38 protein-coding genes, 1 tRNA gene and 1 pseudogene are annotated in these 50239 nt (G+C 43.2%); 39 read left to right on the top strand and 1 reads right to left on the bottom strand.

Features of this window, described 5'->3' with window-relative positions:
- The first annotated feature begins 194 nt into the window (after window positions 1-194).
- Window positions 195-266 (top strand) — tRNA-Gln (locus DXC01_RS15115).
- A gap of 37 nt (window positions 267-303) precedes the next feature.
- Here DXC01_RS15115 and DXC01_RS15110 read toward each other — a convergent pair.
- Entirely contained in the window at window positions 304-882 is a 579-nt protein-coding gene (locus DXC01_RS15110; protein ID WP_118699211.1) for a GNAT family N-acetyltransferase, read from the bottom strand.
- A gap of 187 nt (window positions 883-1069) precedes the next feature.
- On the opposite strand from DXC01_RS15110, the gene DXC01_RS15105 reads away from it, so the two are divergent.
- From DXC01_RS15105 to DXC01_RS14935, 38 genes and pseudogenes are all read left to right on the top strand, one after another.
- Window positions 1070-1774, top strand: coding sequence for an acyl-[acyl-carrier-protein] thioesterase (locus DXC01_RS15105; RefSeq protein ID WP_118699213.1), 705 nt, complete (start codon window positions 1070-1072; stop codon window positions 1772-1774).
- Between the two features lie 22 nt (window positions 1775-1796).
- Entirely contained in the window at window positions 1797-2639 is an 843-nt protein-coding gene (locus DXC01_RS15100) for a CvfB family protein (RefSeq protein WP_022213226.1), read from the top strand.
- A 24-nt stretch (window positions 2640-2663) separates the two neighbouring features.
- The gene (locus tag DXC01_RS15095) at window positions 2664-6131 is read left to right on the top strand and encodes a DNA polymerase III subunit alpha (protein WP_118699210.1); all 3468 of its coding nucleotides are present in this window, start codon (window positions 2664-2666) and stop codon (window positions 6129-6131) included.
- An 88-nt stretch (window positions 6132-6219) separates the two neighbouring features.
- Entirely contained in the window at window positions 6220-7212 is a 993-nt protein-coding gene (gene pfkA / locus DXC01_RS15090; RefSeq protein WP_022215327.1) for a 6-phosphofructokinase, read from the top strand.
- Between the two features lie 66 nt (window positions 7213-7278).
- Window positions 7279-8055 (top strand): TrmH family RNA methyltransferase, encoded by a 777-nt coding sequence (locus DXC01_RS15085; RefSeq protein WP_118699209.1) that lies wholly within the window; start codon window positions 7279-7281, stop codon window positions 8053-8055.
- 35 nt (window positions 8056-8090) lie between these two features.
- Complete coding sequence (locus DXC01_RS15080; RefSeq protein ID WP_022215325.1) at window positions 8091-8531, top strand: NfeD family protein; 441 nt, start codon at window positions 8091-8093, stop codon at window positions 8529-8531.
- Between the two features lies 1 nt (window position 8532).
- Window positions 8533-9474: an SPFH domain-containing protein gene (locus DXC01_RS15075; RefSeq protein ID WP_022215324.1), complete on the top strand. Its 942-nt coding sequence runs from the start codon at window positions 8533-8535 to the stop codon at window positions 9472-9474.
- A gap of 33 nt (window positions 9475-9507) precedes the next feature.
- Complete coding sequence (argF, locus tag DXC01_RS15070; RefSeq protein ID WP_022215323.1) at window positions 9508-10509, top strand: ornithine carbamoyltransferase; 1002 nt, start codon at window positions 9508-9510, stop codon at window positions 10507-10509.
- A complete protein-coding gene (locus tag DXC01_RS15065; protein ID WP_118699208.1) occupies window positions 10506-11312 on the top strand; it encodes a biotin--[acetyl-CoA-carboxylase] ligase in 807 nt (268 codons plus the stop codon). The genes argF and DXC01_RS15065 overlap by 4 nt, the downstream gene beginning before the upstream one ends.
- Before the next feature lie 29 nt (window positions 11313-11341).
- On the top strand, window positions 11342-11704 hold the full coding sequence (locus tag DXC01_RS15060; RefSeq protein WP_022215321.1) for a DUF6145 family protein: 363 nt from the start codon (window positions 11342-11344) through the stop codon (window positions 11702-11704).
- 9 nt (window positions 11705-11713) lie between these two features.
- The gene (gene dusB / locus DXC01_RS15055) at window positions 11714-12682 is read left to right on the top strand and encodes a tRNA dihydrouridine synthase DusB (protein ID WP_118699212.1); all 969 of its coding nucleotides are present in this window, start codon (window positions 11714-11716) and stop codon (window positions 12680-12682) included.
- Window positions 12683-12873: 191 nt separating this feature from the next.
- Window positions 12874-13356: a transcription elongation factor GreA gene (gene greA / locus DXC01_RS15050; protein ID WP_022215319.1), complete on the top strand. Its 483-nt coding sequence runs from the start codon at window positions 12874-12876 to the stop codon at window positions 13354-13356.
- A gap of 33 nt (window positions 13357-13389) precedes the next feature.
- Window positions 13390-15411, top strand: a complete 2022-nt coding sequence (lysS, locus tag DXC01_RS15045; RefSeq protein WP_118699207.1) for a lysine--tRNA ligase — start codon at window positions 13390-13392, stop codon at window positions 15409-15411.
- A 228-nt stretch (window positions 15412-15639) separates the two neighbouring features.
- Entirely contained in the window at window positions 15640-16107 is a 468-nt protein-coding gene (locus DXC01_RS15040) for a DUF6075 family protein (protein WP_062807131.1), read from the top strand.
- Complete coding sequence (locus DXC01_RS20355) at window positions 16094-16258, top strand: hypothetical protein (RefSeq protein ID WP_176483947.1); 165 nt, start codon at window positions 16094-16096, stop codon at window positions 16256-16258. The genes DXC01_RS15040 and DXC01_RS20355 overlap by 14 nt, the downstream gene beginning before the upstream one ends.
- Before the next feature lie 17 nt (window positions 16259-16275).
- Window positions 16276-17052, top strand: coding sequence for a ParA family protein (locus DXC01_RS15035; RefSeq protein ID WP_062807132.1), 777 nt, complete (start codon window positions 16276-16278; stop codon window positions 17050-17052).
- Window positions 17045-17950, top strand: a complete 906-nt coding sequence (locus DXC01_RS15030) for a ParB/RepB/Spo0J family partition protein (RefSeq protein ID WP_118670092.1) — start codon at window positions 17045-17047, stop codon at window positions 17948-17950. The genes DXC01_RS15035 and DXC01_RS15030 overlap by 8 nt, the downstream gene beginning before the upstream one ends.
- Window positions 17931-19106 (top strand): DUF6017 domain-containing protein, encoded by a 1176-nt coding sequence (locus DXC01_RS15025; protein ID WP_062807134.1) that lies wholly within the window; start codon window positions 17931-17933, stop codon window positions 19104-19106. The genes DXC01_RS15030 and DXC01_RS15025 overlap by 20 nt, the downstream gene beginning before the upstream one ends.
- A gap of 6 nt (window positions 19107-19112) precedes the next feature.
- Window positions 19113-19451 carry a DUF6050 family protein gene (locus DXC01_RS15020; RefSeq protein WP_062807135.1) on the top strand — a complete coding sequence of 113 codons (339 nt, stop codon included), beginning with the start codon at window positions 19113-19115 and terminating at the stop codon, window positions 19449-19451.
- A gap of 110 nt (window positions 19452-19561) precedes the next feature.
- Window positions 19562-19918 carry a helix-turn-helix domain-containing protein gene (locus tag DXC01_RS15015; protein ID WP_082809054.1) on the top strand — a complete coding sequence of 119 codons (357 nt, stop codon included), beginning with the start codon at window positions 19562-19564 and terminating at the stop codon, window positions 19916-19918.
- A gap of 114 nt (window positions 19919-20032) precedes the next feature.
- On the top strand, window positions 20033-20182 hold the full coding sequence (locus tag DXC01_RS20350) for a hypothetical protein (protein WP_015543441.1): 150 nt from the start codon (window positions 20033-20035) through the stop codon (window positions 20180-20182).
- 169 nt (window positions 20183-20351) lie between these two features.
- The gene (locus tag DXC01_RS15010; RefSeq protein WP_062807136.1) at window positions 20352-21002 is read left to right on the top strand and encodes a sigma factor-like helix-turn-helix DNA-binding protein; all 651 of its coding nucleotides are present in this window, start codon (window positions 20352-20354) and stop codon (window positions 21000-21002) included.
- Window positions 20992-21414 (top strand): RNA polymerase sigma factor, encoded by a 423-nt coding sequence (locus DXC01_RS15005; protein WP_062807137.1) that lies wholly within the window; start codon window positions 20992-20994, stop codon window positions 21412-21414. Before DXC01_RS15010 ends, DXC01_RS15005 begins: the two co-directional genes overlap by 11 nt.
- Before the next feature lie 504 nt (window positions 21415-21918).
- A complete protein-coding gene (locus tag DXC01_RS15000) occupies window positions 21919-27828 on the top strand; it encodes a SpaA isopeptide-forming pilin-related protein (protein ID WP_082809065.1) in 5910 nt (1969 codons plus the stop codon).
- 70 nt (window positions 27829-27898) lie between these two features.
- Window positions 27899-28045 (top strand): hypothetical protein, encoded by a 147-nt coding sequence (locus DXC01_RS20345; RefSeq protein ID WP_002594282.1) that lies wholly within the window; start codon window positions 27899-27901, stop codon window positions 28043-28045.
- Window positions 28026-28544: a PcfB family protein gene (locus tag DXC01_RS14995; RefSeq protein WP_002594281.1), complete on the top strand. Its 519-nt coding sequence runs from the start codon at window positions 28026-28028 to the stop codon at window positions 28542-28544. Before DXC01_RS20345 ends, DXC01_RS14995 begins: the two co-directional genes overlap by 20 nt.
- Entirely contained in the window at window positions 28541-30478 is a 1938-nt protein-coding gene (locus DXC01_RS14990) for a VirD4-like conjugal transfer protein, CD1115 family (protein WP_062807139.1), read from the top strand. The genes DXC01_RS14995 and DXC01_RS14990 overlap by 4 nt, the downstream gene beginning before the upstream one ends.
- A 147-nt stretch (window positions 30479-30625) precedes the next feature.
- A complete protein-coding gene (locus DXC01_RS14985; RefSeq protein WP_005421639.1) occupies window positions 30626-30838 on the top strand; it encodes a Maff2 family mobile element protein in 213 nt (70 codons plus the stop codon).
- Window positions 30839-30865: 27 nt separating this feature from the next.
- Window positions 30866-31735: a VirB6/TrbL-like conjugal transfer protein, CD1112 family gene (locus tag DXC01_RS14980; protein WP_002594799.1), complete on the top strand. Its 870-nt coding sequence runs from the start codon at window positions 30866-30868 to the stop codon at window positions 31733-31735.
- 23 nt (window positions 31736-31758) lie between these two features.
- Window positions 31759-32130 (top strand): PrgI family protein, encoded by a 372-nt coding sequence (locus DXC01_RS14975; RefSeq protein WP_062807160.1) that lies wholly within the window; start codon window positions 31759-31761, stop codon window positions 32128-32130.
- Window positions 32108-34933, top strand: coding sequence for a VirB4-like conjugal transfer ATPase, CD1110 family (locus DXC01_RS14970; protein WP_118619061.1), 2826 nt, complete (start codon window positions 32108-32110; stop codon window positions 34931-34933). Before DXC01_RS14975 ends, DXC01_RS14970 begins: the two co-directional genes overlap by 23 nt.
- A 29-nt stretch (window positions 34934-34962) precedes the next feature.
- Window positions 34963-35715 (top strand): class B sortase, encoded by a 753-nt coding sequence (gene srtB, locus DXC01_RS14965; protein ID WP_243111632.1) that lies wholly within the window; start codon window positions 34963-34965, stop codon window positions 35713-35715.
- Window positions 35716-35732: 17 nt separating this feature from the next.
- Window positions 35733-38150, top strand: a complete 2418-nt coding sequence (locus DXC01_RS14960) for a C40 family peptidase (protein WP_062807163.1) — start codon at window positions 35733-35735, stop codon at window positions 38148-38150.
- A 17-nt stretch (window positions 38151-38167) separates the two neighbouring features.
- Window positions 38168-38503, top strand: a complete 336-nt coding sequence (locus DXC01_RS14955; protein WP_062807164.1) for a DUF4315 family protein — start codon at window positions 38168-38170, stop codon at window positions 38501-38503.
- On the top strand, window positions 38493-39158 hold the full coding sequence (locus tag DXC01_RS14950; protein ID WP_062807165.1) for a CD1107 family mobile element protein: 666 nt from the start codon (window positions 38493-38495) through the stop codon (window positions 39156-39158). The genes DXC01_RS14955 and DXC01_RS14950 overlap by 11 nt, the downstream gene beginning before the upstream one ends.
- A 72-nt stretch (window positions 39159-39230) precedes the next feature.
- Window positions 39231-41324 (top strand): type IA DNA topoisomerase, encoded by a 2094-nt coding sequence (locus DXC01_RS14945; RefSeq protein WP_062807166.1) that lies wholly within the window; start codon window positions 39231-39233, stop codon window positions 41322-41324.
- Window positions 41325-41350: 26 nt separating this feature from the next.
- The gene (locus DXC01_RS21060; RefSeq protein ID WP_118619059.1) at window positions 41351-49426 is read left to right on the top strand and encodes a DEAD/DEAH box helicase family protein; all 8076 of its coding nucleotides are present in this window, start codon (window positions 41351-41353) and stop codon (window positions 49424-49426) included.
- 59 nt (window positions 49427-49485) lie between these two features.
- Window positions 49486-50226: pseudogene (locus tag DXC01_RS14935) on the top strand (ArdC-like ssDNA-binding domain-containing protein); the annotation flags it as partial.
- Between the last annotated feature and the right edge of the window lie 13 nt (window positions 50227-50239).

Genomic DNA, 50239 nt, shown 5'->3' with positions numbered 1-50239 from the left:
AATCATAGTTTTATAAATGCTTACGATTTCTGCTTTTTGATAAAGTTAATGACATTGTGATTTTATGCGGGTTTTCAGGAAAATCAAAATTTTTTAAAAAAAATTAAAAAAAGGGGTTGATTTTTTTGAAACCCTGTAATATAATAACATTCGTCGCGAGCGATAAGAAATAAAAAACGCAAGCGAATGAATGAAGGGCTATCGCCAAACGGTAAGGCAACGGACTCTGACTCCGTCAGTTCAAGGTTCGAATCCTTGTAGCCCTGCTACTTAAGCACCTCAGATGAGGTGCTTTTTTTCTGCCTATTTATGAAACTCTTTGAAGGCGATCGGAGCAGGCTGGTTTTTGTGATGTTCTCCAATCTGTTTTTCCATCCAGACCATATTATACCAGGTATCAAATTTGTAACCGCACTGATAAAATTCTCCCACAAGACGGTATCCCATATGTGAATGAAACTCAACACTGTTATTATCCAGATGAGCATCGGCGGAAGGTGTATAGGCGATGCAGGCATTCATGTTGAGGATTCCCTGAGCTTTGAGTGTCTGTTCCAGAGCATCGTGCAGGAGTCTGCCGATTCCCATGTGCTTGCAGTTCTGATCGACATAGATCGAAGTTTCTGCAGCCCAGTCGTAAGCGGCACGCTCGTGGAACGGGCTGGCGTAGGCATAGCCAAGGATCTGGCTGTTTTTTTCTGCGACGAGGTATGGATATTTTTCCAGAGTATGGTGGATTCTGGATGTAAACTCTTCTATAGATGGCACATCGTATTCAAAGGTGATGGCAGTGTTTTCGACATAAGGTGCGTAGATCGCGAGAAGAGCCGGGGCATCGGATTCCCTGGCGGTGCGGATCGTGATTTTTTCATCAGATGACATGAAAGGTTCCTCCTTGATTTCCTTTAAATATTTTATCATGATTATAGCACCTGAAAGGAAAAATAACAGAGGAAAAAATGTGTTGTTCTGACGGTTGCAAATAAAAACGGGAAATGGTAAAGTTTACTGAGAAATAATTATAGATTTTGGTAACTATTCAGCAGGAGAAATGAAAGCGGGGATATATATGGCATACAGTTTCAGCGGGAGAGTCCGCTACAGTGAAATCGGAGAAAATGGTCTGTTAACACTGCCGGGAGTTCTGAATTATTTTCAGGACTGCAGTACTTTTCAGTCGGAAGAAGTAGGTCTTGGAATGGAAGTCCTCAGGGAATGGAAAAGATTCTGGGTATTATCCGCATGGCAGGTGATCGTGGACCGCTATCCGTATCTGGGAGAAGAAATCACCACTTCGACCTGGGCGTATGGATTTCGGAGTTTCCTGGGAATGCGTAATTTCTGCATGGAAACAAAGGGTGGAGAACGGCTCGCCTATGCCAATACGTACTGGACCTATATCAATGCGGAAAACGGGCTTCCTGTCAAACTGACGGAGTGCGATACCGCGGCATACGGGCTGGAACCAAAACTGGATATGGACTATGCACCCCGCAAGATCAAACTGCCGGGCGAGTATGAGCAGCAGGAGGCTTTTGCTGTGCAGAAGCATCATCTGGACACGAATCATCATGTAAATAACTGCCAGTACGTCCAGATGGCGATGGATTATCTGCCGGCAGATTTCAGAATCCATCAGATGCGCGCAGAATATAAGCAGCAGGCAAGACTTCACGATGTGATCTGCCCGGCGCGCGCTGTGGAAGACACAAAGACAACGATTCTTCTGAATGACCAGAAGAGTGAACCATATGCAATTGTAGAGTTTATGTAATAAAAAACATTGGAGGATTTTTATGATCGAATTAGGAAAAAAACAGACGCTGCAGGTAGTAAAAACAGTAGATTTCGGTGTATACCTGGCAGAAGATATGAACGCAGATACCAAACATCAGGTACTTCTTCCTGCAAAGCAGGTTCCGGCAGGTACAAAAGCCGGTGACAAGCTGGAAGTTTTTATTTACAAGGATTCACAGGATCGAATGATCGCAACTACAAATGAGCCGCGCCTGACAGTTGGAGAAGCAGGACTTCTCAGAGTAAAACAGGTGACAAAGATCGGTGCATTTCTGGACTGGGGGCTGGAGAAGGATCTTCTGCTTCCATATCATGAGCAGACAACAAGGATCTTTGAGGGACAGGAATGCCTGGTTGCTGTTTATGTGGACAAGAGCAGCAGACTTTGTGCAACAATGAAAGTTTATCCGTATCTTTCCCAAGAGACACCTTACAAAGAGGGCGACCGCGTGAAGGGCAGAGTTTACCAGATCAGCGATAACTTCGGTGTTTTTGTTGCTGTAGATAATAAATATTCTGCGCTGATCCCGGCAAGAGAGGCAAAAGGAAAATACCGCCCGGGAACTGTCCTTGACCTTCGTGTGACCAAGGTCAAAGAAGATGGAAAAATGGATGTCAGCGATCGTGAGGAAGCATATATTCAGATCAATGAAGATGCAGAAAGTGTGTTCAGCATTATCGAAGAATTTGCAGGAGTTCTTCCATTTGATGACAAGGCTTCACCGGAAGTCATCCGCAGAGAGTTCGGTCTGAGCAAAAATGCATTTAAACGTGCGGTAGGACATCTGCTCAAAGAAGGCAAGATCGAGATCAAAGACCGCCGTATCTACATTGTTAAGTAATTGGGCATAGTAAAGGATAAAAATATGAATTTTACACATCTTCATGTTCATACAGAATACAGCCTTCTGGATGGCTCCAACAAGATCCAGGAGTATGTGAACAGAGTCAGGGAACTTGGTATGGACAGTGCTGCGATCACAGACCATGGAGTTATGTATGGTGTGATCGATTTTTACCGTGCGGCGCGGGCAGCAGGGATCAATCCGATCCTTGGCTGCGAGGTTTATGTGGCTCCGGGATCCCGTTTTGACCGTGAGATCGGGAGTGGAGATGATCGTTATTACCATCTTGTTCTTCTTGCAGAAAATAACCAGGGCTATGCGAACCTGATGAAAATCGTGTCCAAAAGTTTCGTGGAAGGTTTCTATTATAAACCGCGTGTGGATCTGCAGCTTCTTGAAAAATATCATGAAGGTCTGATCGCTCTGAGTGCCTGTCTTGCGGGTGAAGTGGCGAGATTTCTTACCAGAGGGATGTATGAGGATGCAAAAGCGGCTGCACTGAGATACCAGGATATTTTTGGAAAGGGAAACTTTTTCCTGGAACTGCAGGATCATGGAATTCCCGAGCAGCAGAATGTAAATCAGCAGCTGCTCAAGATGCACCGTGAGACAGGGATCGAACTGGTTGCGACCAATGACGTTCATTATACACTGGCAGAGGATGCACAGCCGCACGATGTACTGCTGTGCCTTCAGACAGGTAAGAAACTGTCCGATGAAAACAGAATGCGATATGATGGCGGGCAGTATTATGTAAAATCTCCGGAGGAAATGGAAAGGCTTTTTCCTTATGCGACAGAGGCTCTGGAGAATACGCATAAGATTGCAGAGAGGTGTCATGTAGAGATTGAGTTTGGTGTCACCAAACTGCCAAAATTTGATGTTCCGGAGGGATATACTTCCTGGGAATATCTGAATGAACTTTGTTTCAAAGGGCTGGAAGAGCGTTACCAGCCAGTGACCGAAGAGCTGAAAGAACGCCTGAATTACGAGCTTTCCACGATCAAAAACATGGGTTACGTGGATTACTTCCTGATCGTGTGGGATTTTATTCGGTATGCGCGAGATCATGACATTATGGTAGGACCGGGACGTGGCTCTGCGGCAGGAAGCCTGGTTGCTTATACGCTTGGGATCACACAGCTTGACCCGATCCGTTATGACCTTCTGTTTGAGCGTTTCCTGAATCCGGAACGAGTTTCCATGCCTGATATCGACGTGGATTTCTGTTTCGAAAGACGACAGGAAGTGATTGATTATGTTCGCCGTAAGTACGGCGATGACTGCGTGGTTCAGATCGTTACTTTTGGTACGCTGGCGGCGCGGGGTGTTATCCGTGATGTAGGCCGTGTGATGGACCTTCCGTATGCACAGGTCGATACGATCGCCAAGATGATCCCGCAGGAGCTGAATATCACGATCGACAAGGCTCTCAAGATGAATCCGGAGCTCAAAAAAACTTATGAGGACCAGCCGGAGATCCATGACCTGATCGATACTGCCAGGAGACTGGAAGGACTGCCGCGTCATACTTCCATGCATGCGGCAGGTGTTGTTATCAGCCAGAAGGATGTTTCAGAGTATGTGCCGCTTTCGAGGGCGCAGGACGGTTCGATCGTTACACAGTTTACGATGACAACGCTGGAAGAACTGGGACTTCTCAAGATGGATTTCCTGGGACTTCGTACTTTGACGGTTATCCAGAATGCAGTGCATCTGATCGAGCAGGATACTGGTGTTCATCTTGATATGCAGCAGATTGATTATAATGACAAAAAAGTACTTGATTCACTGGGAACGGGACGTTCTGACGGTGTATTCCAGCTGGAAAGTGCGGGTATGAAAAACTTCATGAAGGAACTGAAGCCGCAGAGTCTTGAGGATGTGATCGCGGGAATTTCCCTGTACCGTCCGGGTCCGATGGATTTTATCCCGCAGTATATCCGTGGCAAGAACCATCCGGATACGATCCAGTATGACTGCCCGCAGCTGGAGCCGATCCTGAAGCCGACATATGGCTGTATCGTATATCAGGAGCAGGTTATGCAGATCGTACGTAATCTGGCAGGTTACACGCTTGGACGAAGCGACCTGGTGCGCCGTGCGATGTCCAAGAAAAAAGCCGCAGTAATGGAAAAAGAGCGCCAGAACTTTGTTTATGGAAATGAAGCAGAGGGCGTTCCGGGCTGTATTGCAAATGGTATTTCTGAGCAGGTTGCAAACAAGATCTACGATGAGATGATCGATTTTGCAAAGTATGCGTTCAATAAATCGCATGCGGCTGCGTATGCGGTGGTTTCGTATCAGACTGCTTTTCTGAAATATTATTATCCGGTGGAATTTATGGCTGCGCTCATGACATCCGTTATAGAAATGCCGAACAAGGTGGCTGAGTATATCCAGGTCTGCCGTCAGATGGGGATCAGCATTCTGCCACCGGATGTGAATTGTGGAATTTATGGATTTTCTGTCGACCATGGTGCGATCCGTTATGGACTTTCTGCAATCAAGAGTGTGGGACGTCCGGTCATCAATGCTCTCGTAGAGGAGAGGGAAAAGAACGGAACGTACCGCTCGCTCAAGGATTTCATTGAGAGACTGACAGGAATTGTCAATAAGAGAGCTATCGAGAACTTTATCAAGGCCGGAGCACTGGACTGTCTGGAAGGCAACCGCCGCCAGAAGATGAATGTTTATGGTCAGATCGTGGACAGTATCGCGCAGGAGAAGAAGAATTCTTTTGCGGGGCAGATGAGTCTTTTTGATCTGGTCAGTGATGAAGACAAGAAGGATTTCGAGATCCGGATGCCGAATGTCGGAGAGTATGACAAAGAGATGGTTCTTGCCTTTGAAAAAGAGGTTCTTGGAATTTACCTGAGCGGGCATCCGCTGGAAGGATATCGTGGGATCATGGACAAGATGATCTCTGCCAAAACAACTGATTTCCAGCCGGATGAAGAGAGCGGGATCCCGAAGGTATATGATGGTCAGAAGGTTATCATAGGCGGAATGATCACGGAGAGAACGATCAAATATACGAGAAATAACAAGGTCATGGCATTTCTGACAGTGGAAGACCTTGTAGGAACCGTGGAAGTCGTTGTTTTTCCACGGGATTACGAGAAATGGCAGACGCTGATCACCGATGATGCCAGAGTCTTCATCCAGGGCCGCGTCAACGCAGAAGATGACAGACCAAGTAAACTGATCCTCGAAAAAGTCCATTCTTTTGAGGATATTCCGAGAGAGATCTGGATACAGTTTAAGGATAAAGCAGAGTACAGTGCGGCAGAAGCAGAACTCCAGAGTTTCCTGCAATCCGCCTCAGGAACTTCAGCCGTCGTCATCTATCTGAAAGACGTCAAAGCAATGAAGCGCCTCCCGGCAGCCTTCTGCATCCGGAGCAACGAAGAAATTCTGAGTGAACTCAAGAAAAAATATGGGGAATCCAATGTTAAAGTTGTGGAAAGAGTATTGAAAAACTTCTAAAAATGCTTTACACTATACAACGAATATGTGTAGAACAGATAACTAAGATTTCCTATTATATGGGAATCTGGAGATGGAGGAAAGAATCATGGCAGAGAAACAGATAAAAACCATCGGCGTACTCACAAGTGGTGGTGATGCTCCAGGAATGAACGCTGCAATTCGTGCAGTTGTAAGAAGAGGTCTCAGCAGCGGACTTAATGTCAAAGGTATTTATAAAGGATACAACGGTCTTCTGAATGAAGAAATCGTTGATATGACTGCCAGAGACGTATCTGATACAATCGAACGAGGCGGTACAATTCTTTACACAGCAAGATGTGCAGAGTTCCGTACACCGGAAGGACAGCAGAGAGGTGCTGAGATCTGTAAGAAACATGGAATCGATGGACTGGTAGTTATCGGTGGAGACGGTTCTTTTGCAGGTGCACAGAAGCTGGCTAATCTTGGCATCAACACTATCGGTGTTCCTGGTACAATTGACCTGGATATCGCTTGTACAGAGTATACAATCGGATTCGATACAGCAGTTAACACAGCTATGGAAGCAATCGACAAAGTTCGTGATACTTCTACTTCTCATGAGAGATGCAGTATCATCGAGGTTATGGGACGTAATGCAGGATACCTTGCTATGTGGTGCGGTATCGCAAACGGTGCAGAGGACGTTCTGATCCCTGAGAAATACGATTACGACGAGCAGAAACTGATCAACAACATCATCGCAAGCCGTAAAGCAGGAAAGAAACATCACATCATCGTTAATGCTGAGGGTATCGGACATTCTGAGGCAATGGCAAGACGTATCGAGGCTGCAACAGGTATCGAGACTCGTGCTACAATTCTTGGACACATGCAGCGTGGTGGTAACCCGACATGTAAAGACCGTGTATATGCATCTATGATGGGAGCTCTTGCAGTAGACCTTCTGGTTGCAGGCAAATCCTGTCGAGTTGTAGGATATCGTCATGGTGAATTTATGGACTTCGACATCAACGAAGCTCTTGCCATGCAGAAAGACGTATCTCCGTACATGTGGGAGGTATGTAATTCTCTTTCTCATAATTACAATAAGAAATAATATAACGTGTATTTTACAGCGGAGGCCACCGTCAGGCGGTCTCCGTTTCAGATTAAAGGAGAAATTATGATTACCAGTGCACAGAATACACAGGTCAAAAATATCATAAAATTAAATCAGAAGGCGAAGGCAAGACGAGAACAGAAACTTTTTGTCGCAGAAGGCAGAAAGATGTTTCTGGAAGCACCGGAGAATCTGATCGACAAGATCTATGTGGCAGAATTCATGCTCGACGACGAAGAAGTCATGGAAAAAGTCCGCAGATTTTCCTGGGAATCCGTAGAGAACGGCGTTTTCCGGCAGATGTGTGATACACAGACTCCGCAGGGAATCCTTACAGTTCTCAGACAGCCATCCTACCAGATGCAGGATCTTCTGAAGGAAAAAAATCCACTGATCATGGTGCTGGAAGATCTTCAGGATCCGGGCAACGCCGGAACAATCATAAGAACCGGCGAAGGCGCAGGAGTCAGCGGCGTTTTTCTTACAAAGACCTGTGTGGATATCACGAATCCTAAGGTGATCCGTGCAACTATGGGTTCTGTGTACAGAATCCCTTTTTTATATGTAGAAGATGTGGTATCATTAAAGCAGCAGCTTCAGGACAGAGGAATCCGTTTTTTTGCCGCACATTTACAGGGAAAAAATTCTTATGACAGGGAAGACTATAAAGGTGGAACTGCATTTCTCATCGGAAACGAAGGCAAGGGTCTCACCGACCAGGCGGCAGAAGCGGCCGATTGCCTGATCCGGATCCCAATGTGTGGACAGGTGGAATCACTCAACGCAGCTATGGCAGCGGGAATCCTTATGTACGAAGCGGCAAGGCAGCGCAGAAACTAAAAGGCTGTATTATTTTATAGCCGGAAGGAGGGCCTATGGATCTTTTGTTGTGGCTTGGGATTCTGGCAGTTCTTCTGATCATAGAAGCAGCAACGGTGGGGCTGGTAACAGTCTGGTTTGCAGGAGGTGCGCTGGCAGCAGCGATCGCTTCCGGGGCAGGCGCAGGTGCTGTCACACAGTGGCTGTTGTTTCTGGCAGTATCCCTGGTATTATTGTTTTTTACCAGACCGCTTGCTGTCAGATATATGAAACGGGGAATTCCCAGAACAAATGTGAATAGCCTGATCGGCAAGAAAGCCGTCGTCATTCAGAAAATCGACAATTTGTCCCAGACAGGGCAGGTTCGTATCAACGATATCGAATGGATGGCAAGAACGGAATCCGATGGAGAGAAAATTCCGGAGGAATCAGTAGTAGAGATCGAAGCAGTTCGAGGAGTGAAACTGATCGTAAAAAAATGTAAGGAGGAATTGTAGTATGGGCGGACTTATTTTTTTAGTTGTTATTATCGTGATCGTTCTGTGGGTGCTTGCATCCTGTGTTCGGATCGTGCCGCAGGCATATGCGATGGTAGTAGAGCGTCTTGGTGCTTACAAGGAAACCTGGAATACAGGAATCCATTTTAAGACACCGTTTATCGATCGTGTTGCAAGACGTGTCAATCTGAAGGAACAGGTAGTAGATTTTCCACCGCAGCCGGTTATCACCAAGGATAACGTAACCATGCAGATCGATACTGTTGTATTTTTCCAGATCACAGATCCGAAGTTATTCGCTTATGGTGTGGAAAATCCGATCATGGCGATCGAGAATCTTTCTGCGACAACACTGCGAAATATCATCGGTGACATGGAACTTGACGAGACACTGACATCCCGTGAGACGATCAATACCAAGATGCGTGCTTCTCTGGATGTTGCGACAGACCCATGGGGAATCAAAGTAAACCGTGTAGAGCTCAAAAATATCATTCCACCGGCTGCCATTCAGGAAGCCATGGAGAAACAGATGAAAGCAGAGCGTGAACGACGAGAAGCGATCCTTCGTGCAGAAGGTGAGAAGAAATCCACGATTCTTGTTGCAGAAGGTCACAAGGAATCTGCAATCCTGGATGCTGAAGCAGAGAAACAGGCTGCGATCCTCCGTGCAGAAGCACAGAAGGAAAAAATGATCAAAGAAGCCGAAGGCCAGGCAGAAGCTGTGCTTAAAGTTCAGAAAGCAAATGCCGAGGGAATCCGAATGATCCGTGAGGCTGGTGCAGACCAGGCAGTTCTCACACTGAAGAGTCTTGAAGCATTCGCCAAAGCAGCCGACGGCAAAGCGACCAAGATCATCATCCCATCAGAGATCCAGGGGGTGGCAGGGCTTGCTTCCTCCCTTAAGGAGATCATCACAGAAGAACCAAAATCACAGAATTAAATACAGAAACTACGAGGAAGAGGAGAGATTATCATGAATTTAAAAGGACGTAATTTTCTGACACTCAAAGATTTTACACCGGAGGAGATCACATACCTGATCGACCTGGCTGCTGAGTTAAAAGCAAAGAAAAAAGCCGGAGAGCTTCATGAATATTACAAAGGCAAAAACATTGCCCTGATCTTCGAAAAAACAAGTACCAGAACACGTTGTGCATTCGAAGTAGCTGCTCATGACCTTGGAATGGGCAGTACATACCTGGACCCGACCGGTTCTCAGATCGGCAAGAAAGAGAGCATCGCAGATACAGCAAGAGTTCTCGGAAGAATGTACGAAGGAATCGAATACAGAGGTTTCGGACAGGAGATCGTCGAAGAACTTGCCAAATACGCAGGAGTTCCGGTATGGAATGGTCTGACAAATGAATATCATCCGACACAGATGCTGGCTGACATGCTGACGATCCGTGAGCATTTCGGAGATCTCAAAGGCCGTCGTCTTGTATACATGGGAGATGCCCGTTACAACATGGGTAACTCACTGATGATCGCATGCTCCAAACTGGGAATGCATTTCGTTGCATGCACAACAAAGAAATACTTCCCGAATCAGGAACTTGTAGATCTTTGCAAGACATACGCAGAGGCTTCCGGCGGAAGCATCACTCTGACAGAGGATGTTGAAGCAGGAACCAAGGATGCAGATGTTATCTACACAGATGTATGGGTATCCATGGGTGAGCCGGACGAAGTATGGGAAGAGCGTATCAGAGAACTGACTCCATACAAAGTAACAAAAGACGTCATGAAAAACGCTGGAGAAAAAGCAATCTTCCTTCACTGCCTGCCTGCATTCCATGACCTTAAGACAAAGATCGGTAAGGAAATGGGTGAGCGTTTCAACCTGACAGACATGGAAGTTACAGATGAAGTATTTGAATCTGAGCAGTCCCATGTATTTGACGAGGCTGAGAACCGTATGCATACGATCAAAGCAGTTATGGTAGCTACTCTTGGAGAGCCGGAGAACAAATGATAAATACTGTATATTCAAAAGAAACAATTTCAGATGAGATACACACAAAATGGGCGGGCAAAACCGTCCATTTTGCGAAAGAAACAGATTCTACAAATGAATGGTGCAAGCGTATGTCCAAAGAAGGTGCTGAGCATGGAACACTGGCAGTTACCGAATTCCAGTCAGCAGGCAAGGGCCGCCTCGGACGACGCTGGACAGCCCCGGAAGGAAGTTCTGTTATGATGTCTATCCTTCTGAGACCTGAGTTTGAGCCACAGTATGCCTCCATGCTGACACTTGTCATGGGGCTGAGCGTGGCGCAGGCAGTAAAGGAACTGGATGTCGAAGTTTCCATCAAATGGCCGAATGATGTTGTCGTTTCCCGCAAAAAAATCTGCGGGATCCTGACAGAAATGGGCCTCGAAAACGGAAAGACCCGAGAGGTGATCATTGGTATCGGAATCAATGTAAATCTGGAGGAGATCCAGGACGACCTCAAAGACAAGGCAACTTCTCTCTATCTGGAAACTGGAAAGAAATACGACAGAAACCGTGTGATCGGGCTGATCATGAAGAAATTCGAGAAGAACTACGAGAAGTTTGTAAAAACCTGTGATCTGTCTCTTATGCTTGATGACTATAATGCAATGCTGGCAAACAGAAGTCAGCCGGTGCGTATCCTGGACAAGCTGAACCCGTATGAAGGAATCGCAATCGGAATCGACAGAGAGGGCGAACTTCTGGTAAAAGTCGCAGACGGCGCGATCCGAAAGGTATGCTCAGGAGAAGTCTCCGTAAGAGGACTTTACAGTTACGTATGATATTTTATTTATAAGGAGTTATATATTTTATGTATCAGGAAAATGTTGTGCTCTGCGGCGCAAGTGCCTATGAGCAGAAATATTATTTCAATCAGGATTTTGCATCCCTTCCGGAAACGATCAAGCAGGAACTGCAGGTCATGTGTGTATTATATACAGAGGATGTCGGCGGAATCCTGACACTGGAGTTTGATGAGAACGGAAATCTGCAGTTCAAGACAGAAGCGACGGATTCTGATTTCAGATATGACGAAATTGGAAGTGTCCTGAAGATCAAACAGCTTCAGTCAGAGAAAAGAGAGCTCCTGGAATCTCTTGAGATGTACTATCGTGTATTTTTCCTCGGAGAAGATATGGAAGAATCTGTGGAACATGTGGATAACGAGGAGTAAATTATGAAGATGCAGTGGAAAATTGGCCAGGTTGAAATGCAGAATCCATTTATCCTGGCTCCGATGGCAGGCGTGACAGACCTGCCATTCCGTTTGTTATGCAAAGAACAGGGTGCAGGACTTCTGTGTACCGAGATGGTCAGCGCGAAGGCGATTTCTTTCCATAACAAAAATACAATTTCTCTCATGCAGATCGATCCGGCAGAGCATCCGGTTTCCATGCAGATTTTTGGAAGCGAACCGGATCTGATGGCAGAGGTTGCAAAAAGCATTGAGGAGCAGCCGTTTGACATTCTGGACATCAACATGGGATGCCCTGTTCCGAAGGTAGTCAATAATGGCGAAGGTTCCGCACTTCTCAAAAACCCGGATCTGATCCGAGAGATCGTGACCAAAGTTTCTCACGCAGTAAAGAAACCGGTCACAGCGAAGATCCGTATTGGATTTGAAGGATATCCTGTTGATCCTGTAGAGATTGCAAAGATCATCGAAGATTCCGGTGCGGCAGCAGTTGCAGTCCATGGAAGGACAAGACAGCAGTACTATGCTGGTGAGGCGGACTGGGATACGATCCACAGGATCAAAGAAGCTGTATCGATCCCTGTCATTGGAAACGGTGATGTGGATTCACCAGAGAAAGCAGAAGCCCTGGTAAAAGAAACAGGCTGCGATGGCATAATGATCGGCCGTGCCGTGAGAGGAAATCCATGGATCTTCCGTGAGATGAACCATTATTTTACAACAGGAGAACTGCTTCCGCGGCCATCCTGGGATGAGATCCGCGAAATGATCCTCCGCCATGCAAGAATGCAGATCGAACTGAAAGGTGAATTCACGGGAATCCGTGAGATGCGTAAGCATATCGCATGGTACACATCAGGGATGAGACACAGTGCCGGACTGAGGCGGGATTCCAATCTGGTGAGCAGCTATGAAGAACTTGAGAAGCTGCTGGATCATGAGCTGGAAAACAGGTAAAAAGAGAAACGGTAAATAACGTCCGAAATCGCCAGGAAATACAACTGTTTTACGCTTGACAAGGCATATGGATTTCGGTATAATACAGGAATTGTGAATATCCTAGAATAAGTCTGCCCTTTTTGAGGTATGATTGTTCTGGGAGTATATATCCAATGAATATCCGTCTATTTTGAAAGGGTGTAAGGATTATGGAAGAAAAGAAGAATTTATTAACATATGCAGGTCTTAAGAAACTGGAAGACGAACTGCACGATTTAAAAGTTGTCAAAAGAAAAGAAGTAGCAGAGAAGATCAAAGAAGCGAGAGAACAGGGTGACCTTTCCGAGAACGCTGAGTACGATGCTGCAAAGGACGAGCAGAGAGATATCGAGGCTCGTATCGAAGAGATCGAGAAGATCCTCAAGAATGCAGAAGTTGTTGTAGAGGATGAAGTTGATCTTGACAGAATCAATGTTGGATGCAAAGTCAAAGTACATGACTATGAATTCGATGAAGATATGGAATTAAAGATTGTTGGTTCTACAGAGGCTAACAGCCTTGAAGGCAAGATCTCCAACGAGTCTCCTGTAGGAAAAGCCCTGATCGGTGCTCATACAGGCGATGTTGTAGAAGTAGAAATGCCAATGGGAATCATGAAATACAAAGTTCTGGAGATCCAGAGAAACATCTAATAACCAAGCAAAAGACAGAAGGAGGCCAAAGAAGTGGCAGAGCAGAAGAAGCAGGATACAAACCAGCTGCTGAAGGTTCGTCGTGAAAAGCTTGCAGACCTGCAGGCAAATGGCAAGGACCCGTTTCAGATCACAAAATTTGACCAGACACATCATTCACTTGAGGTAAAAGAACTCTACGAAGCACATGAGGCAGAGCTCTTAAAGGACCGCGAGACTCCGGATGTGGAAGGTCTTGATGAAGCACAGGCAAGAGAAGTTCTCAAGAAGGACTATGAAGAAAGAAGAGAGATCATGGATGCAAGCCCGATCCATGTAGCTATCGCCGGACGTATGATGTTCAAGCGTGTCATGGGTAAAGCTTCTTTCTGTAATATCCAGGACCTGCAGGGCAATATTCAGGTCTATGTAGCAAGAGATGCGATCGGAGAAGAATCTTATGCAGATTTCAAGAAATCTGATATCGGTGATATCTTCGGACTGGAAGGTTTTGCTTTCAGAACAAGAACTGGTGAGATCTCTATCCACGCAGAGAAAATGACTCTGTTATCCAAGAGTTTACAGATCCTTCCGGAGAAATTCCATGGACTGACAGATACAGATACACGTTATCGTCAGAGATATGTAGACCTTATCATGAATCAGGACAGCAAGAAAGTATTTATCAAACGTTCCCAGATCCTGAAAGAGATCCGTAACTTCCTTGCAGGACGCGACTTCATGGAAGTTGAGACACCAATGCTGGTTTCCAACGCAGGTGGTGCCGCTGCAAGACCGTTTGAGACACATTACAATGCACTGAACGAAGATGTTAAACTTCGTATTTCTCTGGAACTCTACCTCAAGAGACTGATCGTTGGTGGCCTTGAGAGAGTTTATGAGATCGGCCGTGTATTCCGTAACGAGGGTGTTGATACCCGTCACAACCCGGAATTCACTCTGATGGAGCTTTATCAGGCATATACAGATTATGAGGGAATGATGGAACTGACAGAGTCCATGTTCCGTTATCTGGCTGAGAAGGTTTGTGGTTCCACAAAGATTTCCTACAATGGTATCGAGATCGACCTTGGCAAGCCGTTTGAGCGTCTGACCATGAACGATGCGATCAAGAAATATGCAGGAATCGATTTTGACGAAGTAGCAGATGATGAAGCAGCTAAGAAACTTGCTGCTGAGCATCATATTGAATATGAAGAGCGTCATAAGAAAGGTGATATCATCAACCTCTTCTTCGAAGAATACTGTGAGAAAGAGCTGATCCAGCCGACATTCATCATGGATCACCCGATCGAGATTTCTCCGCTGACAAAGAAGAAACCTTCTGATCCTACTAAGGTAGAGCGTTTCGAACTTTTCATCAACACATGGGAAATGTGCAACGCATACTCCGAGTTGAACGACCCGATCGATCAGAGAGAGCGTTTCAAAGCACAGGATGCCCTTGCTGACGCAGGCGATGAGGAAGCAAACCACACAGATGAAGACTTCCTGAACGCACTGGAGATCGGTATGCCGCCTACAGGTGGTATCGGATACGGAATCGACCGCCTGGTTATGCTCCTGACAGACAGCCAGGCAATCAGAGACGTACTTCTGTTCCCGACAATGAAGTCACAGGGCGCAGCAAAGAACGAAGCAAACAATGCAGCACAGGAAACAAAGACAGTTGAGAAGATTGATTTTTCCAAGGTAAAAGTTGAGCCGTTATTCGAAGAAATGGTTGATTTTGATACTTTCAGTAAGTCGGATTTTAGAGCTGTAAAGGTAAAAGCATGTGAAGCTGTTAAGAAATCCAAGAAGCTGTTACAGTTCACTCTGGATGATGGAACAGGCACAGATCGTACCATTTTAAGCGGTATTCACGCTTATTATGAGCCAGAAGAACTGGTTGGAAAAACACTGATTGCTATCACAAACCTGCCGCCAAGAGCTATGATGGGAATTGATTCTTGTGGAATGTTACTTAGTGCAATTCACGAAGAAGAAGGAGAAGAAAAACTTCATCTTCTGATGGTTGATGACCATATCCCGGCTGGTGCGAAGTTATACTAAAAATCAAAAAATGTGTTTGTAAAAGTTGCATACTACAACAGAAGTACAACAAATTTTTGTTGTATAATACGTGATAACACTTGATATTACGTTGTTGTGCTTATGAATTGAACTTTATAAATGTATCGCAAGGACATTTTCCTAAGAGAAATTTTAGGGAAGTGTCCTTTTTTGTTGTAGTCGAAATCCAAATTAAAGTAAAAATAACAGTTTAAAGGAGAAGAAGCAATGACAAACACAGCGTTAAGAGCAGAGAATAGCAATTCTTGCACAATTACTTTCAAGAGCAAGGAACACGAAAAATTTTATATGGAATATCTGGAAAAATGCAGATATCAGGATGTCTATCATCAGGCTTTGGTTTATTGCCTGGGTATCGACAGAGACACAAGAAATAATGTGGATAAAATCTATAATTTTAAAACTGGATGTGTAAAAACGGAATGCCTGCAGGAAGGATGGCAGACCAGTGGAAGTTTGCGAATCGTCCGCATGGCATTTAATCTTTACTGCAATGGAACACCAAGTGTCGGAGATTATGAGGCAGAGGAAGATCAGTTAAAAGAGTGTCAGTATTATACCGTAGAAGATCTGTTTTGCTGCGGATATGCCCGGTATTTCTGGGAAGCCATTAAAATCCGTTATCCAGAGTATTGTTTTTACAAAGACTGGGAGGATATATATGCTGAAAATTAGATTACAGGGTACTTTAAAGGATATTCAATGGTTCCGTCGTATTTTGGAAAAACATAAGGAACTGAATGTTCTGGAAGTATCAGAGGCTTATGCGAACAAAGGGACAAGCAAATATTTTCGTGTTTATGTTGAAGTAGAAGAAAAAGAGTAAATCGGAGGAAAGTATATATGTGTAGAGTAATTGCTATTGCAAATCAGAAAGGCGGAGTAGCCAAAACAACGACAACAATCAATCTGGGAGCCGGACTGGTGAAGTCAGGGAAAAAAGTAGTGCTGGTAGATGCTGATTCACAGGGGCATTTGACAATGGGATTGGGATTTCCTAAAAATCTCAAGGTAACATTAAAGAGTATGATGGAGAACATTATCATGGGACTGGAATTTGATCCGAAAGAAGCAATTCTGCACCATGAAGAGGGTGTTGACCTGATTCCGTCCAATAAATTGCTCGCCGGAATGGATATGTCCTTATTTACAATAGAGGACAGAGAAAAAGTGTTGAAAGAATATCTGGACTTGCTGAAGGACGAGTATGATTATATTCTGATTGACTGTATGCCATCCCTGGGAATGCTGACAATCAATGCTTTGAGTGCAGCAGATAGTGTCTTGATTCCAGTGCAGCCACAATATTATGCGGCAGATGGACTCATGGAATTACTGAAAGTAGTTAAGGGAATCCATCAGAGGTTCAACCCGGATTTACAGATAGAAGGTATTTTATTCACAATGGATAATTGCCGTTACAATAATGCAAAGAGAAACAAACAGGCAATCAAAACTACATACGGAAGTGACATTAAGATTTTTGAGCAGACGATTCCGAGAACAGAAAGCCTTGCAGAAACAGCATCGGAGGGTGTAAGTATCTTTGCCTATGATGGAAAAAGCAAGGGGGCAGACAGCTATCTGGAACTGGTTCAGGAGGTGTTGAAACATGCGTAGACCGAAAAAAGATATTCAGCTTACCTCTTATGATGAATTACTGGGATTAGAGGAAACACCGGAAAAGAGTATGAACCAGGTTGTGGAAATAGATCTGGCAAAGCTCTATCCCTTTAAAAATCATCCGTTTCATGTAAACGATGATGAAAAAATGGCTGAAACCGTAGAGAGCATTAAAACATATGGTGTTTTGACTCCTGCACTGGTAAGACCTCGATCCGAGGGTGGATACGAGATGATTTCCGGTCACAGAAGAAAAAGAGGCTGTGAACTGTGCGGAAAGACGACCATGTCAGCTCTTGTCCGAAATTATACGGATGATGAAGCAGTCATTATTATGGTTGATTCTAATATTCAGCGTGAAAACCTACTGCCAAGTGAAAAAGCTCATGCTTATAAGATGAAATATGATGCAATGAAGCATCAGGGAAGCAAAGGTGAAAAATATACAGCAGATATGGTTGGGGAAGCTGCCGGGGACAGTGGCAGAACTGTACAGAGATATATCCGTCTGGCAGCATTATCCGATGCCCTGCTAAAATATGTGGACAATAATAAAATTCCCATGATTGTGGGAGAAAAGCTGTCTTATCTGAAGCCAGAGGAACAGGAGTGGCTTCTGGAAGTGATTGCCAACAGCAGCATCTTTCCGACAAAGCAACAGGCAGAACAGTTAAAAGAGTGCAGTGCAAACGGAAAATTAAACCAGAGTTATATCTATGCTGTTTTATTAAAAAAGGAAAGCAGTAAGATCAATGTGACGCTTCCGGCAAAGAAAATCGGCAATTATTTTCCAGAGACGTATTCTAAAGAACAGATAGAAGAAGTCATTTTCATGCTTTTGGATAAATGGAAAGAAAACAGAGAAGGAGTAGCAGATGCAGAAGATACAGTTTGATTATTTTACAGGGATGGAAGCGGAACAATACAGCTTCTATCGTGTCCCTAAAGTGCTGTTTACAGAACCATGCTTTAAAACTCTTTCTTGCGAAGCAAAGGTATTATACGGTCTGATGCTGGACCGTATGAGCCTGAGCATTAAAAATAGATGGCTGGATTCAGAGGACAGAGTATACATTATCTTCACTGTGGAAGAAATTGCAGAGTTGATGAACTGTGGAACTCAAAAGGCAGTGAAACTGGTAAAAGAGCTGGACAGCAGTAATGGGATTGGATTGATAGAGAAGAAACGTCTGGGACTGGGAAAACCGAATGTTATTTATGTGAAAAATTTTATGATCAGAGAGGTTCCAGATCAAAAGCCGACAGGTAGCTGTGCAGATTCGCAATCTGAGCAGGAAGATCATAAAAAAATTGCAGATTTGCAATCGAAACAGGAAAGACATAAGGAATGTGCAAATTTGCAACAAGAAGCAGAAAACAAGGGGAAAACAGGCATTTCTCTGAATAGTGAAAATCATCATTCAGGAGTAGTGAAAACCACAATTCAGGATTATGGGGAATCACAATTCCAGAATAGTGAAAATCACAATTCAAGAATGGTGGAAACCACAAATCCAGAATTTCCAGAATCACAATTCCAAAATAGTGAAAATCATCATTCAAGAATAGTGGAAATCACAAATCCAGAATACCCGAAATCACAATCTAATAATACTGATATTAACAAGACTGATATTAGTGAAACTGAGATAAATCAATCTTATCCAATCACATCAAATAATTTCCCAAAGAAAAAAGATGTGATGGAGGAGATGAGAGCATATCGTGAAGTGATTCACGAAAACATAGATTATCAATATCATGCCAAGGAAGATGTAGATGAACTGGTAGAACTGATAATTGAAGTTATGATGATGCCGGAGGATAGTATGATTCGTATTGCAGGAGTAGAAAAACCAGTTGCTTTGGTGAAAAGCAGATTTATGAAACTGAACTATTCGCATATCGAATACGTGCTGTTTTGTCTGAATCGAAATACAACCAAGGTCGGGAATATTAAAGCCTATCTTCTGACCGCCCTGTATAATGCCCCGGCAACGATAAACAGCTATTATCAGGCAGAGGTTAATCACGATATGTATGGAGGATAAAGGAACATGAAGAAGATGATTAAAAAAGTGATAGCACCAGTGTTGGTGGTTGCGGTATTGTTTGCAGTATTAAGACCGTTTTGCATCCAGGATGGGAAGTGCAATTATCTCTTGCTGTTACTTCTGATGGGGATACCGTTTGGAATTGGAAAAATGTGTGTCTGGATGGTTCCAAGAGGTTTTGACCTCGGAGGCACGCTGGCAGTATGGACAATGAATCTTCTGATCGGAGGATTGATCGGAAGCATCGTTCTTCTGGCAATGATTGGACAGGCAATCATTTATCTCTGCGTTTTTCTGATTACAGTTCTTACAGGGATACATAAAATACCGAGAATAAAATGAAATAGATTTTTTGAAAAGCAGCTAAGACAAAAATTAGCTGCTTTTTTTCGGGAAACTTTGCGACACAATGGCGTAAAGTTGGAACAAATTGCAGGAAAGGAGACACCGTATTGAGCAATCGTGCAATTTCCACAGAACTTATTGAATTGGGAGAACGAATCAGAAAACGCAGGCAGGAAATGAAGTTGTCACAGGAATCTTTTGCGGAAAAAGCAGGTATCAGTGTCAATACGGTCAGCAGGATTGAAGGTGGTCAAACGGCAATGTCTGTTGAGATTTTCAGGAAGATAATTGAGATATTGGAAACGGATGCCAATCTCCTGCTGGGAAAAGAGGGAGGCGGTACAGAGAAGCAGGAATCAATTCAGGAAGTGCTTTGCCGGATTCAGAAGATGGAATGGAAAGAGCAGAAAATTATCATGCAGACCATAGATTCTCTAATAGACAGTTTTAATGAATACAGGTGAAATTTCACCATATATGGGGTGCAAAATAAAAAAACTCCCCATATATGCTAAGGATAATAGAATCCTGTGTTGTTAAAATGGAAAACAGAGAGATAAAGAAGGGAGATAGGATTGATGACAAGGGAAGAAAATTTGCTTTATCGGAGGCAGTGTCCTTATGATGCAATGGGAGACTATTCTGTTTTGATGGAAAATGAAAAGAACATAAAAGCAGAAAGAAATGCCAAGAAGTCTGATCCTGGCATCAGACGGAAAATAAAGTAGAGAATATTGTAACTATTAGAAAGGGCAGTAAGGAAGTTTCAGGCTCTCGTTAAAAAAAACGGGTGTACCGGAAGCTGTGTTTTACTGCCCTTTTTGTCAGTTGATCAGTAAAAATCCTATCCTTTCTGCTGATGGGCACCTGTTGCCAACAGGCAGAAAGGTGGTAATTATGCTTACATTGCAGGAATTGAAACAGGTTGTAAGTAACAGGGAAGAAAGAAGAAAGGTTCCGTCCGCTAAATATTTAAGAGAAAACGATGTAGCAGTTGCGAAGCAAAGGTTGATGGATTGTGCGGAAATTATCGCATATCAGACCGGATATGTTCTCTATTGTGTGGGGGACTATGCAACGGTTTTTCCGTTATTTACCTGTCGAGATTATGTGTATGAAGCAGAAAGAAAAATAGCAGTTGTTGAGGAGAATTTTTTTGATGATCAACCCTGGTATGTAAGGCTGATATTAGAAGGCGAAGACCGGCTGTGGAGAAACAGGGAAACACGAGAACATAATAATTGCATTTCGTATAGCTGTATTTCCGAAGAATGGTGCGAATTGGCAGATAAAGGACAATGTCTGCTTGAAAGAATCATTGCAGAGGAAACAGTCAGGGAGTTGATGAATCTGCTGACAGAGCGACAAAGACAGATGATACAGCGTATTTATTTTCAGCAGCAGACACAAAAAGAAGTCTCGCATGAACTGGGTATTACAGTTCCGGCAGTATCAAAGTGTATTTCACAGGCAATGCAGAAAATGCGGAATAATTCGGATGACTCTGCCAGAGCATTGGAAAAAGGAGACTGGAAGTATGCCTGGTAAAAAGCCAAAAGAAAGACAACGCTATATGCTGCGTGTAAATGATACGCTTGTGGAAGTTACCAGGGCAGTATATCTGGCCTGGTATCAGGCTGGAAGAAAAGAAAGATACCAGGTTGAAAAAATGCAGAGGCATGGAGTATGCAGTATGGAGGAATTACAGGAAAAAGGCTATGACTGCTCTTTTTCGGTAGTATCACCGGAAGAAATCGTTATCAGATTGTCAGAAATACGGGAACTGGAAAAAGCTCTGGGATATTTGACTAAAGAGGATGCGGAACTGATAACGCTATTGTTTTTTGAAGAATTTACAGTAAAAGAAACAGCACAGTATTTTGGGTGCTGCCCAAAGACGATTAGAAACCGGAGGAAGAAAGTATTGGAGAAGTTAAAAGAACAACTGGAAAACACATAAAACAATGTTGGAATAAAAATTTCTAAAAAATTTTTCAAACAGGTTAATTTTTGCCCTTTCACACATGCGGTTAGTGAAGGGGCAAATGTCTATTTTCAATTCGAGATAATAATACCCCTTAAAAATTGAACCTTGACAATTTCATACCAGCAGCGAGAGGATACCCGGAACTTTTCAGCTACGCATTCTTGCGGCGGGAATCCGGTGAAAACGTGAAGGGATACAGATGGGAGGCACCCTTTGCAGGAACGATTACGAATTACCTCTTGCGGCTTAATGCTTGATCCTGAACTTTACCTGAGTGTCATTCCTGTTTTACAGGATGACAGCAGATACCATGTGGCGGTGTTTCAAAAAAGGCACTGCCATATGAATGTGCTGTTATCAGAGTTATTTCTGTATCAGCAATAAGATGTGGGAGGTGGTTCCAATGATTGAATAATGCAGGTGTGAGCCTGCATGAAAACAGGGCAGATAATAGAAGAAAGAGAGGATTCAGTCAAAATGAAAATGAGATTCAAAAGATTCTTGTCCGGATTTATGGCAGTCGCAACACTGGCTTCTGTCATTATTCAGCCAGTAGCAGTTTCGGCTTCTGAATTAGAACCGGAAGAAATACCATTTGAACAGCAGTATGCGGAATTAAAAGATGTTCAGGATTCCCTTAATCCAGACGAGATCGTAAAGGCAAATGACATTGAACTTTCTTATGGGCAGGAATTTGATGTAGAAGTTGATCTGTCTGGAATCGAAGGTGTAGATGAAAGTAAGATCAAGATTTTATTCCATGAAGCAAAGAATGAAACTGGTACAGATTTCGACACACATACACCGGATACTTACAAGGCTGTCTATGCAGTGGAACCAGTCAGCGGTCATCCTGCTTATAGAATCAGCAGAAATATTACAGTGAAAGAACCGGAAACAGAAGTGCAGTCAGAGCGTTCTTCGGACAGTACAGTGAATGTTGAGGATGATACTGGGGATACGGAGCAGAGCGAGGAGGATTCGGAGTCGTACCGGGAAACACAAAATTCTGAAAGCACAGCAGATTTGGAATCTGAATTAACCGTTTCAGAAGTACTGGAACAGGCAGAGAGTAATGGCATTGATCTGTATGCAATGGAAGCCGGAGAAACAGTAACCTTTATGGCTGCGGCAGGCAATGCCAGAAGTTCACAGCAGGTTTCTGTGACCAGAGGGGCAGAATACCGATATGCAGATTATGGATATGGAACATATCTTACTTATCAGTACACTGTAAAATTCGGTAATATATCTGCTACAGCATACTGTGTGCAGCCATCCAAACCAGGGCCAGGAAGTGGAACCTATACGATCAATAAAGTTGGTGATGGGAAAGCACTTGCAAAAGTGTGCTATTACGGTACAAAGGCTTCTGGTGATGATGGCTTTTTTACAGAAGAAAACGGATATGGCAATTTAAGTACAGGAGCCAGATTTATCTTGGTACACCTGGCAGCATCTTATGCAAATGGAAGTGGGGATGCTTTTTCAGGTGCAAACAGTACAGCACAGAATCTGGCAATGAAACTCTATAATTACTGTATTTCACAGCCGGAAATTCCAGATGTGGCAATGTCCTTTTCGGATGCAGATGTAAAAGCCTATGTGGATGGCAACAGTCAGAGAACAAAGGATATTACATTTAATGCGGATGCGTTACAGACCATTACCATGAAACTTCCAGCAGGTGTACAGCTTCATAACCTGACAACAGGTAAAACAAGTAAAGCCGGAGAAAGTGTGGAAATTTGTGGTGGTACAAAGTTTTATCTGTCTGCACCATTAACACAGGTGAGTGATGTGGCAGGAAGCTGGTCTGCAACCATGAAAGGAAGCATTACCAAAGATTATTCAGCTTATAAGATTTCAACAGGTTCCGGAAACCAGGATCTGGCTCTGGTATTTGGTGAAGGCGTTGATGATGAGAAATATGTAGATTTTAAAGTATCCTGGGTACAGCAGGCAAGTGTTAAGGTGATCAAGAAAGATGCCAAGTCAGACGCAAAGCTGTCTGGTGCTGTCTTTGGATTATACAGTGATGCAGAATGCACAAAACTGATCACACAGTTACCTGCGACGGATGAAAACGGTGAAACGTCCGTACAGATTACTAAGACACAGGATACTGTATATCTGAAAGAGATTACAGCTCCAAGCGGATATCGTATCAATGCAACAGCTTACAATGTGAAACTGGAAGTCAGTAAGACAACAACTGTTACTGTTCCAGATGAAGAACAGATGGGACAGCTTACCGTTTATAAAGAAGGTGAGGTTCTGGTTGGTGCAGATGTAACAGAAAATGGAACAACATTTAAGTATGAGAAACGCAGACAGAGTGGTGCTGTTTATGATGTGTATGCTGGAGCAGATATTAAAACTGCTTATGGTACAAAAGTTTACAGCAAGGGTGATCTGGTAAAAGAGAATCTGACAACAGATACAAACGGAGCTACCGTTCTTAAAAATCTGTATCTTGGTACATATATTGTAAAAGAGAAACAGGCTCCGACAGGATTCTATAATGCCGGAGAGGAAAAGACAGTAACATTATCCTATGCAGGACAGAATGTGGATGTTGTTTTCACTGAGACAACCTTTACTAATGACAGACAGAAAGTAGAAGTAATGGTAACAAAACAGGATGAAGATACAGAAAATCCTCTGGCTGGAGGAATCTTTGGACTTTATGCTGCAAGTGACATTACCAACGTGGATGGAACCGTCATTGTAAAGAAAGGGACACTGATCCAGAAAGCGACAACAGGAGCAGACGGAACAGCGAAGTTTACAGCAGACCTGCCGCTTGGATTTTCTTATGATGTGAAAGAAGTGCAGGCACCGGAAGGGTATGTGAGAAACACAGATGATGTTTATACGTTTGCTTTCTCTTATACGAATGATAAAGAAGCAAAACAGACATTCAAGCATACATTCAAAAATGAACGTGTGACAGCTAAGATTTCTCTGCAGAAGCAGGATAAAGAAACCAAAAAGGCAGTCCCACAGGGTGATGCCACTCTGGAAAAAGCAGTATATGGACTGTATGCTCGTGAGGATATTGTGCATCCGGATGGTGCTACTGGCGTGATCTATAAAGCAGGAGAACAGGTTGCCACTCTTACGACAGATGAGAATGGACAGGCTTCTGTGGATGGATTATATCTTGGTAATTACTATGTGAAAGAGATTACTCCTCCAACTGGTTATCTGGTAGATGAAGAAGAACATGATCTGGTCTGCAATTACGAAGGAGATCTTGTAGCAGAAGTAAAACGTGACTGTCTGTCTCTGGAGCAGGTAATGAAACAGCCATTCCAGATTATCAAGGCGGCAAATAACGGAAAGACCGATGCCGACTTACTGAAAGGGGCAGGATTTACCGCTTATCTGGTATCTTCCCTGAAAGTAAAAGAGGATGGAAGCTATGATTTTGATTCTGCAAAACCGGTAGTGATCGGGGAAAACGGAGCAACAGAAATCTTTACAGATGAAAAAGGTTATGCCTGCAGTATTGCGATTCCTTATGGAACTTATATTGTGCGTGAAACCACGACACCTCATAATTACACTCCGGTAGATGATTTTACAGTGCGTATCACTGAGAACAATCCGAACCAGCCACAGACATGGAGAGTGCTTCTGGATGACGAGTTTGAAGCGAAACTGAAAATCATCAAACAGGATGATGAGACGAAAAAGGCAGTGCTTCAGAAGAATACAGAGTTCAAGATTTTCAACATGGACACTGAGAAATATGTGGAGCAGGTAACAACTTATCCGACTACGGTAAAACATAAATCCTATTTTACAGATGAGCAGGGATATTTGATTCTTCCGCAGAATCTTAAAATCGGACATTATCGCATTGAGGAAGTAAATGCACCTTATGGATATACTTTGAATGAAAATTACTATGAGGTAACAGTAGATTCCAATACTGCATACCAGATGGACGGAATTTCCGGGGATGTGATCATTGAAGCAGTTTATGAGAACCATCCTGTTAAGGGTGAACTGACTATCGTGAAAAAGGGCGAAGTTCTGGACGGATTCAAGGATGATTTTACATATCAGACAGAAAATCTGGAAGGGGCAGAGTTTGAGATTTACGCTGCCGAGGACATCTATACTGCAGATTTCCAGAAAGATGATAATGGAAACCGTATTCTGGAATATGCTGCTGGAACACTGGTAAAAACGGTTACAACGGATAAAGATGGAAAAGCGGTCCTGAAAAATCTGCCGCTTGGAAGCTATAAGATTGTTGAAAAGACAGCACCGGATGGCTTTGTTTTAAACAGTGAAGCACAGATCATTACTTTTTCTTACAAAGATCAGGAAACACCAGTCATTGAACAGACAGCTATCTTTGAAAATGACCGTCAGAAAGTAGAAATTTCTGTGGTAAAACAGGATGCTGATACAGAAGCAGCCGTTGCAGGAGCAGAGTTTGGACTTTATGCAAAGAATGATATGAAAGGTCATGGAGCTGTAATTGTGAAAGCAGACACACTGCTTGGAAAAGCTGTTTCCGGAGAAGATGGAAAGGCTGTATTTACACAGGATCTTCCATTTGGTGAGTATTATATCAAAGAACTTGCAGCACCAGATGGTTATGTATCTTCTGATAAAGTTCTGGAAGTAAAAGCAGAATATCAGGGACAGGATGTTAATGTAGTACAGTTATCTTCTGTATTTAAGAACCAGCCTACAAAGGTTGTAGTTTCCAAGTCTGATTTAACTACTGGCGTGGAATTGTCAGGTGCGACACTTACTGTTCTGGACAAAAATGGAAATGTAGTTGATACATGGAAATCTGTAAAAGGCGAGCAGCATCTGATTGAACGACTTGCTGTAGGAGAAAACTATACTCTCAGAGAAGAAATGGCTCCTTATGGATACCTCAAGGCAGAAGAAATCACTTTTACGATTGAAGATACCGGGGAAATCCAGAAAGTTGAAATGAAAGATGATGTGCCAACAGGAACGATTATCATCAATAAAAATGGAGAATTTCTGGATAAAGTAACTGCACTGGATTCCGTTGGAGGCTGGATTAAACATTTATTCCAGTATGTAACAGGCAGTCTGAAAGATGTTACTTTTGAAGTTTATGCTTTAGAAGATGTGAAGTCTGCTGACGGAGAAAGTGAAGATTATTATAAAAAAGATGAACTGGTGGCAACCATTACAACAGATGATACCGGTATTGCAAAAATATCCGGACTTCCGCTTGGCAAATACTATGTAAAAGAAAAAGCTACAGAGGATGGTTTTGTACTGGATAATGAAGCAAGAGAGATTGATCTGACATACCGGGATCAGGATACTGCAGAGGTTACTTACTCTGCTGACTGGCAGAATAACCGCCAGAAAGCGGAAGTGGAAGTTGTGAAAAAAGAGAAAGATTCTGATCGTGTACTGGAAGGTGCGGTATTTGCCCTCTGTGTCAAGGATGATATTACAGGAGCAGACGGAAAAGTAATTCTGAAAGCAGATACTGTGATCGAGGAACTGGCAACAGACAAAGAAGGAAAGCTGACTTTTACGGCAGATTTACCGATTGGTTTTGCGTATTATATCAAAGAAACATCTCCGGCACCTGGATTTGCAATGACAGATGAAACACAGGAGTTCACGTTTGAGTATGGAGGTGCAGAAAAGGAAAAAGTATCTTATGCTTTTACCTTTGAGGACGAGCCGACTGTAATCGAGATCACCAAGACTTCCCTGACAGACGGAAAAGAACTGGAAGGAGCTAAGTTACAGGTAACTGACGAAAGCGGTAAAGTTGTAGATTCCTGGACTTCCGGTAAAGAAGCTCATATCATCAAAGAACTGGTAGTCGGACAGAAATATACTCTGACAGAAACAAAACCGGCAGATGGTTATGTGACAGCAGAAAGCATCACGTTTACCGTTGAAGATACTGCAAAGTCACAGAAAATCGAAATGAAAGATGATGTGACCAAGGTAGAAATTTCCAAAACGGATATTTCCGGTAAGGAACTGCCAGGAGCAAAACTGACCATTCTTGATAAAGATGGTAAGACAGTAGAGAACTGGACTTCTGAGGAAAAACCACATTACATAGAAATGCTTCCGATTGGAGAGTATACACTTCGTGAAGAGTCTGCCCCTGATGGATATCTGGTAGCTGAAGATGTGAAATTTACAGTGGAGGATACCGGGGAGATCCAGAAAGTAGTGATGAAAGATGAGGTAAAACCGGAAGAAACACCAACGCCGGAAACACCGTCTACACAGGTAACAGATACACCGAAAACAGGAGATGATACACACATGCTGATTTGGATTCTGCTTGCGATTGCAGGTATGGCAGGCAGTGTATCAGCAGTTTGGATTACGAAAAAAAGAAAATAAAAGTTAATGGAGGGGCATTTATGGGCAGCAAAGTCATAGATGCCCTTTTGAATGATGAAAGGGGTATAAAATGAGAACGTTATTGATTATTGCAGGAATTCTTCTGGTATTAGCAGTCAACTTTGTTCTGTACTGCTGTATCCGGGTAGGAGCAAAGGAAGACCGTCTGTTGGAAAACCATAGAAAGGAACAGATTGATGCAGGAAGAAGTGAATGAAAAAACAGTGTCCCTGTGTATCACTGGCGGAAAAGTGACAGTTCGTTTATTGAAACAGGCAATGATGCGTTTTCTGGCAGCAATAGAGAAAGAAAAAGCAGAGAAAGCAAGAAAACAGCAGGTAAAAGGACCGCCAGATAAAGATTATCATGGGAAGCAGAGTTTAAAGAAGCTGGCACAGCAGAATGTTCAGCTTTCCAACATTGAGATTACGGATAACAATATTAAGGCTTTTGAAAAAGTGGCAAAAAAGTATGGCATTGATTTTAGCCTGAAACGTGATAAGTCCGTAGTTCCACCGAGATATTTTGTTTTCTTCAAGGCAAGGGATGTGGATGTGATGACAGCGGCATTTCGGGAATTTACCGGAAAGACATTGAATAAAACAAAGAAACCGTCTGTCCGTAAGAAATTACAGCAGGCAATCGCAGCCCGCAGCCAGGATAAACAGAGAGAACGGGAAAAATCGAAAGAAAAACAGAAGGAGCCGACCTTATGAGTGGGATAAAAAATATAAAGAAAAAACTGAAAGGATTTCAGGTGCGTCCCCCGAATGCAGAAGTGATAAAAAAGGTTCTGTTGCATATTCCGTATGTGGTTGTATTTTATGTGGTAAATAAATGCACCTGGCTGTATCAATATTGCAGAGGCAGTACAGTGGTGGACAGGCTGATGGTTCTTCTTATGAACTATCCGTTAGCGTTTAAAAAGTTGTTGCCGAGTATACAACCGAAAAGTCTGGCTGCGGGAACTATTGCTGCAGTCAGTGTGTGGGCAGTGGTATATTTCAAAGGAAAGAATGGAAAGAAGTTTCGCCAAGGGGAGGAATATGGTTCTGCCAGATGGGGAAATGAAAAGGATATAGCACCTTTTATTGATCCGGTCTTTGAGAATAATATTCTGTTGACACAAACGGAACGTCTGACCATGAACAGTAGACCAAAGAAACCAAAGTATGCCAGAAACAAGAATGTCATAGTGATTGGGGGATCTGGCAGCGGTAAGACCAGATTTTATGTGAAACCACAGCTTATGCAGATGCCGGATAATGTGAGCTTTGTGGTCACTGATCCCAAGGGGACAATTATCGTAGAATGTGGTAAGATGTTAGCACGAGGGACACTGAAGAAAGATAAAAATGGGAAAATCCTGCGTGATAAAAATGGCAGAGTGGTAATGGCTCCTTACAAAATCAAGGTGCTGAATACCATCAACTTTGCCAAAAGTATGCACTATAATCCGTTTCATTACATTCGTTCGGAAAAAGATATTCTGAAACTGGTAAATACGATCATGGTAAATACCAAGGGAGAGGGAGAAAAATCTTCCGAGGATTTCTGGACAAAAGCGGAACGTCTGCTGTATTGTGCTTTGATTGGTTATATCTACTATGAAGCACCGGAGGAAGAACAGAATTTTTCAACCCTGCTGGAATTTATCAATGCCAGTGAAACCAGGGAAGAAGATGAAGAGTTTAAAAATGCAGTGGATTTGTTATTTGAGGAGCTGGAAAGAGACGAGCCGAATCATTTTGCAGTAAGGCAGTATAAAAAATACAAGCTGGCTGCAGGAAAGACAGCAAAAAGTATTTTGATCAGTTGTGGTGCCAGACTCGCACCCTTTGATATTGCGGAATTGCGGGAGCTTATGTCTTATGATGAGATGGAGCTGGATATGATCGGAGATCAAAGAACTGCATTGTTTATTGTAATCTCTGATACGGATGATACATTTAACTTTGTGGTTGCCATGATGTACAGTCAGCTTTTCAATCTGTTATGTGACAGGGCCGATGACGTTCATCATGGAAGATTGCCTTATCATGTAAGAATCCTCTGTGACGAGTTCGCAAATATCGGTCAGATTCCGAAGTTCGATAAGCTGATTGCAACGATCCGAAGCAGGGAAATTTCTGCTTCTATTATACTCCAGTCCCAGTCGCAGCTCAAGACAATTTACAAGGATGCAGCCGAAACCATTACCGGGAATTGCGACACAATGTTATTCCTTGGAGGTAAGGAAAGTACCACTCTGAAAGAAATTTCGGAGACGCTGGGAAAGGAAACCATTGATTTATATAACACTTCTGATACAAGAGGACAAAGTCGGTCTTACGGTCTGAACTATCAGAAAACAGGAAAAGAACTGATGAGCCGGGACGAACTGGCAGTCATGGACGGCAACAAGTGTATTTTGCAGCTTCGTGGTGTCCGTCCGTTTTACAGTGATAAATTTGACATTACAAAACATAAACGGTATCAGCAGTTATCCGATTATGATAAAAAGAATGAGTTTCATGTGGAAGAATATATGAAACATCAGATGGAAGTCCGGTTAAGTCCGGAAGAAGCGTTCGACCTTTATGTGTATGAAGGCAGTGAACTGGAAAAACAATCAAATAGTGAAAATGAAGGCACAGAGCATGTAACGTAAAACATACATAGCTCTTTTTTTTATGCCCTTTTGGGAGGTAGTGATATGCATAAGCATGAAAGACCGCCCATCAGGGCGGAACCCTCCGAGTAGTAACCGTTAAAAAATCACAATGAAAACAGCAGTTACGAAAGGAGAACATAGATTATGGCGTTTTTTACATCTGCAATTAATATTTTACAGACTCTGGTTGTTGCAATCGGAGCTGGTCTGGCAGTTTGGGGAGTTATCAATCTCCTGGAAGGATATGGAAATGACAATCCCGGAGCCAAGTCACAGGGAATCAAGCAGCTTATGGCAGGTGGAGGTGTCGTTCTGATCGGTACACAGCTTGTACCATTACTGGCGAATTTGTTTTAGCCGGGGCAGTAGGAAAGGAGAACACGCATGGATAAGATTTTTGAGTCCATAGAAGAATGGATGCGTAACCTCCTTACAGGCATGGTCAGCTCAAACCTGACGAACATGTTTACCGATGTGAATGAAAAAACCGGTGACATCGCTAGTCAGGTTGGGCAAACGCCCCAGGGCTGGAGTGGCAGTATTTTCAGCTTGATCCAAAATCTGTCGGATTCTGTGATCGTACCGATTGCCGGAATGATCATAACCTTTGTGTTGTGCTATGAGCTGATTTCCATGCTCACCGAAAAGAACAACATGCATGACATAGATACATGGATGTTTTTCAAATATTTCTTCAAGATGTGGGTTGCAGTATGGTTCGTAAGCAATGCTTTTACGATCACAATGGCAATTTTTGATGTTGGACAGAATGTAGTGAACCGGGCTGCAGGTGTTATCAACCAGCAGACGGCAATCAATATTGATTCGGTAATCACCTCGATGGAGACAGCAATGGAATCAATGGAAGTAGGGGAGCTGATTATACTGGCACTGGAAACGCTTCTGGCGAGCTTGTGCCTAAAGGTTATATCCGTTTTTATAACGGTCATTTTATATGGTCGTATGATAGAAATTTATCTGTATTCGTCAATCGGTGCAATCCCATTTGCCACTATGAGCAACCGGGAATGGGGACAGATTGGCAGCAATTATTTAAGAGGATTGTTTGCACTGGCATTTCAGGGATTTTTTATCATGGTATGCGTGGGCATTTATTCTGTGCTGGTTGCAAACATACAGGTATCCGACAATGTGCATACGGCACTGCTCAGTGTAATGGCATATACAGTGATACTGTGTTTCAGTCTTATGAAAACAGCTAATTTCTCAAAGAGCATCTTTAATGCACACTAAATGTGGAAAAGGAGACGATGAAAATGGCTTTTGTATCAGTACCAAAAGATCTGACAAAAGTAAAAAATAAAATTATTCTCAACCTTACAAAACGACAGCTTATCTGCCTTGGTATTGCAGCGGCAGTAGGGCTTCCGTTTTATTTCCTGTCAAGGGAATTGATTGGTTCGAGTAATGCGGCAACCGGGATGTGTCTGTTGATGCTTCCGGCTTTTTTATTTGCTATGTATGAGAAAGATGGACTTCCTTTGGAGAAAGTCCTCAAAAACGTGATTACAGTAAAATTTATCCGTCCCCCGGTACGGAAATATGAGGTGGAAAACCTCTATGAAAAAAAGAAAATTTTGACAAAAGCGAAAGGAGGTAACGTTTGTGGAAAAATTAAGAAACGATAAGAATCTTCCAGAGCAGACAGAAGAATTTTCCAATCTGGATGACTGGTGGCTGGATGAAGAGGATTCTGCTGATAGTTTACCAGTGTTTGATCCGGACGAGGCAGAAAATTATGCAAAGGACAGACAGCGTTTGACGGGAGTACCGATGGTTACTGGGTATGAAGCACTGGAGCGACACCGAGGTGTTCGCAGACCAAGACGTAAATTAAGCAGACGGGAAAAACGTGCCTGGAAAAAAGCCCAGAAATATGAACTGAAATTACATAAGACACACGAAAAGGAAGAGAAAAAACTTGCGAAGCAGGCGGCAAAACAGGCTGCTCGTGAAGAAAAGGCGGCACAGAAACAGGCAAAGAAAGAAGAAAAGCATAAAAAAAAGACAAAGCCGCCGGGTTCTGTAAAATCCAGCGAGGAAAAAGGTGCTGCAAAGAAAATATCAAGCACGAATAAAGACAATAGAAATAAAGGGAAAAACATTACCGCACAGCAGTCCATCCCATATAGAGAAATGGGAAAAGACGGAATCTGTCGTGTGGAGGATGGGTATTATTCAAAGACGATTCGTTTTTATGATATCAACTATCAGTTAGCACAGAATGAGGATAAAAATGCAATTTTTGAGAACTGGTGTGATTTCCTGAATTATTTTGACAGCACCATCCATTTTCAGTTGTCCTTTATCAATCATCACAGCAACATGATGGAATATGAAGATGTGATCCGTATTAAAAAGCAGAATGACAGTTTTGATAATCTGCGTATGGAATTTGCCCAGATGCTTAGAAATCAGTTGGCAAAAGGAAATAATGGTCTTGTCAGAACCAAGTACATTACATTTGGAATTGAAGCTGACAATATCCGGGAAGCAAAACCAAAACTGGAACGTATTGAAACAGATATACTCAATAATTTTAAGGTTTTTGGGGTATCTGCGTATCCGTTAAATGGTGTAGAGCGTTTGCAGATCATGTATGAAACATTCAACCAGAATGTCAAAGTGCCATTCAGGTTCAGCTATGATGATATGCTGCGTACCGGGCTGAATACAAAGGATTATATTGCTCCATCCAGTTTCCTGTTCAAAAATGGAAAGGATTTTCAGATGGGAGATACCATCGGAGCAGTATCCTATCTGCAGATTCTGGCACCAGAGTTGACGGATAAAATGCTTGCTGAATTTCTGGAAATGGACTGTAACCTGCTTGTTAATCTGCATATTCAGTCCATTGACCAGATGAAAGCAATCAAATTGGTTAAAAGTAAGGTTACGGACATTAACCGCATGAAAATTGAGGAACAGAAAAAAGCGGTACGCTCCGGATATGATATGGATATTATTCCGTCTGATCTGAACACATATGGTGGAGAGGCGAAAAGGCTTCTGGAAGATTTACAGTCGAGAAATGAAAGAATGTTTCTTGTGACGGTTGTGTTTTTAAATACAGCAAAAAATAAACAGGAACTGGAAAATGTGGTATTCCAGACGGCAGGTATCGCACAGAAATATAACTGTGCATTAAAAAGACTGGACTATCAGCAGGAACAGGGCCTTATGAGCAGTTTGCCACTTGGAAGAAACTGGATTCCGATCAAGCGGGCATTGACTACCACATCGACAGCTATTTTTGTCCCATTTACAACGCAGGAACTGTTTATGGGCGGAGAATCTATCTATTATGGGTTAAATGCCCTGTCTAATAACCTGATTATGGCAGATCGGAAAAGGCTGAAGAATCCAAATGGGCTGATACTTGGTACTCCTGGATCTGGTAAATCCTTTGCAGCAAAAAGAGAGATTACCAATGTATTTATTGTCACAAAAGACGACATTATCATCTGTGATCCGGAGGGAGAATATTTTTCGTTAGTCCGGGCATTTAACGGGCAGGTTATCCGTATTTCTCCGACCAGTCATGATTACATCAATCCAATGGACATTAACATCAATTATGCGGATGATGACGATCCGCTATCTCTGAAATCAGATTTTATCCTTTCGCTTTGTGAACTGGTAGTAGGAGGGAAAAATGGTCTGGAACCAGTGGAAAAAACAATCATTGACCGATGTGTACGTCTGGTATATCAGGACTATCTTGCTGATCCGGTCCCGGAGAAAATGCCAATCCTGGAAGATTTATATAATCTGCTTCGCAAACAGGAAGAGGCAGAGTCGCAGAGGCTGGCAACTGCACTGGAAATCTATGTAAATGGTTCCCTGAAGGTATTCAATCACCGCACAAATGTAGAACTGAATAATCGTCTGGTATGTTTCGATATTAAAGACCTTGGTAAACAGCTTAAAAAACTTGGCATGTTGATTGTTCAGGATCAGGTTTGGAACAGGGTAACAGTCAACCGTTCTGCACATAAGTCAACCAGATATTATATTGATGAGTTCCATCTGTTGCTGAAAGAGGAACAGACAGCAGCATACAGTGTAGAAATTTGGAAGAGATTCCGTAAGTGGGGCGGTATTCCGACTGGTATCACGCAGAACGTAAAAGATCTGCTTGCTTCAAGGGAAATCGAGAATATCTTTGAAAACTCAGATTTTATCCTGATGCTTAACCAGGCATCTGGGGATCGACAGATTCTGGCAAAACAGCTTAATATTTCAACACACCAGCTTTCCTATGTAACAAACAGTGGAGAGGGAGAAGGACTGATCTTTTATGGAAATACAATTATTCCATTTAAGGACAGATTCGATAATACCCTTATGCTTTATGCGTTGATGTCATCGAAACCGGAAGATGTAGAGAAGCGTGAAAAACTCGGCATTAAAGGCAGAGACGATAGTTAAAGGGGCAATGGCAGAGCATGAGAAAATGGGTGGCAGGATTATTACTTTCTATATCCGTTATATTGCTTACGATCAGTCTGTATTTCCTGATGGGATTTTTTGTGCAGGAAAGACAGGATAACCAGTTACAGCAAGAGTTACAGGAACTTATGCAGGAAAAAGAGGACGATTCAGAGGAAGATACTTCCGACGATTTAGAGGTAGATGCTGGAATTTTGGCATTGCATGAAGAGAATCCAGATTGTATTGGCTGGCTGACCATTGATGGAACGAGAATAGACTATCCGGTCATGTACCGGCCCGGAGATAAAAATTATTATCTGCATCGGGATTTTAACGGGGAATATTCTGCAAATGGCTGTTTATTTCTGGCAGAGGAATGTGTACCAGGAAATTCGGACAATCTGATCATATATGGACATCACATGAACAGTGGAAAGATGTTTGCTGATCTTGAAAAATATAAGGACGAAGGATTTTACGAAGAACATCCGACAATCCTGTTCCGCACGATATGGGGAAATGAACAGTATCAGATATTTGTAGCATTTACAACACCCGTTTATACAGGGAATGATTTTGATTATTACAGTTTTATCAAAGCGGGAACAGTGGAGGATTATAAAAAATTTGTTGCTTCCGTTAAGGAAAAATCACTTTATCAGACAGGAACAACAGCAAAATACAGAGATAAGTTACTTACACTGTCTACTTGTGAGTATTCCCAGAAAAATGGGCGTATGGTACTGGTTGCAAAGAAAAATAACGGAAAATTACCATAGATCAGGAGATGATGACCATGCAGGAGCATGAATATAAAGCAAGGGACAAGACTGTCCAGAAGATGAGCCGGGATGGACTCCGGGAAAAAAATCTCCGCAGTAAAAAGGAAAAGCGGATTACCGGGCGTGAGGCAGATGAGAAGAAAATAGCCGGACACAGGGAACAGGAGCTGGACTTTGGAAAGGTTAGAAAAACTCATACTGCAGAAGAAACAGTTGAGGGAGTGAAAGAAGGAAAACACAGACTGCAGTCCAGACACGCTTTTCTGGAACAGGAAGAATTTGCGGAAGCGGAAGAAATGGAAAACTCAGAAATGAGTGATGATAAAGCAGGCGGGGAGAAATCTCCGTCTGTTTCACGTTCCAGACTTCGTAAAGAGAGTATCCGGGGACATCCGGGACGTGATGCTGAAACATCGGAACCGGACAGGCAGAGCCGAAAGAAAAAGATGGTCGTAGCTTATGCAGCGAAAGAGCAGAAACGCTACCATGAAAAGTCAGAAGTTGATGAAAAATCAATGGAAGATTTTCGGGAAGAGATTAAAGGAAAGACGAAAAGGGAACAGACGCTAAAAGAACAGAAAAAATCAAAATCCCGTCTTTCCTTTGAAGATGAAAGTAAAGGTATGATTCCAGGTAGCGGAATGGCAAGAAAGGGGGCAAACGTTGTTTCAGAAACGGTATCTGCTTATGGTCAGAAAAAAATCAGAGAGGATACCGATGATAATGCTGCTCTTGATGCAGCAGATCAGATGGAATTTGCGGGAGAAAGCCTTGCAAGAAAGTCAATTTACGTTCGGGAACGGTTGAAAGAAAACCGACAGAGAAATAATCGGTTGAGGGAAACCGTTTTGGAAGAAACAGAAAAATCTCGCCTACAGTTTAGCACCAGTGCTTCCAATGAAGCAAAAAAGGCGGTTCAGAAAGAAGCAGAGCAGAAGAAACAGTCTGCATTAAAGAAATTACTGCAGAAAAAGCGTTACCAGAAGCAATATCAGGCTGCGAAACAGGGAAAAGCTGTGAAGGACGCAGTGCTTGTAAATGCACAGCGATTTACGGAAAAAGCCAAAGCTGCGGTTAAGGAGCTTGTGGCACAGAACAGAAATATCCTCCTGTCCATAGGAGTTCTGGTGCTGCTGTTTGCGTTAATGGCAACGAGCCTGTCAAGCTGTGCTGCGTTATTCCAGGGCAGTTCCAATGCTATTATTTCTACCAGTTATTCCAGTGAGGATGAGGATATTTATGCTGCGGAAAATGCTTATGTGGCATTGGAAAATGCACTGAATGAGCAGATCAATCAGATGAAAGCAAACCATTCCGACTATGATGAGTTCCAGTTTCAGATTGATGAGATCGGACACAATCCGTATCAGCTTATTTCTTATTTGACAGTCAAGTATGGCGGTTTTACCTATGCCGAGGTTGCGGATGAGATTCAGGAGATTTTCAGGGAACAGTATGGATTATATACGGATTCAACACGAGAAACCGTAACAGAAAAGAAAACAGTCAGGGTTGGAGAATCACTGGGACAGGTTGTGACCAGTGGATATTGCAACTGTCCGATTTGTTGCGGGCAGTGGAGTGGAGGCCCGACTGCAAGTGGAGCGTATCCACAGGCGAATCACACGATTGCGGTGGATGCTTCTAATCCATTTGTGCCAATGGGAACCCATGTCATTATGAATGGTGTGGAGTATGTAGTTGAGGATACCGGAAATTTTGCACAGTATGGTGTGCAGTTTGATGTATTCTACGGCGATCATGCTTCTGCGTCAGCACATGGGCATCAGACCTGGGAAGCATACATAGCAGACAGCAATGGAAGTCAGGAAGTGGAAGTAACGACAACAAGAGAAGTGAACCGGCTGGATGTAACACTTACGAACCATAACCTGGATGCAGTTTTAAGAAACCGTATGACAGACAAGGAACAGGAGCAGTATGACGCTTACAACAAATACTATGGAAATCGTGATTATCTGTTTGACCTTAACACAATTCCGACAGGTGGGGCAGGCTTTGGATATGATATTCCGGCAGAAGCACTTTCTGATCCGCAGTTTGCCAAGATGATCCGGGAAGCGGAAAAATATCTGGGTTATCCGTATGTCTGGGGCGGTGCATCGCCATCTACCAGTTTTGATTGCTCTGGTTTTGTATGCTGGGTAATCAATAATTGCGGAAATGGATGGAACGTGGGAAGAACAACAGCGGACGGACTTCGTTCTTATTGTTCCTATGTATCTCCATCTGATGCAAAACCGGGAGATCTGATCTTTTTCCAGGGAACTTATGATACGCCGGGAGCGAGCCATGTTGGAATTTATGTAGGAAATAACATGATGATTCATTGCGGGAATCCGATTCAGTATACAAGCATTGCAAGTTCTTACTGGCAGCAACATTTTATGGCATTTGGCAGACTTCACTAGAAGGGAGTGAATAAGAGATGAATATGCGATTAAAAAAGGTTCTGGATGATATTCAGAAAACTGAAAACAAGATTCTGGAATTGCAGGAGCATGTAAGGCAACTGAGAATCCAGAAAAAGCAGATGGAAGATGCAGAAATCATTAAGGCAATCCGTTCCATGAAAATGGATAGCCGAAAGATGCTGACTTTTCTGGATGGAATTCAGAACGGAACAGTTACCATGCAGTTTGATGAAGAGGGCAATCTTTCTATGGATAGTTCTGAAACAGGTATAAAGAAAGAAGAAAATATGGATAGCGAAATGTTAACCGGACTGATAGAAGAAAGAGAGGATTTGGAAGATGAAGAATAAAGTAATGAAAAAAATTTTGATGATTATGTTGTCGTCAACAATACTGATGGGTTCTGCCAGTGTGACTGCATTTGCACAGGCAAATGAAAATGCAGAGCAGACAGAAGCAGTGGAACAGGTGATAGAAGAACAGCCGGCAGAGCAGCCTACCACAGAGGAAACACCGTTTTCCACACCGGGAAACGGACAGCTTGTGGATGATAAGGAGAATGACAGTTCCAAGCAGTTTCTGACTGTACAGACAAAGAATGGAAATACCTTTTATATGGTCATTGACCGTTCCGGTACTTCCGAGAACGTGTACATGATGTCACTGGTAGATGAAAATGATCTGGCAGAGTTCTTAGACGAAAACGAGGAAACCGAGAAAAAAGAGGAATCAGCAGTTGTTCTTCCGGAAACGACTGCAGCACCAGAACCAGAAACTACCGTACAGCCAGAAACAGAAGTGAATCCAGAATCCGGTGGTAATAAAATGTTTGGTTCTGCGATCCTGGGCGGCGGCATTGTACTGGTATTCGGTGGTTTAGCTGCTTTTGTTTTAAGTAAATTCCGAAAGAAAAAAGAGGACGGTATTGTAGAGGAAGGCCTGGAATTTGCTGATGACAGTTACATCAATGAAGATGAAGAAAATGCGGAAGATCAGCAGAAATAACAAAAAAGCATAAGGTATGGAGAAAGGGCAGTTCTTTATGGACTGCCTTTTTGACAGGAACAGGAGGAAAACATGGCGAAATTTTTAGTGATTGCAGAGAAACCGAGCGTGGCACAGAGCCTTGCAAAAAATTTATCTGCTTATCAGAGAAAGGACGGGTATCTGGAGGGGAACAGTTGCATTGTCAGTTGGTGTTTGGGACACCTGGCAGAATATGCACCACCGGAAATTTATAATGAAAAATATGCAAAATGGCAGTTTGAGGATTTGCCGATCATTCCGGAAGTATGGAAAGTTCAGGTATCAGAAGATAAAAAGAAGCAGTTTGATGTGCTATGCGGCTTAATAAACCGGGCAGATGTAGCATATCTGGTCAATGGCTGTGATGCCGGAAGAGAAGGAGAACTGATTTTTAAAAGAGTTTATGATTTGGCAGGCTGTCAGAAACCAGTGAAGCGTCTGTGGATCAGTTCAATGGAAGATGAAGCCATTCAGAAAGGATTTCAGTCCCTAACTGACGGGAGAGAATATGCAGGGCTTTGTAATGCTGCGGTATGCAGGGCACAGGCGGATTGGTTGATTGGAATGAACGCAACGAGAGCCTACACAACCAGATATTTTAAGCGTTTGGTAGTTGGCAGGGTACAGACACCGACGCTTGCCATGCTGACGGAAAGAAAAGAGAAGATCGAGCATTTCAAGAAAGAAGCCTATTATAAGGTTTCTCTGTCAGATGGGAAACTTATGGTAACATCAGAGAGTATCCCGTTAGAAATGGAAGCGGAAGAATTAAGAAAACTTTGTGATGGGACAGAAGCACTGGTCACAAGGGTAAAAAGAGAGCAGAAAAAGACTTTCCCACCAAAACTTTATGATCTGACCGGTCTGCAGAGGGAAGCAAATCGTTTTTTTGGATACACTGCCCAGAAGACATTGGATATGCTGCAGGAGCTGTACGAAGAAAAGATGGTTACCTATCCGAGAACAGACAGTCAGTATGTAACCGAAGATATGAAAGAAACGGTAAAAATGCTTGCCGAAGGCATGACAGATTTTCTTCCGTTTCTGGAATCTGGACAGACTAGAGGTAACATAGATCGTGTGGTTAATAATGCAAAGGTATCTGATCATCATGCAATACTGCCGACAAAAGAAGCAATGGAAAAAGGCATGGGAGGACTTTCCAGTGGAAAGAAAAATCTGCTGATGCTGATCGGACAGCAGCTTGTTCAGGCAACAGGGGAAGAGTACCTTTATGAGCAGACAGAAATTTCCGTACAGTGCAAAGAACATGAATTTACTGCAAAGGGAAAGCTGCCTGTACAGATGGGCTTCAAAGAAGTGGAAGAAGCCTTTCGGAAATACTGTGTAAAGGATAAGAAACCTGACGAACCGGATCATAAGACAGAACTTCCAGAAGGATATGAGGAAGGAATGACTCTTGCCTCTGTGAAGGCAGAGAAGAGTACACATTATACTTCCCCGCCGAAGATGTTTACCGAAGATACCCTGCTTGCTGCGATGGAAACAGCGGGGAATAAGGAATTTGATTCTGAAACAGAGAAAAAAGGACTTGGGACACCGGCAACCAGAGCGAATATCATTGAGAAGCTGGTATCTTCCGGTTATGCAGAACGTAAAGGAAAACAGATTCTTCCTACCGTAGCAGGATGTGAGCTGATTCATGTAATGCCGGAGAATCTGAAATCTGCAGGCCTGACAGCAGAATGGGAGAATCAGCTTCTGATGATGGAAAAGGGGGAAATCCAGGAAGATGAATTTATGAATGGGATTGTATCCATGATTAATGAGATTCTTTCTATGTGCAGGGCAATTTCGGAAGAAGAACGGAACCGTTTTCAGATTGCAAAGGAAGTAATCGGGAAATGCCCGGTATGCGGTTCTGATGTATATGAGGGTAAGACCAATTATTACTGCTCTGACAGAAGCTGTCAGTTTGCTCTGTGGAAGTCGAACCGCTTTCTGGAAAGTATGAAAAAGTCGATGGATAAAAAGATGGCGGTGGAGCTTCTGAAAAATGGACGTACCCATGTGAAAGGACTGTATTCCAAGAAAAAAGACAGCAAATTTGATGCCGATCTGGTATTAGGGTTAGAAGATGGAAAAGCCAGATTCAGTCTGGAATTTCCTAAAAAGAAGAAATAAGGCACAGACGGAAGGAGGAATGAGTTATGGCTCATTTAGATGAGATACGGGGACTTGCGGAGTATCATGCAACCCGTATCAGCAGTTCACCAAGGGACTGGATGAATTATCTGGATACTGCAGCCAGACTGTATCGGTATCCATTTATGGATCAGCTTTTGATCCACGCGCAGCGTCCAAAAGCAACTGCCTGTGCTTCGCTGGAATTATGGAATGAAAAAATGCTGCGGTGGGTAAACCGAGGAGCAAAGGGAATTGCTCTTTTGGATGAAACCATGCAGAAAACAAGACTCCGATATGTATTTGATATTCAGGATACTCATAAGGTAAAAGGTGGAAGAACCCCTTACCTGTGGCGGTTGCAGGAGAAGCAACAGGAGGAGTTATTAAACCATTTAGAAGAAGTTTATGGACTGGAAGTTATAGATACAGGAAGTCTTTCTGATGCACTGATGGCAACAGCGAAGTATATGGTAGAAGAAAATCTGGATGAATACCTGGATGGCTTGACATATGTGATGGAAGGAACGTATCTGGAGGAGCTGGAAGAAGATACCATACGCAGTGAATTTCGCAGTCTGTTGACAGACAGCATTTATTATACGCTGGCTTCCAGATGCGGACTTGATCCGTTGGAACGGCAGGAAGAAATGGACTTCGTACATATCACAGACTATAACAGTTTATCAGTGCTGACATTTATTGGAAATGCGACGAGCATGGCCAGTGAGTCTGTGCTAGTGGATATTGGAAGATTTGTACACCGTATTTCATTAGAAGAAATGAAAAAGGGTATTGAAAATTCAGAGGAAAGGAATTATAATAAATTCAACACGTTAATTCGTGAAAGCGAAGAAAACAACAACAGAATCATAGAAAACGAATATTCACAGGAAGATGAAGGAGGAAATGAGCATGGAACTGACATATCATCGCAAAGGGGATTATCTGTTTCCGAATCTGACAATCCAGGAGACAGAGGTACAGATTGGGAAATACGGAATGCTGCGGAGGACATTTCTGAAGGAACACAAGAACAGCCTGTATCAGAGCCTGTTACTGACCGGGAAACTGAACAGCCATCTGGAAGAGATCGAGAAAACAGCACAGAAGAGATTGGAAGTACAGATGGCGAAACTGTTGGAGAAGAATCCGGCACCATCGAAAGAGGAGAACCCGATGGCGTGGACAGCACATATGAACAGTCTGACGGCAACAGCGGAAGAGAGCATCTTGACGGAATTGGTGTACAGCTAATTGAAGACACAAGTGAAGATCAGTTAAGTAAAGCAGAGGAAGAAATTGCCTCTGCTTTATCTTTGCCCGAACTTCCATCTGTAAATGAACAGAAAAGAGAAATCGAAAACAGAATAGCTGCCCTCTATGCCGGGGAGATTGCCATTCCAAGTGAGGTGGTCGATGAGGTTTTAAGAACCGGAGGAAACCGAAGCAAGAGCCAGCTTCGTATTATCTATAATTTTATGAGTGAACAGACACCGGAAGAATATACAGAGTTTGTGAAGCGGGAGTATGGGACTGGTGGAAAGGGCTTTGAAATCAATGGCATGGAATATTCTGTCTGGTTTGACGAAACGGGATTGCAGATTGCAGTAGGGCATACGGTTACCGATCAGATTCTGGATAAGGCGTTTTTATCCTGGGAAGATGTGAGTGGTCGTATCCATCAGCTTTTGAAGCAAGGCGAGTATGCACCACAGTCTGTACTTGATGTTGCAAGGGAGAATGCGATAAAGGAACATGCCCAGGCACTTGCCTATATGAAAGCGGATATGGCAGAGGGTGTAGCAGAACTTGTCTTTGATGAAGAGGATTTACCACATCTTCACAGTATTTATCCGGAAATTACTGATTATCTGGAAGAGAAACTAACAGATCCGGAGTGGCTGGCAGATCTGAACGAGCGTCTGGAAGGACTGGCAATGGCTTATGAGGAAGATAAAAGCATTATGCGGTTCCGCACCTATAATCCAATCAGAATATCCGGTCAGTTTCAGAAATTTGCAGCAGAAGTAATTCCATACAATGCCAGAGATGAATTCGCATGGCAGGAACATAAGGTATTTATTACTCAAGATGAAATAGATGCTTTTCTTGCCGGTGGCGGTCCGTATTCGGATGGAAGGCTTTCTACCTATTCTTTTTATCTTCTGAATGGAGATGATAAGGCAAGGACAGATTTTATCAAGGAAAAATATGGGATAGGCGGTCAGAGCCATGCTTTATGTGGAGCAGACAATTCACATGCAGATTATGATGGGAAAGGTTTGAAGCTGGAGAGAGGGGACTATGGGAATCCAGATACTTCGGTGTTGCTGCCCTGGGCAAAAGTTGCAAAAAGAATCGGCTATCTGATTGATAACCAGCAGTTCTTACGTTCCGCAGATTATTCCCGTATGCCGGAATATGAGAGGGAACGGATTGCAGGAAAAGTGATCAGTTTTTATGCAAGGCTGCCAGAAGAAATCGAGCGTCCGTTCAAGCAGGATTTCTTTAATGAAGAAGCAAGAAAAGAACTTCCTGTTATGCTGAATGATTCGGAGCAGTCGCAGAAATTGTTACAGGCGATGGACGATGCACTGGCAATGCTGCCATTGGATTTTGAATCAGTGAATGAAACTTATGAGAAGAAATTACAGCTATTGACGGAAGTACATCAGTATGTGGAAGGCAGCTATACGATTTTCCCAGCACAGGAAGTACCAGATCAGGCAGATGGCTTAGATGGATACCAGATGTCTTTATTTGATATTGTGAGTGCCTCCGAACCAGAAGAAAATACAGAAGAACCAGAAGTGGAAGAATCGTCTGCAGAAATGGAGGAGGTACAAAAAGGGGAACCAGAATCTGAGCCAGAAGATGTAGTTGTACAGGAACAGTGGAACGAGAATGTATTTGAATATCAGGGGTATCATTTTGAACCAGTGGGGATTCTTCCACAAGGTCTGGAAGGGAAAGAACTGGTAAACCAGACAAGAGGAAATACAGAATTGCATTTGACTACCTACGAGCGAGAAGATAATATTTTATATTCCTATGCAGGATTCTACGAAGCAAGTGGTTCATCAAAAGCTGATATTTTCCGGTGTATGGAAACCGGACGAAATTATATTCCAGGGGAGAATGAACTGTTTGGCTATGAGGGAGAATTTTTACCATATCTGCAGAATGAACAGGTGCAGGAACAGGAACCTCATAATTTCCATATTACGGACGATGACCTTGGCTCTGGCGGTCCGAAAGCAAAGTTTAAAGCAAATATGGAAGCTATCCGGCTGCTGAAAGAACTGGAACAGGAGCAGAGATTGGCAACACCGGAAGAACAGGAAGTGTTGTCAAGATATGTTGGATGGGGCGGTATTCCACAGGCTTTTGAAGAAAGAAACAGTGCCTGGGCAGCGGAATATACGCAGTTAAAAGGAGTCCTCACACCAGAAGAATACAGTGCAGCAAGGGCATCAACGCTGAATGCCTTTTATACTTCTCCGACAGTCATCAAGGCTATGTATGAAGCACTTGGAAATATGGGACTGAAACAGGGAAATATACTGGAACCGTCCTGTGGAGTAGGAAACTTTATGGGACTTTTACCGGAAAGTATGAGTGCTGCAAGTATGTATGGCGTAGAACTTGATCCGGTTTCCGGGCAGATTGCAAAACAGCTTTACCAGAAGAACAGGATTGCAGTACAAGGATTTGAGGAAACCAGTTACCCGGACAGCTTTTTTGACTGCGTGATTGGAAATGTACCGTTTGGGGCATATCAGGTCAGTGACCGCAAATATGACAGATACCATTTTATGATCCATGATTATTTTATTGCAAAATCCTTAGATCTGGTACGTCCGGGTGGAGTGGTGGCAGTTGTCACATCAAGCGGTACGATGGATAAGCAGAATCCGGAAGTCCGACAGTATTTCGCAAACCGGGCAGATCTGCTTGGGGCGATCCGTTTACCGAACAATGCTTTCCAGAGAAATGCCAATACCAGTGTGGTTGCGGATCTTCTGTTTTTCCAGAAAAGGGACAGGGCTGCGATCACAGAACCAGACTGGGTACAGTTAAAAACCACACCAGAAGGTTATACAGTCAATTCCTATTTTGCTAATCATCCGGAAATGGTGCTTGGAGATTTCACAACAGAAAGTACCCAGTACGGAAAACAGGAAGTAACAGTAAAGGCAAAAGCGGAAGCAGATCTGGCAGAGCAGTTAAAAGAAGCGGTAAAGCATATCCAGGGAACCATCACAGAGCAGGAGATTTCAGATACGGAACTGGAAGAACAGGTAGTATCCATACCGGCAAATCCGGATATTAAGAATTTCAGCTTTGCACTTGTCGGAGAGGACATTTATTACAGGGAAAATTCTGTTATGAATAAGATGGAACTTCCCGTTGTGACAGGCGAGCGTGTCAGAGGTATGGTTGCTATCCGGGATGCAACAAACAGGCTTCTGGAACGGCAGTTGGAAGAATGCAGTGATGAAGAGGTCGCCAGCTTACAGGCTGAATTGAACCGGGTTTATGACAGCTTTACTGCCAAGTATGGACTACTCAGCAGCAATGCAAATAAAAGGGCGTTCAGCATGGACAGCAGCTATTGCCTTTTGACTTCCCTTGAATTTCTGGACGAAAAGGGCGAGTTGAAGCGGAAAGCAGACATATTTACGAAAAGGACGATCCGCAGGGCAGAGCCGGTAACATCGGTAGACACTGCAAGTGAGGCACTGGCGGTATCTATCGGGGAAAAGGCAAAAGTGGATATTCCTTATATGATGGAGCTTACCGAGAAAACAGAGGAAGAGGTCACAGAGGAGCTTACGGGTGTTATCTTCAAGAATCCGCTTACGGATAAATGGGAGCCATCCGACGAGTATCTTTCCGGGAATGTCAGGGAGAAGCTGAACATTGCAAAGCAGTTTGCAGAGAACCACCCGGAATATATGGTCAATGTACAGGCACTGGAACGGGTACAGCCGAAAGATCTGGACGCTTCCGAGATTGAAGCAAGGCTTGGTGTAACATGGATTTCGCCGGACTATATTACAGAGTTCATGGCAGAAACATTCCATACACCACGACAGCATATCAATTATGAGCGTATCAAAGTACAGTATGCGGAAGTGACCGGACAATGGAACGTAAAAGGAAAGAACGTGGACAGCAGCAATAACCCGCTTTCCACCGCAACTTACGGAACACAAAGGGCAAATGCTTACAGGTTGTTGGAGGATGCACTGAATCTGCGTGACACAAAAATCTATGACACAATACATGATGCGGATGGGGAACACCGGGTACTGAACCGGAAAGAAACCACCCTGGCACAGCAGAAGCAGGAACTGATCCGGGAAGAGTTTAAAGAGTGGATTTTTAAGGATATGAGCCGACGGGAAACACTCTGCAAAATTTATAATGAACGGTTTAACAGCATCCGGCCAAGGGAATATGATGGCAGTCACATTCAGTTTGTCGGAATGAATCCGGAAATTAAGCTGATGGAGCATCAGAAAAATGCGGTGGCACATATCCTTTATGGAAATAATACCCTGCTTGCACACTGTGTAGGTGCAGGCAAGACGTTCCAGATGATCGCAGCCGGTATGGAGAGCAAGCGTCTGGGACTGGCACAAAAGAGTCTTTATGTGGTTCCGAACCATTTGCTGGAACAGTGGGGAAGCGATTTTTTACGCTTATATCCGGGAGCAAATATTCTGGTGGCAACGAAGAAAGACTTTGAACCGGCAAACAGAAAACGGTTCTGTTCCAGAATCGCAACAGGGGATTATGATGCGGTCATTATCGGACACAGCCAGTTTGAGAAAATCCCGCTTTCCAGGGAAAGGCAGATTTCATTGTTGGAAGATCAGATCGCAGATATTACCTATTCTATTGAAGCAGCAAAAGAGGAAGCGGGACAGCAGTATACGATCAAGCAGATGGAAAAGACAAAGAAAACCCTGAAAGCAAAACTGGAAAAACTGAATGACCAGACACGAAAGGATGATGTGGTGACTTTTGAGCAATTAGGCGTGGACAGGCTGTTTGTGGACGAGTCACATTTTTACAAGAACCTTTTTTTATACACAAAAATGCGGAATGTGGCAGGCATTTCACAGACCGATGCACAGAAAAGTTCAGATATGTTTATGAAATGCAGGTACATGGATGAGATTACCGGGGGAAAGGGAATCACGTTTGCAACGGGAACACCTGTATCAAACAGTATGACTGAATTATACACCATTATGAGATACCTCCAGTATGATACTTTAATGAATATGGGAATGGGACATTTTGATTCGTGGGCAGCAACTTTTGGAGAAACAGTTACGGCAATCGAATTGTCACCGGAAGGGACGGGCTATCGTGCAAAAACACGATTTGCCCGTTTCTTTAATCTTCCAGAACTGATTTCCATATTTAAAGAAGCTGCGGATATTCAGACTGCAGATATGCTGAATCTTCCTGTACCGGAAGCAGAATATATCAATGAAGTATTAAAGCCGAGTGAGGAACAGAAAGAAATGGTGGAAGCCTTTTCGGAACGTGCAGAACAGGTCAGGGGCGGTGCAGTAGATCCAAGGGTAGATAACATGCTCAAGATTACCAATGACGGAAGAAAATGTGCATTAGACCAGAGGCTTTTGAATGATATGCTACCGGATGCAGGGGAAAGCAAGGTAAATGCCTGTGTGGAGAATGCTTTCCAGGTATGGGAGGACGGAAAAGATACACAGGCTACCCAGTTGATCTTCTGCGACCTCAGCACACCGAAAAATGATGGAACATTCAACGTGTATGATGATGTAAGAAACAAGCTGGTGGAACGGGGAATCCCGAAAGAGGAGATCGCATATATTCATGAATATAATACGGAAGTAAGAAAAGCGGAGCTGTTTGCAAAGGTGCGGGCAGGGCAGGTAAGAATCCTGATGGGTTCCACTCCGAAACTCGGTGCTGGTACCAACGTCCAGGACAGATTACTTGCACTGCATCATCTGGACTGCCCCTGGAAACCGTCTGATCTGGAACAGCAGGAGGGACGTATTCTCAGACAGGGAAACCAGAATGACAAGGTAAAAATCTTCCGGTATGTAACGGAAAATACGTTCGATTCGTACATGTGGCAGATTCTGGAAAACAAGCAGAAGTTTATTTCACAGATCATGACCAGTAAATCCCCGGTGCGTGCCTGTGAAGATGTAGATGATACAGCTCTATCTTATGCAGAGATCAAGGCACTGGCAACAGGAAACGAATACATCAAAGAAAAGATGGATCTGGATGTGCAGGTAAGTAAACTGAAACTTCTGAAAGCAAACCACACCAGTCAGATCTATCGTCTGGAATCGGATATTGCAAAGCGGTATCCAGTACAGATTACCGCATTAAAAGAGAAGATTGCCGGTATGCGTGTGGATGCAGATGTGGTTAAAGGAATAGATTTACAGGATAATGACCACTTTGCAATGACAGTCGGTGGAAAGCTGTATACCGATAAAAAAGAAGCGGGAGTTGCACTACTTTCAGCAGCATCCGGCTTGAAGTCCGTGAAATCAGCAGGGCAGATCGGGGAATATCATGGTTTTGCACTTTCTTCAGAATATAATTTCCTGTCGAATACTTATACCATGACGATCAAGGGAAAATGTTCTTATAAAATTGAGTTCGGAAAGGATACTCTGGGCAATATCCAGAGAATTCATAATGCACTCTCTGCAATCGGGAAAAAGCTGGCAGATACCGAGCAGAATCTGGAAACGGTACAACAGCAGTTAAAGACCGCACAGGAAGAGGTGCAGAAGCCATTCCCGAAAGAAGCGGAACTGAGTGAAAAAATGGAACGTCTGGCAGAATTAAATGCCATGCTCAACATGGATGAGAAAGGGGGAGAAAATCTTCTGGCAGATGAGGGAATCGGGGAAAACCCGGAAGTAAACATGCCGGAGGAACGACAGGACAGAATTGCTGACAGTGTTCATAAAACATCTATTCTGGAAAGACTGAAAGAACAGAAACAGCAGGAGCAGACAAGAGAAACACAGCAGAAACCTAAAAAGAAACATGAACAGGAGTTATAAAGGGTATCCCGTCAGAGTGACCAGAGCTTTGGCGGGATTTTTCTATGGAGGATTTGATTATGGCAAACAGAGAAGAACAATTAAAGCAGATTACAGAGCAGTTGGAACAGGGTGTTGCAGAAATATTCACATCAGAAAAGTATACCGAATATCTGAATACAATGGCAAAGTTCCATAATTACAGTTTCAATAATACTCTGCTGATCGCCATGCAGAAACCGGAAGCGACACTGGTAGCGGGGTATCAGGCATGGCAGAAGAAATTTAACCGGCAGGTAAAAAGAGGGGAAAAAGGCATCCAGATCATTGCCCCGGCTCCGTTTAAAGAGAAACAGGAGATTGAAAAAACTGATCCGGAAACAGGAGAGATTGTGATCGGGGAAGATGGACAGCCGGAAACAGAAGTAGTAGAGCGTGTCATTACAAGATTCCGGGTTACGACAGTATTTGATGTCAGTCAGACCACAGGAGAACCGATTCCAGAGTTTGAGGTATCAGAACTGGAGGGGGATGTTCTGATCTACCATGATTTTATGGAAGCACTGAAAACGGTTGCCCCGGTTCCCATCCGTTTTATTGAGATTGATGGGGAGGCGAAAGGCTTTTATCAGCTTGTCGATAAATATATCGCTGTCCAGCCTGGCATGAGTGAAGCACAGACCATGAAAACAGCGGTGCATGAAACGGCACATGCAGTATTGCATGATCGTGACCAGATGGAAGCAGAGGGCATCGTAAAAGACCAGCTTACAAGGGAAGTGGAAGCATTATACTCAGCATTCCAAAATGTTAATCATTTTAAAGAATGCTGAG

Origin of the sequence: Blautia sp. OM07-19 (assembly GCF_003481595.1) — a bacterium.
Classification (GTDB): domain Bacteria; phylum Bacillota; class Clostridia; order Lachnospirales; family Lachnospiraceae; genus Blautia_A; species Blautia_A intestinihominis.
The sequence above is the reverse complement of the archived record's forward strand: the minus strand, read 5'-3'. Positions and strand labels throughout refer to the sequence as shown.

Bases quoted from the DNA above. Each gene is read 5' to 3' on its own strand.
- DXC01_RS15110 (WP_118699211.1), bottom strand. From the start codon at position 882: ATGTCATCTGATGAAAAAATCACGATCCGCACCGCCAGGGAATCCGAT.
- DXC01_RS15105 (WP_118699213.1), top strand. From the start codon at position 1,070: ATGGCATACAGTTTCAGCGGGAGAGTCCGCTACAGTGAAATCGGAGAA.
- DXC01_RS15100 (WP_022213226.1), top strand. From the start codon at position 1,797: ATGATCGAATTAGGAAAAAAACAGACGCTGCAGGTAGTAAAAACAGTA.
- DXC01_RS15095 (WP_118699210.1), top strand. From the start codon at position 2,664: ATGAATTTTACACATCTTCATGTTCATACAGAATACAGCCTTCTGGAT.
- pfkA (WP_022215327.1), top strand. From the start codon at position 6,220: ATGGCAGAGAAACAGATAAAAACCATCGGCGTACTCACAAGTGGTGGT.
- DXC01_RS15085 (WP_118699209.1), top strand. From the start codon at position 7,279: ATGATTACCAGTGCACAGAATACACAGGTCAAAAATATCATAAAATTA.
- DXC01_RS15080 (WP_022215325.1), top strand. From the start codon at position 8,091: ATGGATCTTTTGTTGTGGCTTGGGATTCTGGCAGTTCTTCTGATCATA.
- DXC01_RS15075 (WP_022215324.1), top strand. From the start codon at position 8,533: ATGGGCGGACTTATTTTTTTAGTTGTTATTATCGTGATCGTTCTGTGG.
- argF (WP_022215323.1), top strand. From the start codon at position 9,508: ATGAATTTAAAAGGACGTAATTTTCTGACACTCAAAGATTTTACACCG.
- DXC01_RS15065 (WP_118699208.1), top strand. From the start codon at position 10,506: ATGATAAATACTGTATATTCAAAAGAAACAATTTCAGATGAGATACAC.
- DXC01_RS15060 (WP_022215321.1), top strand. From the start codon at position 11,342: ATGTATCAGGAAAATGTTGTGCTCTGCGGCGCAAGTGCCTATGAGCAG.
- dusB (WP_118699212.1), top strand. From the start codon at position 11,714: ATGCAGTGGAAAATTGGCCAGGTTGAAATGCAGAATCCATTTATCCTG.
- greA (WP_022215319.1), top strand. From the start codon at position 12,874: ATGGAAGAAAAGAAGAATTTATTAACATATGCAGGTCTTAAGAAACTG.
- DXC01_RS15040 (WP_062807131.1), top strand. From the start codon at position 15,640: ATGACAAACACAGCGTTAAGAGCAGAGAATAGCAATTCTTGCACAATT.
- DXC01_RS20355 (WP_176483947.1), top strand. From the start codon at position 16,094: ATGCTGAAAATTAGATTACAGGGTACTTTAAAGGATATTCAATGGTTC.
- DXC01_RS15035 (WP_062807132.1), top strand. From the start codon at position 16,276: ATGTGTAGAGTAATTGCTATTGCAAATCAGAAAGGCGGAGTAGCCAAA.
- DXC01_RS15030 (WP_118670092.1), top strand. From the start codon at position 17,045: ATGCGTAGACCGAAAAAAGATATTCAGCTTACCTCTTATGATGAATTA.
- DXC01_RS15025 (WP_062807134.1), top strand. From the start codon at position 17,931: ATGCAGAAGATACAGTTTGATTATTTTACAGGGATGGAAGCGGAACAA.
- DXC01_RS15020 (WP_062807135.1), top strand. From the start codon at position 19,113: ATGAAGAAGATGATTAAAAAAGTGATAGCACCAGTGTTGGTGGTTGCG.
- DXC01_RS20350 (WP_015543441.1), top strand. From the start codon at position 20,033: ATGACAAGGGAAGAAAATTTGCTTTATCGGAGGCAGTGTCCTTATGAT.
- DXC01_RS15010 (WP_062807136.1), top strand. From the start codon at position 20,352: ATGCTTACATTGCAGGAATTGAAACAGGTTGTAAGTAACAGGGAAGAA.
- DXC01_RS15005 (WP_062807137.1), top strand. From the start codon at position 20,992: ATGCCTGGTAAAAAGCCAAAAGAAAGACAACGCTATATGCTGCGTGTA.
- DXC01_RS15000 (WP_082809065.1), top strand. From the start codon at position 21,919: ATGAAAATGAGATTCAAAAGATTCTTGTCCGGATTTATGGCAGTCGCA.
- DXC01_RS20345 (WP_002594282.1), top strand. From the start codon at position 27,899: ATGAGAACGTTATTGATTATTGCAGGAATTCTTCTGGTATTAGCAGTC.
- DXC01_RS14995 (WP_002594281.1), top strand. From the start codon at position 28,026: ATGCAGGAAGAAGTGAATGAAAAAACAGTGTCCCTGTGTATCACTGGC.
- DXC01_RS14990 (WP_062807139.1), top strand. From the start codon at position 28,541: ATGAGTGGGATAAAAAATATAAAGAAAAAACTGAAAGGATTTCAGGTG.
- DXC01_RS14985 (WP_005421639.1), top strand. From the start codon at position 30,626: ATGGCGTTTTTTACATCTGCAATTAATATTTTACAGACTCTGGTTGTT.
- DXC01_RS14980 (WP_002594799.1), top strand. From the start codon at position 30,866: ATGGATAAGATTTTTGAGTCCATAGAAGAATGGATGCGTAACCTCCTT.
- DXC01_RS14975 (WP_062807160.1), top strand. From the start codon at position 31,759: ATGGCTTTTGTATCAGTACCAAAAGATCTGACAAAAGTAAAAAATAAA.
- DXC01_RS14960 (WP_062807163.1), top strand. From the start codon at position 35,733: ATGCAGGAGCATGAATATAAAGCAAGGGACAAGACTGTCCAGAAGATG.
- DXC01_RS14955 (WP_062807164.1), top strand. From the start codon at position 38,168: ATGAATATGCGATTAAAAAAGGTTCTGGATGATATTCAGAAAACTGAA.
- DXC01_RS14950 (WP_062807165.1), top strand. From the start codon at position 38,493: ATGAAGAATAAAGTAATGAAAAAAATTTTGATGATTATGTTGTCGTCA.
- DXC01_RS14945 (WP_062807166.1), top strand. From the start codon at position 39,231: ATGGCGAAATTTTTAGTGATTGCAGAGAAACCGAGCGTGGCACAGAGC.
- DXC01_RS21060 (WP_118619059.1), top strand. From the start codon at position 41,351: ATGGCTCATTTAGATGAGATACGGGGACTTGCGGAGTATCATGCAACC.